42 protein-coding genes and 1 pseudogene (1 of these 43 running past the window's edge) are annotated in these 54,793 nt (G+C 41.1%); 22 read left to right on the forward strand and 21 right to left on the reverse strand.

Features of this window, described 5'->3' with window-relative positions:
• From R0123_RS07145 to R0123_RS07165, 5 genes are all read left to right on the forward strand, one after another.
• Window positions 1-335, forward strand: partial view of a zinc ribbon domain-containing protein YjdM gene (locus tag R0123_RS07145; protein ID WP_323842066.1) — the 3' portion only. The gene continues 4 nt to the left of window position 1, outside the view; 335 of the gene's 339 nt are visible here — the last part of the coding sequence; its start codon lies beyond the left edge, outside the window; it ends in the stop codon at window positions 333-335.
• 188 nt (window positions 336-523) lie between these two features.
• A complete protein-coding gene (hemL, locus tag R0123_RS07150) occupies window positions 524-1,810 on the forward strand; it encodes a glutamate-1-semialdehyde 2,1-aminomutase (protein ID WP_323843565.1) in 1,287 nt (428 codons plus the stop codon).
• Window positions 1,811-1,908: 98 nt separating this feature from the next.
• On the forward strand, window positions 1,909-2,070 hold the full coding sequence (locus tag R0123_RS07155) for a YqaE/Pmp3 family membrane protein (protein ID WP_323843566.1): 162 nt from the start codon (window positions 1,909-1,911) through the stop codon (window positions 2,068-2,070).
• A gap of 81 nt (window positions 2,071-2,151) precedes the next feature.
• Window positions 2,152-4,944 (forward strand): preprotein translocase subunit SecA, encoded by a 2,793-nt coding sequence (secA, locus tag R0123_RS07160; RefSeq protein ID WP_323843567.1) that lies wholly within the window; start codon window positions 2,152-2,154, stop codon window positions 4,942-4,944.
• Between the two features lie 73 nt (window positions 4,945-5,017).
• Window positions 5,018-5,251, forward strand: a complete 234-nt coding sequence (locus R0123_RS07165) for a hypothetical protein (RefSeq protein WP_323843568.1) — start codon at window positions 5,018-5,020, stop codon at window positions 5,249-5,251.
• Between the two features lie 134 nt (window positions 5,252-5,385).
• On the opposite strand, the gene R0123_RS07170 is transcribed toward R0123_RS07165, so the two are convergent.
• From R0123_RS07170 to trxA, 3 genes are all read right to left on the reverse strand, one after another.
• On the reverse strand, window positions 5,386-5,748 hold the full coding sequence (locus tag R0123_RS07170; RefSeq protein ID WP_323842071.1) for a hypothetical protein: 363 nt from the start codon (window positions 5,746-5,748) through the stop codon (window positions 5,386-5,388).
• A gap of 347 nt (window positions 5,749-6,095) precedes the next feature.
• Complete coding sequence (gene rho / locus R0123_RS07175) at window positions 6,096-7,364, reverse strand: transcription termination factor Rho (protein WP_323842072.1); 1,269 nt, start codon at window positions 7,362-7,364, stop codon at window positions 6,096-6,098.
• A gap of 228 nt (window positions 7,365-7,592) precedes the next feature.
• Window positions 7,593-7,913: a thioredoxin gene (gene trxA / locus R0123_RS07180; RefSeq protein ID WP_323843569.1), complete on the reverse strand. Its 321-nt coding sequence runs from the start codon at window positions 7,911-7,913 to the stop codon at window positions 7,593-7,595.
• 202 nt (window positions 7,914-8,115) lie between these two features.
• Between trxA and R0123_RS07185 the strand changes: the two genes are divergently transcribed.
• The gene (locus R0123_RS07185) at window positions 8,116-8,868 is read left to right on the forward strand and encodes an RluA family pseudouridine synthase (protein WP_323843570.1); all 753 of its coding nucleotides are present in this window, start codon (window positions 8,116-8,118) and stop codon (window positions 8,866-8,868) included.
• Window positions 8,869-9,028: 160 nt separating this feature from the next.
• On the opposite strand, the gene R0123_RS07190 is transcribed toward R0123_RS07185, so the two are convergent.
• The 3 genes from R0123_RS07190 to R0123_RS07200 form a co-directional block, all read right to left on the reverse strand.
• On the reverse strand, window positions 9,029-9,358 hold the full coding sequence (locus tag R0123_RS07190) for a beta-lactamase hydrolase domain-containing protein (protein WP_323843571.1): 330 nt from the start codon (window positions 9,356-9,358) through the stop codon (window positions 9,029-9,031).
• Between the two features lie 142 nt (window positions 9,359-9,500).
• On the reverse strand, window positions 9,501-11,210 hold the full coding sequence (locus tag R0123_RS07195; protein ID WP_323843572.1) for a SulP family inorganic anion transporter: 1,710 nt from the start codon (window positions 11,208-11,210) through the stop codon (window positions 9,501-9,503).
• 177 nt (window positions 11,211-11,387) lie between these two features.
• Window positions 11,388-11,711 (reverse strand): BolA family protein, encoded by a 324-nt coding sequence (locus R0123_RS07200; RefSeq protein WP_323843573.1) that lies wholly within the window; start codon window positions 11,709-11,711, stop codon window positions 11,388-11,390.
• 202 nt (window positions 11,712-11,913) lie between these two features.
• On the opposite strand from R0123_RS07200, the gene R0123_RS07205 reads away from it, so the two are divergent.
• Together R0123_RS07205 and R0123_RS07210 are read left to right on the forward strand one after the other, a co-directional pair.
• Window positions 11,914-12,105 carry an oxidoreductase-like domain-containing protein gene (locus tag R0123_RS07205; protein ID WP_323842078.1) on the forward strand — a complete coding sequence of 64 codons (192 nt, stop codon included), beginning with the start codon at window positions 11,914-11,916 and terminating at the stop codon, window positions 12,103-12,105.
• Window positions 12,098-13,339 carry an NAD(P)/FAD-dependent oxidoreductase gene (locus R0123_RS07210; protein ID WP_323843574.1) on the forward strand — a complete coding sequence of 414 codons (1,242 nt, stop codon included), beginning with the start codon at window positions 12,098-12,100 and terminating at the stop codon, window positions 13,337-13,339. Before R0123_RS07205 ends, R0123_RS07210 begins: the two co-directional genes overlap by 8 nt.
• 43 nt (window positions 13,340-13,382) lie before the next feature.
• Here R0123_RS07210 and aat read toward each other — a convergent pair whose 3' ends face one another.
• Window positions 13,383-14,132: a leucyl/phenylalanyl-tRNA--protein transferase gene (aat, locus tag R0123_RS07215; protein WP_323843575.1), complete on the reverse strand. Its 750-nt coding sequence runs from the start codon at window positions 14,130-14,132 to the stop codon at window positions 13,383-13,385.
• A gap of 181 nt (window positions 14,133-14,313) precedes the next feature.
• A complete protein-coding gene (gene trxB, locus R0123_RS07220) occupies window positions 14,314-15,252 on the reverse strand; it encodes a thioredoxin-disulfide reductase (RefSeq protein ID WP_323843576.1) in 939 nt (312 codons plus the stop codon).
• A gap of 325 nt (window positions 15,253-15,577) precedes the next feature.
• Here trxB and R0123_RS07225 point away from each other — a divergent pair.
• From R0123_RS07225 to R0123_RS07240, 4 genes and pseudogenes are all read left to right on the forward strand, one after another.
• Window positions 15,578-18,235 (forward strand): annotated as a pseudogene (locus R0123_RS07225) (DNA translocase FtsK); the annotation flags it as partial.
• Between the two features lie 6 nt (window positions 18,236-18,241).
• The gene (locus tag R0123_RS07230) at window positions 18,242-18,772 is read left to right on the forward strand and encodes a hypothetical protein (protein WP_323843577.1); all 531 of its coding nucleotides are present in this window, start codon (window positions 18,242-18,244) and stop codon (window positions 18,770-18,772) included.
• A gap of 152 nt (window positions 18,773-18,924) precedes the next feature.
• On the forward strand, window positions 18,925-21,558 hold the full coding sequence (gene topA, locus R0123_RS07235) for a type I DNA topoisomerase (RefSeq protein WP_323843578.1): 2,634 nt from the start codon (window positions 18,925-18,927) through the stop codon (window positions 21,556-21,558).
• Window positions 21,559-21,823: 265 nt separating this feature from the next.
• Window positions 21,824-22,930 (forward strand): cytochrome-c peroxidase, encoded by a 1,107-nt coding sequence (locus tag R0123_RS07240; RefSeq protein WP_323843579.1) that lies wholly within the window; start codon window positions 21,824-21,826, stop codon window positions 22,928-22,930.
• A gap of 188 nt (window positions 22,931-23,118) precedes the next feature.
• On the opposite strand, the gene R0123_RS07245 is transcribed toward R0123_RS07240, so the two are convergent.
• The 8 genes from R0123_RS07245 to R0123_RS07280 form a co-directional block, all read right to left on the reverse strand.
• Window positions 23,119-23,937 carry a putative RNA methyltransferase gene (locus R0123_RS07245; protein WP_323843580.1) on the reverse strand — a complete coding sequence of 273 codons (819 nt, stop codon included), beginning with the start codon at window positions 23,935-23,937 and terminating at the stop codon, window positions 23,119-23,121.
• A gap of 72 nt (window positions 23,938-24,009) precedes the next feature.
• On the reverse strand, window positions 24,010-24,795 hold the full coding sequence (gene yaaA, locus R0123_RS07250; RefSeq protein WP_323843581.1) for a peroxide stress protein YaaA: 786 nt from the start codon (window positions 24,793-24,795) through the stop codon (window positions 24,010-24,012).
• 260 nt (window positions 24,796-25,055) lie between these two features.
• The gene (locus tag R0123_RS07255; RefSeq protein WP_323843582.1) at window positions 25,056-25,472 is read right to left on the reverse strand and encodes a surface-adhesin E family protein; all 417 of its coding nucleotides are present in this window, start codon (window positions 25,470-25,472) and stop codon (window positions 25,056-25,058) included.
• A 76-nt stretch (window positions 25,473-25,548) separates the two neighbouring features.
• The gene (locus R0123_RS07260) at window positions 25,549-27,135 is read right to left on the reverse strand and encodes a catalase (protein WP_323843606.1); all 1,587 of its coding nucleotides are present in this window, start codon (window positions 27,133-27,135) and stop codon (window positions 25,549-25,551) included.
• A 123-nt stretch (window positions 27,136-27,258) separates the two neighbouring features.
• On the reverse strand, window positions 27,259-31,524 hold the full coding sequence (locus R0123_RS07265) for an Eco57I restriction-modification methylase domain-containing protein (protein ID WP_323843583.1): 4,266 nt from the start codon (window positions 31,522-31,524) through the stop codon (window positions 27,259-27,261).
• The gene (locus tag R0123_RS07270) at window positions 31,521-32,441 is read right to left on the reverse strand and encodes a restriction endonuclease (RefSeq protein ID WP_323843607.1); all 921 of its coding nucleotides are present in this window, start codon (window positions 32,439-32,441) and stop codon (window positions 31,521-31,523) included. The genes R0123_RS07265 and R0123_RS07270 overlap by 4 nt, the downstream gene beginning before the upstream one ends.
• A gap of 309 nt (window positions 32,442-32,750) precedes the next feature.
• Window positions 32,751-35,012: a catalase/peroxidase HPI gene (gene katG, locus R0123_RS07275; RefSeq protein WP_323843584.1), complete on the reverse strand. Its 2,262-nt coding sequence runs from the start codon at window positions 35,010-35,012 to the stop codon at window positions 32,751-32,753.
• A gap of 258 nt (window positions 35,013-35,270) precedes the next feature.
• Window positions 35,271-36,017 carry an epoxyqueuosine reductase QueH gene (locus R0123_RS07280; RefSeq protein WP_323843585.1) on the reverse strand — a complete coding sequence of 249 codons (747 nt, stop codon included), beginning with the start codon at window positions 36,015-36,017 and terminating at the stop codon, window positions 35,271-35,273.
• A 103-nt stretch (window positions 36,018-36,120) separates the two neighbouring features.
• Here R0123_RS07280 and iscX point away from each other — a divergent pair, with 103 nt between their 5' ends.
• Window positions 36,121-36,321 carry a Fe-S cluster assembly protein IscX gene (iscX, locus tag R0123_RS07285; RefSeq protein ID WP_323843586.1) on the forward strand — a complete coding sequence of 67 codons (201 nt, stop codon included), beginning with the start codon at window positions 36,121-36,123 and terminating at the stop codon, window positions 36,319-36,321.
• Between the two features lie 173 nt (window positions 36,322-36,494).
• On the opposite strand, the gene R0123_RS07290 is transcribed toward iscX, so the two are convergent.
• Together R0123_RS07290 and R0123_RS07295 are read right to left on the reverse strand one after the other, a co-directional pair.
• Window positions 36,495-37,505, reverse strand: a complete 1,011-nt coding sequence (locus R0123_RS07290) for an ABC transporter ATP-binding protein (protein ID WP_323843587.1) — start codon at window positions 37,503-37,505, stop codon at window positions 36,495-36,497.
• A gap of 158 nt (window positions 37,506-37,663) precedes the next feature.
• On the reverse strand, window positions 37,664-39,286 hold the full coding sequence (locus R0123_RS07295) for an iron ABC transporter permease (RefSeq protein ID WP_323843588.1): 1,623 nt from the start codon (window positions 39,284-39,286) through the stop codon (window positions 37,664-37,666).
• 195 nt (window positions 39,287-39,481) lie between these two features.
• Here R0123_RS07295 and R0123_RS07300 point away from each other — a divergent pair, with 195 nt between their 5' ends.
• Window positions 39,482-40,474, forward strand: coding sequence for an extracellular solute-binding protein (locus tag R0123_RS07300; protein WP_323843589.1), 993 nt, complete (start codon window positions 39,482-39,484; stop codon window positions 40,472-40,474).
• Window positions 40,475-40,740: 266 nt separating this feature from the next.
• The gene (locus R0123_RS07305; protein ID WP_323843590.1) at window positions 40,741-42,315 is read left to right on the forward strand and encodes an AbgT family transporter; all 1,575 of its coding nucleotides are present in this window, start codon (window positions 40,741-40,743) and stop codon (window positions 42,313-42,315) included.
• 59 nt (window positions 42,316-42,374) lie between these two features.
• Here R0123_RS07305 and dapE read toward each other — a convergent pair whose 3' ends face one another.
• A complete protein-coding gene (gene dapE, locus R0123_RS07310) occupies window positions 42,375-43,553 on the reverse strand; it encodes a succinyl-diaminopimelate desuccinylase (RefSeq protein WP_323843591.1) in 1,179 nt (392 codons plus the stop codon).
• Window positions 43,554-43,797: 244 nt separating this feature from the next.
• Here dapE and R0123_RS07315 point away from each other — a divergent pair, with 244 nt between their 5' ends.
• The gene (locus R0123_RS07315) at window positions 43,798-46,290 is read left to right on the forward strand and encodes a TonB-dependent receptor (RefSeq protein WP_323843592.1); all 2,493 of its coding nucleotides are present in this window, start codon (window positions 43,798-43,800) and stop codon (window positions 46,288-46,290) included.
• Window positions 46,291-46,437: 147 nt separating this feature from the next.
• Here the strand turns inward: R0123_RS07315 and R0123_RS07320 are convergent, their stop codons facing one another.
• Window positions 46,438-47,037 carry a 2OG-Fe(II) oxygenase gene (locus R0123_RS07320; protein ID WP_323843593.1) on the reverse strand — a complete coding sequence of 200 codons (600 nt, stop codon included), beginning with the start codon at window positions 47,035-47,037 and terminating at the stop codon, window positions 46,438-46,440.
• Window positions 47,038-47,112: 75 nt separating this feature from the next.
• On the opposite strand from R0123_RS07320, the gene R0123_RS07325 reads away from it, so the two are divergent.
• The 6 genes from R0123_RS07325 (at window position 47,113) to R0123_RS07350 (ending at window position 54,609) form a co-directional block, all read left to right on the forward strand.
• Complete coding sequence (locus R0123_RS07325) at window positions 47,113-47,991, forward strand: 23S rRNA (adenine(2030)-N(6))-methyltransferase RlmJ (protein WP_323843594.1); 879 nt, start codon at window positions 47,113-47,115, stop codon at window positions 47,989-47,991.
• A 9-nt stretch (window positions 47,992-48,000) separates the two neighbouring features.
• Window positions 48,001-48,801, forward strand: a complete 801-nt coding sequence (gene pssA / locus R0123_RS07330; RefSeq protein WP_416381703.1) for a CDP-diacylglycerol--serine O-phosphatidyltransferase — start codon at window positions 48,001-48,003, stop codon at window positions 48,799-48,801.
• Window positions 48,802-49,137: 336 nt separating this feature from the next.
• On the forward strand, window positions 49,138-49,791 hold the full coding sequence (locus R0123_RS07335; protein WP_323843595.1) for a restriction endonuclease subunit M: 654 nt from the start codon (window positions 49,138-49,140) through the stop codon (window positions 49,789-49,791).
• Between the two features lie 4 nt (window positions 49,792-49,795).
• Complete coding sequence (locus R0123_RS07340; protein ID WP_323843596.1) at window positions 49,796-51,460, forward strand: Eco57I restriction-modification methylase domain-containing protein; 1,665 nt, start codon at window positions 49,796-49,798, stop codon at window positions 51,458-51,460.
• Complete coding sequence (locus R0123_RS07345) at window positions 51,453-52,112, forward strand: hypothetical protein (RefSeq protein ID WP_323843597.1); 660 nt, start codon at window positions 51,453-51,455, stop codon at window positions 52,110-52,112. Before R0123_RS07340 ends, R0123_RS07345 begins: the two co-directional genes overlap by 8 nt.
• Before the next feature lies 1 nt (window position 52,113).
• Window positions 52,114-54,609 carry a GIY-YIG nuclease family protein gene (locus tag R0123_RS07350; protein WP_323843598.1) on the forward strand — a complete coding sequence of 832 codons (2,496 nt, stop codon included), beginning with the start codon at window positions 52,114-52,116 and terminating at the stop codon, window positions 54,607-54,609.
• Here the strand turns inward: R0123_RS07350 and R0123_RS07355 are convergent.
• Window positions 54,606-54,793: hypothetical protein (locus tag R0123_RS07355; protein WP_323843599.1), on the reverse strand; the 188-nt coding region annotated here is incomplete at its 5' end. The genes R0123_RS07350 and R0123_RS07355 overlap by 4 nt on opposite strands.

Here is a 54,793-nt window from a genome sequence, read left to right on the forward strand (position 1 = left end):
CACTACCAAACTGCCCAAAATGCGATGAAAGCTATACTTACCAAGATGGTGAACTGTTGATTTGCCCCATGTGTAGCCATGAGTGGCAACAAGGCGAAGCAGAAGACAACTCCCCTGTCATTAAAGATGCAGTTGGCAATGTACTCAATGACGGTGATAGTGTTACTGTGATTAAAGATTTGAAGGTAAAAGGCTCGTCTACACCAATTAAAGTTGGCACTAAGGTCAAATCCATTCGTCTGATTTATGATGCACCAGACGACCACGACATTGATTGTAAAATTGATGGTTTTGGGGCGATGAAACTAAAATCTTCTGTTGTCAAAAAGGCCTGATTCACTTTGATGATGCTTGGCGTTTTCATTTAAACATATCAAAGCATTCATTTTTTGGTTTTTTATTGCTACTTGCCACAAATATGAACCATGCCAGCTTGCTTTGTTTCTATTTAAACATTTAAACTGCTTTTTACTTTAGATCATTTGACAAACCGTTCAACAAACTTAACAAAAAGAGACTTAAAATGACCCAGCTTACCGCCGACCAAATTTTGTTTGAAAAAGCCAAACGCCATATTCCCGGTGGTGTCAACTCCCCTGTGCGTGCTTTTACTGGTGTGGGTGGCACTCCTGTTTTTGTCAGTCGAGCCAAAGGGGCGTATATTTATGATACCCAAGACCACCCTTACATTGACTATGTTGGCTCTTGGGGGCCGATGATTTTGGGTCATGCTCATGATAAAGTCATCAATGCGGTCAAATCGGCTGCTGATGATGGCTTATCATTTGGTACGCCTACGCCTTTTGAAATAACGATGGCGGATTTGATTTGTGAGATCTTGCCACACATTGAGCTTGTTCGGATGGTGTCAAGTGGTACAGAGGCAACCATGAGTGCCATCAGACTTGCAAGAGGCTATACAGGGCGAGATAAGATTGTCAAGTTTGAGGGTTGTTATCATGGGCATTCAGACAGTCTTTTGGTGAAGGCGGGTTCTGGTATGTTGGATATTGGCGAACCAACGAGTAAGGGCGTACCTGCTGATTTTGCCAAGCATACTTTAACTTTGCCTTATAACGATGTTGATGCTCTAAAAGCCGCTTTTGAAAATTTTGGTAGCGAGCTTGCTTGCGTGATTGTAGAGCCAATCGCTGGCAATATGAACATGATCATTCCTACTCAAGAATTTCACACCACTTTGCGTCATCTTTGCACCCAGCATGGCGTGGTTTTGATTTTTGATGAAGTCATGACGGGTTTTCGTGTCGGTCTAAAAGGGGCAAGCGAGTATTTTGGCATTACGCCTGATTTGACTACTTTTGGTAAGATTATTGGGGCGGGTTTGCCTGTTGGGGCGTTTGGGGGTAAGCGAGAAATCATGTCGCATATTGCGCCGCTTGGCGGTGTTTATCAAGCAGGCACGCTTTCTGGCAATCCTTTGGCGATGCGAGCAGGCAAAGCGATGTTTGATGAACTGGTGAAACCTAATTTTTATCAAGAATTGACACAAAAAACCACTAAGCTGGTCAGTGGTCTGCAAGACTGTGCCAACAAGCATGGTGTGGCGTTTACCACTTGCCATGTAGGCGGTATGTTTGGACTGTTTTTTGCCAAGGATTTACCAAAAAACTTTGGCGATGTGGCAAGTGCTGATGTTGCTAAGTTTAATAAATTCTTTCATGGCATGCTTTCTCGCGGTGTACATTTTGCACCTTCTGCTTTTGAAGCATCATTCATGTCAGCCGCTCATAGCGATGAAGATATTGAACAGACCTTATTGATGGCAGACGAAGTTTTTGCTACACTTTGATTGTTGACAAGGTATGGCAAATGACTGAAAAATTCAATTGTGGCACGATTTTGTGCTAAAATTAAATCCAAATACTTAAAGATAAGCATTGGAGATTTATGCGTTTATTGTTGGCATTATTTTTACCGTGGATGCAGTTTTTTACCATCGGTCGCCCATTCGCAGGGCTCTTTTGTTTGATTTTACAATTGACATTTATTGGTTGGCTACCTGCTGCAATTTGGTCGGTGTATGCCCTAAGTCAGTACAAGACAGACTAAAAGATCAAATAAATTGAGCAATCATATTTACACGATTAATATTTTTTAATATTTTTTAATATTTTTTTATAGGTAGTTTTCATGTTAAGCAAAATTATTGGCAGTGTCATTGGCACGAAAAACGAGCGTGAATTAAAGCGTATGCGTAAGGTTGTGGCAAAAATTAATGCCCATGAGCCGACCATTTCAGCATTATCTGATGATGAGCTACGCCAAAAAACCTTTGATTTTAAAAATCGCTACAAGCAAGGCGAAAGTCTTGATGACATTCTACCAGAGGCTTTTGCTGTTTGTCGTGAGGCATCAAAGCGTGTCAATGGTATGCGTCATTATGATGTTCAGTTGATCGGCGGTATTACCTTGCATGAAGGTAAGATTGCTGAGATGAAAACGGGTGAGGGTAAGACCTTGATGGCGACCCTTGCCATTTATCTAAACGCCATCAGTGGCAAGGGTGTGCATGTTGTTACGGTCAATGATTACCTAGCAGGTCGTGATGCTGAGCTGAACCGTCCATTATTTGCTTTTTTAGGGCTGTCAGTTGGCGTGATTTATAGTCAGCAGCCACCACAAGAGAAGTTTGAAGCGTATCGGGCGGATATCACCTATGGTACCAATAATGAATATGGCTTTGATTATCTGCGTGATAATATGGTGTTTAGCTTGGATGAGAAAAAACAGCGTCCACTAAATTATTGTATTATTGATGAGATTGATTCTATCTTGATTGATGAAGCAAGAACACCTCTCATCATTTCAGGACAAGCCGAAGACTCTGCTGAGCTTTATACTTTAATTGACCATATCATTCCAAGGCTGACTCGTTCCAAAGATGAGGAGGTCAATAAGAATAACACTGATGGTGATTTTTGGATTGACGAAAAAAACCGCCAAGTGGAAATCAGCGAAAAAGGCTATGAGAAAATAGAGCATTTTTTGACAGAGGTTGGTCAGCTTGGACAAAACGAAAGTCTGTATAGTCCAGCACGCTTGCCGTTGCTTGCCCATGTGCAATCAGCAATCCGAGCACATCATTTGTTTGTCAAAAATGTCCACTACATTGTCCAAGATGGTGAGGTAATCATTGTTGATGAAAACACAGGGCGTACCATGCCAGGCCGTCGTTGGTCAGAGGGTTTGCATCAAGCGGTAGAGGCAAAAGAGGGTGTGGAAATTCAGGCTGAAAACCAGACGATGGCAACCACTACTTTTCAAAATTATTTCCGCTTGTATGATAAGTTGTCAGGCATGACAGGAACGGCAGATACTGAGGCAGCTGAGTTTAAATCCACCTATGACTTAGAGGTGGTCATTATCCCAACCCACCGTCCGATTGCGCGTATTGATTTAGATGACCAGATTTTTTTAACCAAGCTTGGCAAATATCAGGGCATCATCAAGGAAATCAAAGAAATTACCGCCAAAGGTGCACCGGTCCTAGTTGGTACAGCAACCATTGAGGCAAGCGAAGAATTATCTTATCTGCTTGACCAAGAGGGGATTGTCCATAATGTTTTAAATGCCAAACAACATGAACGAGAAGCGGAAATTATTGCTCAGGCGGGTCGTCCAAAAGCGGTAACGATTGCCACAAATATGGCAGGGCGTGGCACGGATATTATTTTGGGTGGTAATTGGCAAGCCCAAGTAGAAAATTTAAATGAACTTAGCGACGAACAAAAAGCCGCCATGCAAGCTGATTGGCAAGCCAAAAACGAAGCGGTTAAACAAGCGGGGGGGCTCCATATCATTGGCTCTGAACGCCATGAATCACGCCGTATTGACAATCAGCTTCGTGGGCGAGCAGGGCGACAGGGCGATCCTGGTCAGTCAAGGTTTTTTTTGTCATTAGAAGATGATTTGATGCGTATTTTTGCAGGCGATCGTGTGACAAGCATGTTTCGTGCGATGGGGCTAAAAGAAGATGAGGCCATTGAACATAAGATGGTGTCTCGTTCTATCGAGAACGCCCAAGGCAAGGTAGAGGCAAGAGATTTTGATGCACGCAAGAGTTTGTTAAAATATGATGATGTTGCCAATGATCAGCGAAAGGTCATCTACACTCAGCGTGATGATTTGCTGGGGCAAGCAGACTTACAAGACTCCATTAAGGATATGCACTATGAGGTGTACAATGCTCTTATCAGTCAATTTGTTCCGCCAGGTTCGGTTGATGATCAGTGGAATATTGATGGTTTAGAAGATGAGATTGAAGAAGCATTTCGTTTTTATATGCCAATTAATGACTGGTTAGATGCTGACCGCCGCTTAGACGAAGAGGGTTTACGCATTAAAATTATTCAGACGGCCATTGCTCGTTATGAGGACAGACGCGTGCAAATGGGCAAGGAAAGTGCTGCCCAGCTAGAACGCCACTTTGTTTTACAAAGTCTTGATAGGCATTGGAAAGAGCATTTAACCCAAATGGATCAACTTAGAAAGGGCATTCATTTGCGTAGTTATGCTCAAAAAAATCCAGAGCAAGAATATAAGCGAGAATCATTTGAGCTTTTTGTATCCATGCTCGGTGCGGTAAAATCTGATATTGTACAAGATTTATCTAGAGTGCATGTGCCAACACCAGAAGAACTGGCCGCCTTAGAAGAGGAGCGTCGCCGTCAGATTGAAGCCATGCGAATGCAGTTTGATCGTCATGAGCTGGGCGAGGAGCAAGAGCAATCTGAATCTGGCCAAGCATCAGGACAAAATATCACATTGACTTTAGGTGCAGTAGGCGAAAATACTGAACGGGCCGAACATACGGCAGTAGGGGATATAGAGGACATTGCGATTCCAACAGGTACCAATCGTAATGCGCCATGCCCATGTGGCAGTGGCTTAAAATACAAACAATGTCATGGTAAAGTTGTCTAGCCAAGATCATTATTTTCATTCAGTACTTATTAGTTATCTGCGTTCAAATTTGTAGATATTAATGGAAGGTATGATGATAAAGCCACTTTGCTTGATGCTCATAACCGTTATCATGGTGTCGGCGTGTACCAAACGAGAGGAGCAACCTGTAGTAATACAAACTGAGGTGCAAATTGTTCCGATGTCCGCCGAACCTGCTGATGCCAAAGAAGAGGGTGTTAGCACCCCTTCGCATGAGAAAGCGGATGAAGGGGCATCTGAACTAATCATTGAGTCAGTCGATGACGATGCACCAACTGATAAATAAAATCTAATGAAAAAAGACACCCCTCATGAACAGGGTGTCTTTTTTTACGACTGCTTTTAGTTTGTTGTTAAGTTGTTAATAAAAAAAGCCCAGAATGGGCTTTTTTTATTAACAACAGTGATCTAAAAAGTAGATTACTTCTTGTCTGTGGTAGCAGTACCAGCAACAGCACCGTTAGCAGCATTTTTAGCAGCATCTGCAGCTTGTTCAGCAGCTTCTTGTGCATTTTCTGCAACAGCTTCAGCGTGTTCAGCGGCAGCACCAGTAGTTACTTGAGCGTTTTGAGCAGCAGTAGCGGCAGTAGCAGCGGCAGCATCAGCAGTAGCAGCAGCTTCTTGAGCAGCAGCATCAGTAGGTGCGGTAGCAGCAGCTTCTTGTGCTTCTACAGCAGCTTCAGCGGCAGCTTGAGCAGCTTCTGGAGCTTCTTCAGCTGGTTTTGAGCAAGCAGTTAGAGCTAGAGAAGCGATTAGAGCAGATAGAGCTAGTTTGGTTTTCATGGTAAATCTCCGTAAGAATAGTAAGTTAGTATTGTATGGAAACGAAAAAATCTAGGCAGATACATATGCTGTATTTACCACAGACAAAATCCTTATCATACTTTAATACTACGGTGCATAATTATACCTAAAATTTTGCAAATGAAAAGCAAAATTTTTTAATTTAACTGAAAAATTGTAACAAATTATTTCAATTAACTTGCTTGATGGTTTAGATTGCTCAAAATCCTGACCAAGCGTTTTGTCATATTCACAAATTTCATTTTGTGCAGATGTCGTACGATGATTTTTACAATTTTTCTAAGCCGTCTATTTTCTAAACCATCAATTAGGTGGTGGGATGGCTTTTATCCTGTTGCTTTTTTAGTCATGTTACGAAAAAATTCGTCGTTTGTTTTGGAGTCTTTTAATCGGTCAAGTAAAAATTCTGTGGCTTGCGAGTCATCCATGGGTTGAAGCAGTTTACGCAATACCCAAACACGGCGTAGTGTTTCTTCATCAAGCAAGCGTTCTTCACGGCGAGTGCTGGTTTTTTTAATATTGATTGCGGGGAAAATGCGACGCTCGGCAAGGTCTCGTTCAAGAGTAATTTCTTGGTTGCCTGTACCTTTAAATTCTTCAAAAATCACACTGTCCATTTTTGAGCCTGTGTCAATAAGAGCGGTTGAGATGATGGTCAGGCTGCCACCTTCCTCAACATTGCGTGCTGCACCAAAAAAGCGTTTTGGGCGTTCTAGTGCATTGGCATCTACACCACCTGTTAGCACCTTGCCACTTGATGGAATGACGGTATTATAAGCACGAGCCAGACGAGTAATACTATCTAGCAAGATGACAACATCTTGTTTATGTTCAACCAATCGTTTGGCTTTTTCAATGACCATCTCGGCAACCTGAATATGACGAGATGGTGGTTCGTCAAAAGTTGACGCCACCACTTCACCACGCACAGTCCGCTGCATTTCTGTTACTTCTTCTGGGCGTTCATCAATCAGCAAAACGATCAGATAGCATTCTGGATGATTTTTGGCAATGGCTTGAGCAATGCTTTGCAGTAAAACGGTTTTACCCGCCTTGGGTGGGGCAACGATGATGGAGCGTTGACCTTTGCCAATAGGGGCGATTAAGTCAATGACTCGCCCTGTTAAGTCTTCGGTTGTGCCATTGCCTTGCTCTAGCGTGAGTTGTTGGGTAGGAAAAAGTGGTGTCAGGTTTTCAAAAATTAATTTATGACGACTGCGATCTGGCGTATCAAAGTTAATCTGACTGACCTTTAATAGTGCAAAGTAACGCTCTTGTTCTTTAGGTGGGCGGATTTGACCTGCGATGGAATCACCTGTTTGTAGGTTAAAACGACGGATTTGACTTGGGCTGACATAGATATCGTCAGGGCCTGCTAAATATGAGCCTTCACTTGAACGCAAAAACCCAAATCCATCAGGAAGGATTTCAAGTACACCATCACCATAAATAGGCTCGCCATTGCGTGCGTGAGTCTTTAAGATGGCAAAAATGATGTCTTGTTTTCGATTTCGTGCCATATTTTCAAGTCCCATTTGTTCTGCAATGGCAAGCAGCTCAGAGACGGATTTTCTTTTGAGTTCGGTCAGATTCATGGGTAGGTCTTGCAAAGATTGGTCATGAGAAATGCTGTCAGCTCTGTGATAGAGATAATCAGACTGGCAAAATATATTATGAGAAAAGGTGCGTTGCGGATTGAAAAAGAATGTGCAACGGTGCGTAATGATACGAGTTTTTGCTCATAAAATCAAGCAAAAAAACAAAGAGACCTGCAAAAAACAAGCCTCTTTTACTCTTTTATTAGATTATTAGAATCGTTAGATTTATAGATGCTTGTCTAACAACTCGGCAAATTCTGATTTTGGACGGCTGCCAACAACAGTATCAACCTTTTCGCCATTTTTAAAAACAAATAAAGTAGGAATGCTACGAATGCCAAAGCGTGCAGCGATTTCTGGGTTGTCATCAACATTAACTTTGACAATGTGGGCAGTACCCTCATAATCGTTTGCCAGCTCTTCTAGGGTTGGTGAAATGGCTTTACAAGGACCGCACCACGGTGCCCAAAAGTCCACAAGTACAGGCTTATCAGATTGTAGGACATCTCGTTCAAAATTTGCATCGGTGGTATTGATGATTGACATATTTTCGCCTTTTTTGTTTGGGTTGTGAATGAAATATGATAGACGGCTTAACAGACTTTATAAAGAGTTGGTCTGGGTATTGATGGATAATCAATAAATAAAAGCCATCAAGTTAATTGTGTTATAATAGCAAAATTTTTAGAAAAAGACAGATTTTTTGTCATTGAATTTGTCAATCGTCCAAATTAATTGTGTTAAAGATATGAATAAAAATACCAATCGTCAAGACCGCTTGACTGATGATAAAATAGCTCGTATGAATGCCGATGAGTTGGCAAAGCCACAAGAGTTTTTTGCCAATTTCATCAAGTCTATCACAATTTATGAAGATGATGATATTTGGGTGGGAGATAAGCCAGCGGGACTTTTGAGTGTAGATGGCAGGACATTGAAGGTCAGTTTGCAATCACGCTTACTTAGGGTAAATCCAAACATCAAACTTATCCATCGGCTGGACATGGATACATCGGGATTGATCATCTTTGCCAAAAATGAGTACGCCCAAAGTCATGTTTCCAAGCAGTTTATAGACCGATTACCTCAAAAAGAATATCAAGCGGTGGTTTTTGGTACTGTTTGTCATGATGGCAAAACAGGGGTGATTGACATACCTGTTCGTTATGAGCCAACCACAAAACCTCGCCATATTGTCGATCCTGCTTGGTCAAAAAAAGCGCTGACTCACTATGAAATCTTGCATCACGAATTACGCACAGATACCCAAGGTAAGGCACACCCTGTAACTCGTGTGACTTTAAGGCCTATCACGGGTCGTAGCCATCAGTTGCGTGTGCATATGGTGCATATCGGCCATGTGATGATTGGTGATCCAATCTATGCTCAAAATACTGCACTAGAACTTGCACCAAGACTGAACTTACACGCTCATAAATTGCGGTTAAAGCACCCAGTGCACGGTGTGTGGATGGATTGGCAAAGTGATGTGCCGTTTTGAGGTCAAGTGATGCCAAGGTTAAAATTTGTATGCAGATAAGCTGTACTTATCTTAGTATTCTTAGTATGAAAAACATTAAAAAAGCAAAAAGTATTGTTATTCAATCTCTATTTTTCTTTATTGTTTTAAAGCAAAGAAGGTTTTTTTATTGTATCCATGATTAAATCAGACCGCTTACCACTGCACTTTGATAAATGCGTTTGGCTCGAGTGCCTGTACCACAAAAGACCATCACAGGGCTAGGAAGCTCATTTAAGAGTTTGGCAAATTGTTCAACCACATCAAAAGACAAGCTCTCGCTATCTATGGGCAAATGACGATATTGTAGACCTGCACTGGTTGCGATTTTGTTCAAAGCGTCAGTTCTTGGTTGATTGTCGCATTCATCATCAAAACGCAGATTGATGAGACTTTTAAAACCCAATTTTGATAAAACTTGGCATTGGCAAGGGTGGATTTGTTTATAAAGTGTGATGTGCTTTTTGTTCATATTACCGTTCCAATGTCTGTTTAGGCTGCTTAAAAAACAAAGCTATCTTAGCGAAATTTTTGTCATGATTCAACTTTGATTTGGAAATAAGCATATTCTAAAATTTTAAAAATTACAAGAAAATCAAATTTTTTGGCATGAATTACATATCATGCCAATCTTTGCTTTGATGTTTTAGTTTGTCTACGGCAAGTTTGGTACTTAAAAATACTTGTCCTGAAAGCTTATTAAGCAGTTTGCTGTCTTTTAAAATATCCATGACACCCCCCTTAATCTCTGCAAAATGCAGGCGTTTGCCCTGACTTTTTATTTCTTGATTAAAATCAATCAACATTTCTTGGGCGGTTAAATCCAGATGATTGACGGCGGTCATAATAATAATGATGTCGTGTGCTTTTGGGTGGTCATAATAACGGCGCCTTAAGGTGTTGTGAATGGTGGTGGCATTGCCAAAATACAAACTTTCATCAATTCTTAGCAAGAGTAAGTTGTCAAAAGTAGTTGTTTTGTGGCGTGTGATGTCGCGAAAATGTCCGCTATCACCAATCTGTCCGATGGTGGCGATATTCACTCGATGTGAACGATAAATCATCAGTGCAAAGCTAGATAATATCCCTGCAATCAATCCAACATTTAGTCCAAATCCAATCGCTACAATAAAGCTGATTATCCAGCATAGTGCATCTGCTTTGTCGTGTTTTAGGGCGCTGTTTAGGGTGTCAAAGTCCACCATTGAAATTGCTGAAATGACGATGATGGCGGATAAAACCGCATATGGCAATCCTGTCAAAAACTGCCCAAAAAACAGCAAAATTAGCAAAATGCCTACAGCACACATGACCGATGCCAAAGGTGTTTTTGCACCAAGTCCGATATTTAGGCTGGTGCGAGAAATGCCACCTGTCACTGCAAAACCACCTGACATACTGCTGGCGATGTTGGCAAATCCTAAACCAAGCAACTCTTTATTATTATCAAATGACTCTTTATGAATGCGTGCATAATTACTTGCCACTGCTGAGCTTGAAATAAAAGCGATGAGTGCAATAAGTAATGCAGATGGCAACATAGCCAAGAGAGTGCTGATAGATAATGGTGGCAAACTAAGCGTTGGAAAGCCCGTTGGTAGCGGCTCAAGTAGGTGTATGCCAAGCTCTTGCCAATGTAGCTGGTTTGCCAAAATGATGGTGATGATGGTGATGATGATAACAAGCATACGCTTGGCAAAATCGGCACTGGATTTGGGCAGCCACGACCAAAGCCCTGCGACATAGCGATTGGCGAATAAAATAGCAAAAGTTGCCACACCAAGCAGGGCAGTGCTTGGCTGAATGTAAAAGCTACCATGAGCCAGATTTTTGATGATGTCGGTTAGACTGCCACCAACGATGGGTGCACCTATTAGATTTTTGAACTGCGTGATGATGATTAGTGCGGCGGCTGCACTGACAAAGCCACTAGCGACGCCACGGCTGACAAATTGCATGATCCAACCAAGTCGCAATACGCTTGCTAGGCATAAAATCGCTCCCACCATGAATGCTAATGTGATAGATAGCATGATGTACTGCATACTGCCTGTGGCATAATCAGATAAAGCACTGGCAGTCATTACGGCTGTTACTGCCACAGGACCTAGGGCACTGACACTACTTGAACCTATGTAAGCATAAACCAAGGTTGGTACAATAGATGCGTACAGTCCCATGATGGGTGGCAACCCTGCCAATGCTGCGTAGCCTAGGCTTTGAGGAATGACAAGTATCGCCATCATGAAGCCTGCGGTCAATTCGCTAATGATGAGTTTGGGTTGTTGTTTTAAAGTAGTCAGCCAATGGGGAAAAATAGACATTATTATTCAACGCAAAAAAAAGGGGGTATAAAAAATGAGCCGTTAAATGAACCACTTAATTTAAAAGATTTTTGATACTGCTTAAAAAAGCGTGTTGTTTTTGCCATAAATTTTGATTTTTTGTGCAAAAGTACAATCTTTATACTCTGTGATACTTTATGGCCATTAACTTTTGTTTTATTTATTTTGTCCAGCACAGTTGGGGCTGTCTGGGGCTTTTGCTTGTTTTGTCCATTCATCGGGCGTGTAGGCATGAATGGCGAATGCATGAATCGTACCACCATTGATTTGCATGAGTGATTGTGTAAGAGCATAAATCATTTGATGGCGAGCAATCAGTCGTTTGTCTACAAAAGCATCGCTGACTATGACTAATTTAAAATGGCTTTCTTTGCCATCAAAATATCCTGCGTGTTTATGGCTTTCGTTGTCAAGCATGACATAGGTTGGGCTAAGTTGTTGTATGGCATCTAAGATGGCGTTAGCAGTCGGTGTATTCATTGATTTCCTTAAAGTTTATCAGTATTAATCGTTTTTATGATATTTTAAAAAACAGACTTTAACGATTTTGTGCTATGATTTGTATTAAAGAGTATGCGTGTATTTTTGTGATGATTTCATTATAATAAAAGTCAAAATAAATACAAGTATTTGCGACAAAAAGCATCAACTTTATTGATTAACAAGACATCTGTGAGAAAAAATGACCGATTTAACCAATATTCCTTTGCCACCAGAGCCACCAGAAGATTATGAATGTTGTAATAATGGTTGCGATGAACTGTGTGTATTTGAAATTTATCGCTTGCAAAAAGCAGATTATGATGCCAAATATAATCATGGGCATGATCATTTAAATAAAAGCATTCGTTCAAAAGAGGGTACTGATGAGTGATGGTGTATTAAAACCGTCGGAGAATTTTGATGCCATCATCATCGGTGCTGGTGCTTCTGGGTTGTTTTGTGCATTTCATGTTGCTCTTTATGGCAAGCGTGTCTTGGTGCTTGACCATGCCAATAAAGCAGGCAAAAAAATTCTCATGTCTGGTGGCGGTCGCTGCAATTTTGTTAATATGTCGGTTACACCTAATGCGTTCATCGGTCAAAATTGCCATTTTGTAAAATCTGCTTTGAGCCGCTATACAAGTGATGATTTTATCAAACTTGTACAAAAACATGGCATCGCTTATCATGAAAAATCACACGGAGAGCTGTTTTGTGATGATTCATCTAAAGACATTTTAAATATGCTCATCAGCGAGTGTGATATGGCAGGTGTGGATATTCGTTTAAATACAAGTATTGATCAGATTGTCAAAAATCATACGGACGAATTTAAGCTGTCTATCTTGCCAAAAAATGGCAAGTCTTATGAATTATCTTGTCGTCATTTGATTATCGCTACAGGCGGATTGTCAATTCCGACACTTGGTTCTAGTGGCTTTGGTTATCAAACCGCAGTCCAGTTTGGACATAGCATTGTGCCCACTGAAGCGTCCTTGGTGCCATTTACTTTTACTGACCGAGTAGGCGAGCTGACTAAGTCGTTGGCGGGCATCAGTCTTGATGTGGTTGCTTTTAATGATAAGGCAAGTTTTACCCTGCCCATGCTTTTTACTCATCGGGGTCTGTCTGGGCCTGCAATGCTTCAGCTGTCTAATTATTGGCAATTAGGAGAGATGATTAGTATCAATCTATTGCCTGAGCATGATGTAGGACGGCTGCTGATTGATGCAAAAAGAACATACCCAAAACAGTATATTCGTACTATTTTGGCACCTTATTTCCCCAAAAAATTATTGGCGGTTTTGCAGAGTGTTTTTTGGCAAAAATGGCAGGATATTGAGCTTGCCAATGTCAAAGATAAGGACTTGGTGAATATTGGTAAAAACATCAATGCTTGGCAAATTAAGCCGTCAGGCACGGAAGGCTATCGGGTGGCGGAGGTAACCCGAGGTGGTGTCAATACAGATGAGGTGAAAGGTAAAACGATGGAGAGCAAGCTGTGTTCACGATTGTACTTTATTGGTGAAGTGCTTGATGTGACAGGACATTTGGGCGGATTTAATTTCATGTGGGCTTGGGCGAGTGCTTATGTGTGTAGCGAGGCAGTGGGAGCAGATTGGTAAGCACTTTGGTTGCCAGACTCGCTGGGCAAAATATTTTTTCCTATCATTGATCAGTAAAAGCCACCAATTCTTTAACAGGCATTCTGCCATTTAATTGTGGTGTGATGGTATGGTTTAGTATGCTGATTTGAGCAAGAAAGTCTGCCCTTGGGATTAAAGTTGCTCCAAGACTCATTAGGTGTGAGTTTTCTAATTGGCAATCAATCAGTTGTATATTTTTGTGTTTTGCAATCACATTCATTGCCCAAAATGCCATTTTTGATGCGTCTGTACGAGTGTGAAACATACTCTCACCACAAAATACTGCACCAAGTTGTAAACCGTACAGCCCTCCAATCAGCTCGCTGATTTGTGGTTCGCCTTCCCAAATCTCAATGCTAATCGCCACGCCTATTTCATGCAGGCGTGTGTAAGCATCTATCATTTGAGTGGTTATCCAAGTATCATCAGCATAAAGGCGAGGTTTGGCACAGGCGTGAATAACACGCTTAAAAGCGGTATTTGTGCTGATTTGCCAAGTGGATTTTTTGGCAGTGCGGACAAGGCTGTTAGACGGTTGAAAATCGTGGGGGCGTAGCACACAGCGAACAGGTGGACACCACCAACAAATTGGGTCGCCATCATTAGACCAAGGAAAGACCCCCACACGATAGGCATTTAATAGCGTGGCGATGGATAAGTCAGCTCCTGCACCAATAAAGCCGTCTTCGTCTGCCACATCAATGATGTTAGAGAAATTAAACACAGAGCGGTCAGCAATGGCGTGTAGGTCGGCAAGACTAAGAATTTGCATGATGTTAATGGCGTATTGTTGCTAAGTACTACATGGATATTGTTTATAACCAATGACAGCAAAAGTTTATCAAAACAACAGATGATATCGACAAAATCAAAATATTGAATGATTGCGGTAATGACCAATGAGCCAAGTCAAAAAGGACGAAAAATTCATCGCCCTTTGATTGGTTTAAAAATTACAAACCGTCTAAATACTTTTCAGCGTCTAGTGCTGCCATACAGCCCGTTCCTGCCGATGTGATGGCTTGGCGATAGATGTGGTCGGCGACATCGCCTGCGGCAAACACGCCTTGTACGCTGGTGGCGGTGGCATTGCCATTTAATCCGCTATTGACTGTGATATAGCCATCTTTCATGTTGATTTTACCATCAAACATGGCAGTGTTTGGTGTATGTCCAATGGCAACAAACATTCCTGTTACATCAAGTGTTTTGCTTGTGCCGTCTGTGTTTTCAATGACCACCCCAGTAACGCCCATCTCATCACCCACAACTTCTTTGATGGTGCTGTTCCATTCAATAGAAATATTGCCATTGTTGACTTTCTCAAACAATTGTTCTTGCATGATTTTTTCAGCACGCAGGGCATCACGGCGATGCACCAGCGTTACATGGTTTGCAATATTTGATAGGTACAAGGCCTCTTCAACAGCAGTATTACCACCACCAATAACCGCAACTTTTTGATTTTTATAAAAAAATCCATCACAAGTTGCACAAGCTGACACACCACGACCCATGAATCTAGATTCGCTTTCAAGCCCTAGATATTGAGCGGTTGCCCCTGTGGCGATGATGAGTGCATCACAAGTGTAACTTTGTTTATCACCCATGAGTGTGAATGGGCGATTTTGTAAATCCACATCTTGAATGTGGTCATAAATAAGCTGTGTGCCAAATCGTTCGGCGTGCTCTTTCATTTCTTCAACAAGTGCTGTGCCCGTTAGGCCGTGGCGACCACCTGGCCAATTGTCAATCTCAGTGGTGGTGGTCAACTGCCCACCCACAGTCAAGCCTGTGATGATGACAGGGTTTAGGTTGGCACGAGCAGCATAAATGGCGGCTGAATAGCCAGCAGGTCCAGAACCCAAAATGATCAGTTTGTGATGTGTCATGAAAAATCCCAATGATTAAATCTAATATCTATATAAATTTTTCTAGTATATGGGAAAATTAGTAAAGATTGCAAGACAAATCTGGCAAATCGTCATGATTGACAAAAGTAAATTTAGAGAATAGTATCCAGCCTATTAAAAATTTTTTGCAAAATCATGATAAAACTTTTGGTATATCAAAGCGTTATCCTATATAATGTAGAGTTTGAATTTTTGACCGCCTACCATAAAGCATCATACCATGAATAAACTACTACAATACGATTTTGTCAATCAAATGCTCGGTCAGCTGCCTACTATTAAACGCTTGTTTTTTAGTGTGGTTGCTGTAGCATTATTTGCATTTTTGTTCGTCTCTTTGTTTTCTTATGACCCTACCGACCCTGCTTGGTCTTATGTGGGTGCTCATCAAGACATTACCAATATTGGCGGTCGTTTGGGGGCATGGACAGCAGATATTTTGCTTGTGTTTTTTGGATTTGGTGCGTGGTTTATCTTGCTGGTGATTGTGTATGAGTTGGTGCATTTGTGGTGGGAGCGTACTTCTGTTTTTTGGCTATTACGATTCTTTGCTTATGTGTTCTTATTGGCGTGCGTAAGTGCACTTTGTGCACAAATTGGTACATGGTGGGGGAATAAATCAACCATCTTTGGTGGCGTGCTTGGGCATGAGCTGATGGCATCATTGGTGGGGGTGTTAGGCGTGATGGCTACAATCGGATTTTTGGGTGTTGTTGGGCTGGTTGTGGCGGTTTTGACTTTTGACATTCCTTGGCTGGCATTTTGGCAAAAGCGTTACCGCAAGGCGGGGGTTGATGAAGTTGATACAAAAGATATGATGAGTGATGAAAGTAGTTATCATGATAAATTCATCATCAGTCAAAACAGCCCAATAGTTCCTAATTATCAGCCACACAATCACGAAGGCACGCTGGAGAGCTTTTTGGTAAATTCTGGTTTGCGTGAGGAGTTGATCGCCAAAAAACAGGCGGAATTGGACAGTAAGCTTGCAGAAGATCATACAGGTAGCATGCCAATCTATGAGACGCATACTCAGCCCAACTATGAGAATTTGCCCAATGATGTCGTAGGCGAAATGAGCGTTGTGGATGCTAATGCACCCCATCAGGCTGATGAACCGACCGCTTTTGATGATTTTATTGAGCAATCAGTGGTGTTGTCGGATATCAATGACAGCGATGTTTCTCATGAGGTGGGTTTTGATGAGGTGATTTTGCCTGATTTGCAAGAAACAAACTTGCAAGAAATGAGCTTGCCAAAAACAAAAGTGGATTTAAAGGGGTTGGATTTGGGTGATCTGGCGGTCAATAACGATGTTGGATCGTTTGAGTTGCCTAATGCCCCTCAGTTTGATGCCTTTCAGCCTGATGACTTTCAAATGGCGGAGTCAACAAAAGTAGAGCAAGCACCTGTGCATAATATCATGCCAAAATCCATGCCAAGCGGTGTTGAGAGACCAAAATCACACGCCATGAGTACATTGGAATATCGCATGAGTCTAAGTCCTGTGCCTACGCTTGATATCTTAGACCCAAAACCTAAAAAGTTCATCACTTATACCCCAAGCCAACTCCAAGAACTCTCAGAATTGCTTGAAATCAAATTACAAGAATTTAACATCAAAGCCAGTGTGATTTCGGCGATGGTGGGGCCTGTGGTTACTCGCTTTGAAGTGGACTTGGCGGCAGGCATCAAGGCGAGTCGGGTCAGCAAGATTTCTCAGGATTTGGCACGCTCCATGCGTATGACTTCTTTGCGGGTGATTCCTGTGATTGCAGGCAAATCCTATATTGGCATTGAGGTGCCAAACCGTAATCGCCAAGAGGTTGGTCTGATTGAGCTTTTGGATACTGATGACTATAAAAACCCAAATGCTGGCATCAGCATTGCTATTGGGGCAGATATTAATGGCAAACCTGTGATTGCTGACCTTGCCAAAGCACCACATATGCTGGTGGCAGGTACGACAGGTTCGGGCAAATCGGTACTGGTGAATTCGTTTTTGATGTCTATGCTGTTAAAATATACGCCAGACGAGCTCAAACTGATGCTGATTGATCCAAAACAGCTTGAACTGGCCAATTATGTCGACATTCCGCATCTGCTGACCCCTGTCATCACTGATATGGCGGAAGCGACCGCTGCACTTAATTGGTGCGTTACCGAGATGGAACGCCGTTATCTTCTCATGAGCAAGCTGCGTGTACGCAATTTGGCCGCTTTTAACCAGAAGATTGCCGAGGCAAATGAAGCTGGTGAGCCAATTTTAGATCCATTGTGGCATGCTTCTGATCATGTGAGTGATGGTGCGCCTAAGCTAAAACCATTATCAAAAATTGTCGTTGTGGCAGATGAATTTGCCGACATGATCATGCAACTTGGCAAAACTGCCGAGGAGCCGATTGTCCGACTTGCCCAAAAATCTCGTGCGGCAGGCATTCATCTAATCTTGGCAACCCAAAGACCTGTGGCAAATGTGGTTACTGGTCTTATCAAGTCCAACATTCCTTCTCGTGTTGCTTTGCGTGTGAACTCTGCAACCGACAGTCGCATCATCATCGAAGAATCTGGGGCGGAGAATATGCTTGGGCATGGTGATATGATGTTTTTGGCACCAGGGGCGATTGAGACTGAGCGTGTGCATGGGGCGTATGTTAAAGATGATGAGGTAAATCGTGTAACGGATGCTTGGCGTGAAAGGGGCGTGCCTGATTATATCGATTTAAGCGAAAGCTATACCTTTGAAGGAGAGGGCTCTGGCGATGGCGGTGCAGGCGGTGATGATGAGTATTTTGATTTGGCGGTATCGCACATTTTGGAGACTCGTAAGGTCTCTATTTCTGCCTTACAGCGTAAATTTAGTATTGGCTATAATCGTGCTGCACGCATTGTTGATGTGATGGAAGAGCGAGGGGTGGTCAGTGCAGCAGATCACAGTGGCAAGCGTCAGATTTTGATGTAGGTTGATATGGATTTACATGGTTATTTGCCCATCATTGTGGCATTGGGCATTTTGGGTTTTTTATTGGGTAATATTTTTGCCCTAAAACCCAAAGCTCATGAGGTGAGGACGGCAGATTTTCGCCTGTTGGCTCGTCAGTTTGGCATTAATCCTAAGCTTATCACTCGCCCAAACTGGCTACCTGCCAAGCCTCAAAAACAAAATCATCATACCGCTAAGACTGATTTTGTGGCAATGTACGCCATGGTGCGTGATGATTGGCGATTGCCGATGGTGCGTTTTGTTCGTGTTGATGGTGTGTGGCAGGGGGCTGATGATGAACTTGCCACATTGATTGAGAATATGCCAAAGACCATCACAGATCATGCGGTGGGATTGCAATTTAAAGCCAACAGCGTAGCATTGTATTGGGCAGATGCTCATTATCAGTCATCACAAGGTATGCATCAATTAGATATAAATACTGCCAAAATGGATTTGCAAAAGCTGTGTCAAGCACTCAACATATTGGGTGATTTTGTCAATGCACGCAAATGATGCGGTTGGCTGTTAATAATTATCATCAATCATGATTGCCATCTTGTCATGATGGGCGATTGTGTGCTATTTTATAAAATAGTATTTTGACTGGTCAATTTTGTCCATTTTAGTGGACAATCCAATAAAAACCAATATAAAAAGGTAACTTCATGGCTGTGAAAGCAACCACCAAAAAAATCAGTAAAGCTGCCAAGCCTAAATCGCCTACTGAGGGTAAATCGCTGGTTATTGTAGAATCACCTGCCAAAGCCAAGACGATTAATAAATACTTAGGCGATGGCTTTATTGTGCGTTCTAGTGTCGGTCATGTGCGTGATTTGCCTGTGTCTGGTAAGGATAGAGCCAAAGAAAAAAGCGATGAAACAGGGCTGTCTCGTGAGCAAAAGGCACAGCGTGCACTTGTGCGTCGTATGGGCGTAGACCCTGAGCATGATTGGGAGGCGGTGTATGAGGTTTTGCCAAACAAAACCAAAGTGATTCGAGAGTTGAAAGCGTTGGCAAAAGAGGCAGACACCATCTACCTGGCAACGGACTTGGACAGAGAGGGTGAGGCGATTGCATGGCACCTAAAAGAGGTGATTGGTGGCAATGATGATAAATATAGCCGAGTGGTGTTTAATGAAATTACCAAAACCGCCGTGCAAAATGCCTTTAAAAATCCAAGTAAGCTAAATATTGACCGAGTGAATGCTCAGCAAGCACGAAGATTTCTTGATCGTGTGGTGGGCTTTATGGTGTCGCCATTATTATGGGCAAAAGTGGCTCGTGGGCTGTCAGCAGGGCGAGTGCAGTCAGTGGCAACTCGTCTGGTGGTAGAGCGTGAACGAGAGATTCGTGCCTTTGTGCCTGTGGAATATTGGGAAATTCATACCAATAACCAAGTGATTGGTGATACGATACGCCTAGAGGCAACCAAATTTCAAGGAAAAAACCTAGAACTTGGCAACCAAGCCGATGCTGATGCGATCGTTCGTATTTTAAGTAATGCTGATTTTGTTGTGTCTAGCATTGATGAAAAGCCTACTCAATCTAAAGCGTCCGCACCTTTTATCACATCAACTTTGCAACAAGCTGCGAGTACTCGCTTGGGGTTTTCGGTCAAAAAAACCATGATTCTTGCCCAGCGTTTGTATGAAGCAGGTTTTATTACTTATATGCGTACCGACTCAACTTTTTTAAGTCAAGATGCTTTAACAGCGGTGCGTGATTACATTGGCAAGGCGTTTGGTCAAGAATATCTGCCAGAAAAGCCTAATCATTATGGCAATAAGCAAAATGCCCAAGAGGCTCATGAGGCGATTCGCCCATCCAGCGTTGCCATCAAATCTGGCCAGCTGACAGCAATGGAGCGAGATGCACAGCGGCTTTATGAATTGATTTGGCGACAGTTTGTGGCGTGTCAGATGGTGCCTGCCCGTTATCGTTCGGTCAGTCTTATTGTAGATGCCAACGGTGTAGAGCTCAGAGCCAAGGGGCGTAAACTGGTCTTTGATGGCTATACTAAGGTTCAATCCCCCACTAAAAGTGATGATGTGCTATTGCCAAATGTACAAGTAGGTGAAAAATTACCACTCATTAGCATTGAGCCTAGCCAGCATTTTACCAAGCCGCCTGCCAGATATTCTGAGGCAAGTCTTGTTAAAGAGCTTGAAAGTCGTGGTATTGGCAGGCCATCAACCTATGCTTCCATCATTTCTACCATTCAAGAGCGAGGCTATGTCCGACTGGAAAATAAACGCCTGTATGCTGAAAAAATGGGTGATATCGTAACCGAACGACTGATAGAAAGTTTTCCTGATTTGATGGATTATGCATTTACAGCAGGTCTTGAAGATAAGTTGGACGAAGTCGCTGAGGGTCATCAAGATTGGAAGCGAGTGTTGGATAATTTTTATGGCGATTTTAAGAATAAACTTGACACCGCCAAAGGTAAAGACGGCATGCGTCCTAATGACCCAACCAATGTGCCAGACATTCACTGTGATTTGTGTCATCGCCCCATGCAAATTCGTACAGGTTCAACTGGTGTGTTTTTAGGTTGCACAGGCTATAATCTACCACCAAAAGAACGCTGTAAAGGTACAAAAAACCTCGTATCAGCATCGGCCCTTATTTTTGATGTTGATGATGATTCGGCAGAGGTGAATGCCTTGATGGAGAAAAAGCGTTGTCCAAAATGCAACTCAGCAATGGAGGCTTGTATCGTTGATGGTGGCTTAAAATTACACATCTGTGGCAATAATCCTGACTGTGATGGCTATATGCTTGAACGAGGTGTTTTTGAGCTGGTGGCAACAGAAAATACCAAAGATGTGCCTGCCATTTCTTGTGATAAATGTGATGGGCAGATGACTTTAAAAACAGGTCGCTTTGGTGCTTATTTTGCCTGCAATGACTGTGATAATACCAGAAAGGTGCTAAAAAATGGTGAAGTTGCACCACCACGCATGGCTGCGATCAGTATGCCAAATCTACGCTCACAGAAATTTGATGATCATTATGTACTTCGTGAAGGAGCTGCAGGTTTATTTTTGGCGGCCAGCAAATTTCCCAAAGTTCGTGAGACTCGCCCACCAAAACTTAGTGAGCTTCGTCCGATTAAAGATGAGCTGGAACCAAAGTTTGCCTATTTGTTTGATGCGCCAGATGCTGATGATAAAGGCAATCCAACGATTCTTCGCTGGTCTCGTAAGAATGCCGAACAATATATTGGCTCAGAAAAAGATGGCAAGGCAACACGCTTTGCCTTGGTGTGGCGAGATGGTAAATGGATAGAGGCGTAATGCCAGTATTTTAAGCAATTTTTAATGATTGATTTTGAATAAAAAAGCCTGCCGATGAGCAGGCTTTTTTTGTATGGCTAAATCCACATAAATTTTGGTGAATTACAACCATAACACTTGGTTATAAATTATTTTGATTTAGAGTATTGATTTTATCTAATATACATTTTAAGAGTATGGATTTATATTAAAACCATAATAATATTATGTGTTTATTTTGTTACATATCTATTCTAGTTGTTACTAATCAATTTTGGAGTTTGCCATGAAGCGTTTTGGCTTATCAGTAATGATGTTTTCTACTTTGATTGCGATATTGGCTGTTGTGTTTGTTGGACTGCTTGCTTTGACACAGTTTGCTCGTCCAGAGTCTGCCACCAAGCCAGTCGCCCAAGACGAGCAACAAGCAAGTCAAGAGTCGCTGGTCAGTACTCGCCCAGATGAGCCGATTAAACCGATTGCTTTACCCAATATTGACAACCCGAAGGCGGTTGCACTTGGTCAAAAACTGTGGTTTGATACCCGCTTATCTAAGTCTGGCGGTTTGTCGTGTAATTCGTGCCACAATCTTGCGATGGGTGGTACGGATAATATGCCAACTTCTATTGGGCATAAGTGGGCAGAGGGTCCAATTAACTCTCCTACTGTGTTAAATAGCGGTCTTGCTATTGCTCAGTTTTGGGATGGTCGTGCTAATACCTTAAAAGAGCAGGCGGGCGGGCCAATTGAAAATCCACTTGAAATGGCATCTACTCATGACCATGTGGTTAAAGTATTAAATAGTATTCCTGCGTACCAAGATGAATTTAAAAAGGCATTTAGTGATTATCAAGATGCCATCACTATTGAACAGGTAACTCGTGCATTAGCAAGTTTTGAGGATACGCTGGTTACGCCAAACAGCCGTTTTGATAAGTGGCTTGCTGGCGATGATAAGGCAATTAATGAACAAGAATTGCGTGGTTATAAAACATTTAAGCAATCAGGCTGTGTGGCATGCCATAATGGTGAATTGCTAGGTGGCGGTTCATTCCAAAAGTTTGGTGTATTTGAGCAATATACCACCAAAAATTTATCTGAAGGTCGGTTTGCGGTAACTGGCAAACCAGAGGATAAAATGCTCTTTAAAGTACCAACGCTTCGTAATATTGAGCTGACCTATCCGTACTTCCATGACGGTCAAGTAAATTCACTAGAAGAAGCGGTGAAAATCATGGGTAAAATTCAGCTGAATCAAGATTTTACTGAGGTAGAGACGGCTGATATTGTGGCATTTTTAAAAACCTTAACAGGCGACCAGCCAAAACTGCAATACCCACACTTACCGCCATCAAATCCGAACACGCCATTACCCAATCCATTTGGTAAATAATCAGATGAATAAAAAAACAAGGCAGTCTGTGATTGTCTTGTTTTTTATTTTAAGAATAATCATAAAGGTAAAAATGTGCTTGCTACTTTAATGGCAATGACCCAAAATTTTATGGCTTTTCATTTTAAAAATAACTGACCGAGTGTGGTTGTCTACTCATCTGATCCGTCTTTAAGCTGGTGTAGATTTTAATTGGTTTTTTTAAATAAATAAATACAAAAAGACGCTGTTACTTTAAAATCACTTTGCATTTTTAGGGCTGTTTTGCGGTCAAGTTTGGCCTTGTAGGTGTAAGGGGTCATGTCAATCAAATCAGCCAAACTTTGACCATCAAGCATCAGTGGGGCATCAATACACCATTCGTCAATGAGTGTAAACTCTGGCGACAGTTGAGTGATGAACTTGGTGGGGTCGTGTGGCTTGACCACACCAAATAACTGTTCACGCATGGCATAAAGGTGCTGCTGAGCGGGTGTGGCGATGAGTAGATGGCCACCAGTTTTTAAAGCTCTGAGCATTTCAGCTTTTGGTAAAGGACTAAAAAAACTCGTGCAAATATCCATATCGCCATCAGCCACAGGCAGTACCACTCCTGTGCCAACTACCCAAGTAATACCGCCGTGAATATCTTGATTTTTATAAGTTTTTGAGGCGGTAATGATGGCAGTTTTGGCAATATCTAAGCCAATCACTTGTCTGCCATCATCTGCCAAGATGCTTGTGTAATAGCCTTCACCACAACCGATGTCAAGTATCGTCTTGGGCGACAGCTTGTTGATGATACTTGCAATTTCATCACGCAGTGGCTGATAATGCCCACCTGATAAAAAGCGTCTGCGAGCCTGTACCGATTCTGGTGTGTCGCCTGCATGATGGCTATTTTTGTGCTGAACGATATGTAAATTGACATAGCCGTCCTTGCTGATGTCGTAGCTGTGGCGGTTTTGACAAGTATAAGTTTTGCCTTGTAAATCTAGAACGGTTTGGCAGATGGGGCAGGTGAGCATTGTTTGATGGCTTAGTAAAAAATCGTCCTATTTTATCGTAAAAGATGGTTTTTGGCTATGCCAATCACACATTTATGCTTTTATCTCATCTCTTTTAAATACCCAGTCTTTGTCTGTGCTTGCCAGTTCGTCAAAATAATAGCCATCAACATCAAAGTTTTTTAATTGCTCAGGGTCAGTGATGGCATTTTTGGTGGCAAAGTTTACCATCATGCCACGAGCTTTTTTAGCATAAAAACTGATGATTTTGTATTGACCATTCTTTTGGTCAAGGAATTTTGGTGTGATGATGCTGGCGTTGATTTTATTGGGCTTAACCGCACCGTAATATTCGTTAGACGCCAAATTGACTAAAACATCAGAACCGCTATTTACAATGCGTTCGTTAATCAGGTTGGTGATTGTATCACCCCAATATTGATATAGATCATCAGCGTGAGGCGTTTTGAATTTTGTGCCCATTTCAAGACGATAAGGGAGCATTAAATCCAGTGGTTTGAGCAATCCATACAGTCCTGACAAAATGCCTAAATGCTTGTTTAGATACAAGATTTGTGTCTCATTGAGTGAATAGGCATCAAGCCCTGTATAGACATCGCCATCAAATAAATAAGCGGCAGGTTTGGCATTATCATCAAAAGGATACGCCCAAATTTGATTGCGTGCGACATTAAGTTCGGCAATTTTGGCAGAAATGTGCATGAGCTCTTGCAAATCTAGCACATCTTTGGTTTTTAGAGTTTTCATCAGCTCGATGGCGTGTTCAATAAGAGCAGGCTGGCTGTATTGATGATTAAGACTGACTGGAATGGGTGTTTTTTCGTCTAGATTCTTGGCAGGGGATAATAAAAAATACATGGCAATTTTCCAAATTATTCAAACTAACTTACTTTATTATAGGTAAAATTTGTCAAAATACAAAGTTAAAATTACCAATTCTTATGTTTTGTGCATTTACAGGCCGACTTATGGGTTGTGAGGTTTTTGCGTGTTCCAAAAAAACCGCCCCCAAAAAAAGGCGGTTTTTATCACTATAAACATCTATAAAAAATTGCTAATACTTTTATTTAAAATCCTTAGGATTTAAACAGCTTGGCAAGTGGCGGATAGGATCGCTCTCACAGCCCCGCAAGCTGGCACGCCATCTTAAAATTTGCTTCGCCTGCCGAATCTAGGATTACATCATCCCAATTTTGCGAACTATAAAAGCTAATGGGATAGGTTTCGCTCCATACGCTGTTGCCTTGCTTGTCATAAAGCACCGCGCTACTAAAATCCCGTTTTTGATGGGTGCAGTCAAAATGGTAAAGAGATTTGATTTGCCAATAGGTTTTGCCACTGAAAGAAGTTTGGGCGGTTTTAAAATCGAATCGTACCCACGCACTGACATACCGCCCACCGCCTGTAAAAGACTCGACACGCACGCTGTCTTTGTCTAAATAATCTTTAAAATCTTTGGTTTCGCCTGTCTGCACCCAATCGCTTGCAAAGGCAGGCGTGGCAAGCATGAACGCAATGATAAGATATTTTTTCATAAAGCCTCCTTAAATTTTGACTATTTTAATTTGTTGAACCATAAAAAACCACCCATTAAGAGTGGTTTTTTTAATTTTACATAAAATCTTTGGGATTTAGACAGCTTGGCAAATGCTTGGCAGGGTCGCTGTCATAGGCTTGTATCGCCTCATCCACACTCACACCCAAAGCCTTGGCAACGCCCTCACCATAGGCTTTATCGCAAAAGTAGCAGTTACGAATATGACGGTATTTAATAAAATCCAAGGCATCGCCCATTGCCGCTGCGGTGCTGTCAAACAAGGCTTGCTTTTGCGTGTCGTTCATCAGATTAAACAACGCGCGTGGCTGGCTAAAATAATCATTATCGTCTTCACGAAAATCAAAAATCGCAGCGTGTCCGTCAATCTTTAAGGGTGGTTCGGCAAATTGTGGTTGTTCTTGCCATTGGTTAAAGCTGTTTGGTTCATAGTGCGGACGGCTACCGTAATTGCTATCCACTCGCCCTTGACCGTCTCGGTGGTTGGTATGCACAGGACAACGGGGGGCATTCACAGGGATTTGGTGGCGGTTTACGCCCAAACGATAGCGTTCGGCATCGGCATAATTGACAAGGCGTGCTTGCAACATTCTATCAGGCGATACGCTAATGCCTGGCACCAGATTGCTTGGGGCAAAGGCGGCTTGCTCCACATCCAAAAAATAGTTGTCAGGATTTTTGTTTAGTTCAAACTCGCCCACTTGTATCAAGGGAAACTGTTTTTTTGACCACACTTTGGTCAAGTCAAAGGGGTGAAAATCCACGCTACTTGCCTCTTCTTCTGGCATGACTTGGATAAACATCGTCCATTTGGGAAAATCGCCTTGTTCAATGGCTTCGTACAAATCTTTTTGGTGGCTTTCACGGTCTTTGGCAATTACCGCCTCTGCTTCGCTATCCGTCAAATTTTGGATGCCTTGCTTTGTGCGAAAGTGGAATTTGACCCAAAAGCGTTCGTTATCAGCATTGATAAAGCTGTAAGTATGGCTACTAAATCCGTGCATATGGCGGTAGGATTTGGGAATGCCACGGTCGCTCATCACAATGGTTACTTGATGCAACGCCTCTGGCAGCAGCGTCCAAAAATCCCAGTTGTTGGTGGCACTACGCATATTGGTGCGTGGGTCTCTTTTGACCGCTTTGTTTAGGTCAGGAAATTTTAGGGGGTCACGCAAGAAAAACACGGGCGTGTTGTTGCCCACCATATCCCAGTTGCCCTCTTCGGTATAAAATTTTAGGGCAAAGCCACGAATGTCTCGCTCGGCGTCCGCAGCCCCACGCTCGCCTGCCACGGTGGAGAAGCGTGCAAACATTTCGGTTTTTTTGCCAACTTCACTAAAAATCTTGGCACGGGTGTATTTTGTGATATCGTGGGTTACGGTAAATGTACCAAACGCCCCAGAGCCTTTGGCGTGCATACGCCGTTCTGGAATGACTTCACGAGCAAAGTCGGCAAGTTTTTCGTTAAGCCACAAATCTTGCAGTAGGATAGGACCTCTTGCCCCTGCGGTCATACTGTTTTGATTTGAGACCACAGGCGCACCGTTTTGGCGTGTCAGGTGGGTAACAGGGCAAACGGCTTTGTGGGCATCTTGTAGTTCAAGCGTTTGGGGGTCAATCGTGTTGGTTTTGTTGTCTGTCATTTTGTTGTCTGTCATTTTGTTGTCTTTCATAGCTTTTTTGTCTGTCATAAAAATCCTTGGCGATGGCTAGGGTTAAAAACTCATTATAGCAAGAATGAATGAAAATGTATGTTGGTTTTTGTATCATTCCATCGCTTTTACTTTGCTTTCAATAAAAGCGATTTCATCGTCGCTTAATCCGTATTTGGCATACAGTTGCTTATCAATATCGGCTATACAGACTGTCCAATCAATATCGGAATTATTGGTAAAATCTTGTAGGGGGACTTTTGACCATTTTTCTTTGGTATTATCTTGGGTAATTTTTAAAATACCGAGCATTGTCCGAGCAAATTTACTTTTAATATATTTTAAGCAATTTTCAGCTTCCAAACGATTATCAAAACAACCAATGGCTACAAAGGTTTCGGTATACCCGATTAGGGGTTCCCCGATTAGGGGTGTACTTAGCACTTCACCAATCGCCCCAGAACCGTTGGCTTTGGGTAAAATGACTTTAAAAGACCCCAAATTTTCAGGCTCGCTTAAATACGCTCTTTTAAACCATTTAAAGCATCTATCATTTTCAAATCTTCCTAGAATTTGAATGTACTCTCCCCCATCATTAGGAATTTTATCAGTGAAAAGATTAGGCAATTTAATAAAAGCGTTTGAAGCAATTCTTCTATCTGATATTTGTGTCATTTCGCTTGGATAATCTTTATAAATTTTATCCGAATAACGATATTGTCCACGATTGGTAACAATCTCATCTAATGTATCTTTTGCTAATTGCCCAACTTTTAGAGAAATTGTATTTAATTCACTAAAAGTCGTAAATGTACCAACTTTTCCAAAATCTTGATAAATATCACGGTATAAAATGGCAATACCACCTTTAATATCGGTATTGGAAAATAAATTATCGGATTTTTGCTCATAATAAACAACTTTAATGTGTTTATCATTTAGCATTTTTTCATTCCAATTTTTATCCGTACTGCCAGCATTAAATAAAAATCTGGCTGGTGAAATTAAGCAATATTTATCAGAATGTTTTTCTGCCAATTCATAAAAATGATGATAAATAGGCGTATCTTTTGTGCTTTCGCCTTTTGCATTTTCTTGATAAGGCGGATTGCCCACAATTACATCAAACTTCATTGCTTTTCCAAAAAAATCGGTTAATTTTTTATTAAAATCCAAATCGCCCCCTTTATACAGGCTTTCGGCGTATGGCGTAGTATCCAGCATCACAATATTGTGCTTGATATGCTGATTATCAGCAAACCCTAAAATAAAGTTTTTGGCAATTTGATAAATAATCTCGCTTGGGGCAAAACCATAGACTTGATTGGCAAAAATATGTTTTAATCGCTCGGTCGGATTTGGGAATTGATTTTCTAGTCCAATATATAGCCGTTTGACAATCTCGGTCATATATAACCCAGATTTCATATACAAATCAGCAAAAGTTAAATCAGGATTTTTGAAAATATTAGGATTTTCTTGTTCAAATTTATCTATCATCATTTTTACCACCCATTTTGGGGTAAAAATCTGATTGGTTTTTTGGGGTGGAATATAATCAAAAATGTCTTCTTTTTGATGTTCAAAATAGTTTGCCAAATCAAAGCGTTTATTTAAAAACTCTTGTACGGAAGTATCAAAAACTTGCTCATCAAAAAATTGGTGTTTGTCCCTTAATAGGCGAAATTGGTCAAGCGTAATGCCAGTAACTTCTTTAAAAACGCTGTCTGAAATATGGTTATCAAAATTTGCCAAAGTGGTGTTTTTGTTGCCATACGCCATCAAAAATGACGGAATGGTGCGACTAAATCCACGCAAACGCCCACGCACATCGTCTTCAACCGTGTTTTGTTTGTTTTGTTCGGCTTTTTGCAAAATGGTTTCGGTGCTATTTTGGGTAAACTCGGCGACTTTTTCGCCAACCTTTTGGCTAATTTGATTTTGTAAATCCTGTGTGATGATTTGCGTTTTGATTTCATAATCCTTTTGGATTTGCTGTTTTTCATCATCGCTTTGGGCGTTTTTTAAGTCATTTTCATATTCGGCTTTGATTTGGTTTTGAGCGATTTGGCTATGGCTTTGTATTTTTTGGATTTCGCCTATTATCGCTTGGCTTTGTTCTTTTACAACTTTTTGTGCAAATTTTTCGGTTAAGCCATTGTCTTTTGCCAATTCAACAAAGGCGGTTTGTGTGAATATATCGGTAACTTTTTTTGCCAAATCGTCATTATGCAAATTTTCATTTTGAATAATGGTCTTGGTTGCTGTCTGAATATCGCCATAAACTTTTTCGCCAAAACGAGCATTGTTGGTATTGATAACCGTTTTATTATCCACCACCGCATTACCGTCATCATCTACTTGCACGCCTTGTGTGTCAATCGGTTTATTGACTTTTTCTTTGTTGATTTTGCCATTATCATAAGGCTCAATTTGCTCCAAAATTTCAAGCACTTCGCTATTTGCCCCAAAAATCCCTGAAATATTTTGGAATAACAAATTACTCATAAAGCCTTGTCTGACCACTTGGTTGGCTTTAAATAATTTTGGAATGGTTAATACTTGATTGACATCAAGCTCCACCATTTTGCCTTCGCTGTCTTCGGCAATGACAGGAAAGAAATTTAAGAGTTGTTTGATGTTGTCTTTTCGTTGGTTTTCTGTGCCACCGCCATTTGAAGTGCTTGACAATAAGTTATTGGCAAATTCATCATAAATAATCAAAGTGCGTTCTGGGGCAAAATCAAACACATACGCATTTTTCTTTTGCAAAACTTGACCGTCTTTTTCATAGACCCAAGGATTTTGGGCACGAAAAGCCGTTTGCCAATATTGTGCAGGCGATTTGACATTGGATAACATCAAAACCGCCGTCCACTCTGGAATGGTAACGCCTGTGGTGAGTTGTCCAACCGATAGCGTGATGGTTTTATCGTGATTTTTAATGGCTTCTTTGACTCGTTGCAGAGCATTTTGATTGACCGTTTCATTATCAAAACGCCCATCGCCCACTGCCAAAATAATATGATAATTTTCAAAAACAGGGTGATTGTTTAGTAATTTGGCTAAGGCTTTGGCACTGTCTATACGCTCTAATAACCAAAAAGAATGCTTGATTTCATCTCGCAATGCTTTGGTAGAAAAAGGGTATTTTTCGTTTTTGGATAAAGTGTCTAGCCATTTTTTCACTTCTTTTTCGTGTTCAAATTTGCCTTTATCATTGGTCGCAAAAAATTCATTCAAATCAAACGCAAAATCCAGATTTTGACCTTCAATATCCGCCCCCTTATTCACTTCATCGCTAATCATCGCACTCATCTGATAGCTAAATAAATTTAAAGTCGGCAAAGTTTTATAAGGATTGCTGTCTTCATTAGACCAATTTAATTTAGCGGATTGTTCATCCACATAGCTCCAATTATAAATCTCATCTTGGGTAAATTTACCGTCTGACAATGCTTTAAATGGCGTACCTGACAAATGCAAAACATAATTGCAAGTGATATTCTCCAAAGCCACATCAGCTTTTAGGGTATCCACACCTTCGTGTGCTTCATCAATGACCAATAAATCCCATTGTAACTCTTTGACCCATTGTAATTTATCAATCCTGCCGTCTGCACTAAAATGTATTGACCCTTTTAAATCTTGCAAAGAAATAAAAGCGATGATGTCTTTTTTGCCATTGGGCTGATTTAATTGGTTGGTATATTGCTCACGGTTTAATACCGCACGCCCTTTTAGACTCTCTGATGTAGAAACAAAAACATAATCGGTTTGCCACGCAATAAATTGTTCAAAATCATCAAACCACGAATTACCAATGGCAGGGCGGTTGGTCAAAATCAATACTTTTTTGGCATTTAATTGCCTTGCCAAATCATAAGTGGTTAAGGTTTTGCCAAATCTTGGCTTGGCATTCCACAAAAATTTGCCATTTTTATTTTCTTGAAAATACGCCAAAGTTTGATTGACCGCATCTTGTTGCTCTTGGCGTAATTGATAATCTGATTGTTCTTTTTGTTGATTGTAATGTTGAGCGACAAAATCATTAAAATCATCCAAACTTTTTAGGGGTGTGCCATTATAAAAAAACCATTCGGTATTTGGTTTGTTTTTGACATTCTTATGGCGTTTTAGATAACTGTGTAATAAATGGTCGGTAAAATATTGATTATTACAAAATTTAGCAATCTCACGCCACAATAAATCATATGCCAAATCCACCGTGCCCACCTGTTCTTTGATGCGAGTACGCACATCTTGGCGTTCGGTATAGCCAATTTTTACCCAACCGTTTTTATCGCTGACAGTTGGTAGCGTATACGCATAAATCTGCGGAAAAATCGCTTTGGTGGTTTGTATGTTCGCTTTGTTCATACATTAATCTCCATAAAGTCAATCAATTTACCTGTTTGCCAATCTTTGATTTTGACACGCTGACCATTTGTAACAATGGTTTTTGATTGCACATTGTCAAATAAATCGTTTTGATAATGAATAATCGTTTCAATTTTTTGTGATAACGGAATACATTGTGTCAAGCCGTCCATTTGAAAAACATTGTAGCTGATAATTTGGGCAATTTGCATTAATTCAGCAAAAGACGGTTCGCATTGCCATTTGTCCACATAAAAATCCCAATAAGTAAAAAGCAAATTTTGCCTTGCCAATAATAAAGAATCGCCATTCCATTCAAAGCCATAACTTGCTTGATAGGCTTTTTTGACCAGTTTTTGCCATTGTTGCTTATAGTGAATTTCTTTGTTGATTCTTTGTAGTTTTCTGTCCAAAAAACCGACTCTTTTTTTGATTGGTATTTTTTTGGCGGTGGTCATTTCATAGCGATTGGCGATATACGGTGCTTCGCCACAAGTGATTTCAAGCCAACTGCGTGAAATATAAGTTATTAAATCGTCATTGATAAAATTTTCATCCAACGCATCATTTTGTAATTTGACCACCCAACTGGGGGTAAAAACCTCAGCTTTATTTTTGGTACGCTGTTTTTGTTCTGATTTTGGCTTTAATGCTCGTGGTACAATCAAGCCTTTGTTATCGCCTGTGATAAGATTGGGGGTGATTTGACAAGTGGCTTTGTAGTGTTCGCCCAAATATTGGTAATTATGATTTGCCCAAATAATATTGCATTTGCGTTTGCTATAAAAAGAAGTGGTTCTATCTTTTAATAAAATTTCTAAAATTTCAGGGCAATGTTGGTATAAAGCATTTTCATTGACATTAACAACGCTTAAATTGGGTATGTTTTTGTTAAAAAAGAGTGGCTTGGTGATCATCACACACCACCTTGTTGTAGGCATACAAAAAACCCACCACCAAACGGCGGTAGGCTAAAAAATGGGTAAAATTTGGCTTGACTTCTAGTTAAAAGTCGGCAAAATAACGGCTGAACGGCTGAACGGCTGAACGGCTGAACGGCTGAACATTATAAGGATGGTAAATTGATTTGCAATCATTTTATTTGTGTTTTTAAAACAATTTTGACAAGGTATTTGGCAACTATTTTAGCATAAAATTTACGGCTTGCCGATAAAAAAACACCCCCAATCGGGAGTGTTTTTTAGAACAAACTAGCGGTAACGCAATTAGCAGTTGTAGCCTAGGTCATAACGGTCGGCGTTCATCACTTTTGTCCACGCTTTGACAAAGTCACGAGCAAACTTTTCACGGCTGTCGTCTTGGGCGTATAGCTCAGCGTAGGCACGCAAGATTGAGTTTGAGCCAAACACCAAGTCCACACGAGTGGCGGTAAATTTAGTTTCGCCAGATTTACGCTCATTGATGTTGTAGCTGTTGCGACCTGTTGGCTCCCAAGTGTAGTTCATATCCACAAGGTTACGGAAAAAGTCGTTACTTAGCACGCCCACTTTGTCGGTAAACACGCCGTGCTTGTTGCCTTCAAAGTTAGCACCCAATACACGCAAACCACCCACAAGCACGGTCATTTCCACCGCCGTCAAGCCCAAAAGCTGTGCACGGTCAAGCAAAAGCTCTTCTGGTTGTGGGGCATAGTGGGCTTCTTGGAAGTTTCTAAAACCGTCGTGAACTGGCTTTAAGTACTCAAAGCTCTCGGCATCGGTCATCTCTTGTACTGCATCGCCACGCCCTGCATCAAATGGCACTGCTACATCAAGCCCTGCGTCTTTAATCGCTTTTTCAACGGCTGCTGTGCCTGCCAATACAATCAAATCCGCCATTGAGACTTCTTTACCACCGTTGTCATCAGCAAAGGCTTTTTGAATGCCTTCAAGCACGCTTAGCACTTTTTGTAGACGCTCTGGCTCATTGCCTACCCAGTCTTTTTGGGGTGCTAGGCGAATGCGTGCACCGTTGGCACCACCACGATAGTCCGACCCACGGAAAGTGCGAGCACTGTCCCAAGCAGTTGCCACAAGCTCGCCAATGCTTACATCAGATGCCAAGATTTTTTCTTTTAAAGAGTTAATCTCATCAGCGGTTGGCACATATTTGGGGGCAGGGATTGGGTCTTGCCAAATCAAGTCTTCGCTTGGCACAAGTGGTCCTTGATAGCGAGATTTTGGTCCCATATCACGGTGGGTCAGTTTGAACCACGCACGCGCAAAGGCATCGTCAAACGCCGCTTGGTCGTTCAAGAATTTTTCAGAAATCGCACGGTATTCTGGGTCTTTGATAAGTGCCATATCGCCGTCATTCATCGTGATTTTGCGTTTGATAGACGGGTCGTTTTGGTCAACAGGCATATCTTCCTCGTCCATTTCAGACGGTTCCCATTGATGAGCCCCTGCTGGCGATTTGACATTGACAAATTTGTCTTCGTATTTGAACAACAATTTAAAAAACTCATTGTCCCAACGGTCAGGATTGGTTGTCCACGCCCCTTCAATACCTGATGTGATTTTGGCAACATCTTTGGCATCGGTTTTCCAGCCCAAGCCTTGATTGGCGATGTCCGCACCCTCAGGCTCTGCACCGACTTTACTGGCGTCTGCGTTGCCGTGCTGTTTGCCGATGGTGTGTCCACCTGCCACAAGGGCAACGGTTTCTTCTACGGTTACGCCCATACGCTTAAAGGTGATTTTCATATCACGCGCGGTGGCGATTGGGTCAGGGTTGCCGTCCACGCCTTCTGGGTTGATGTAAATTAGACCCATCATTACCGCTGCCAGTGGGTTTTGCAAATCACGGTCGCCAGACCAACGGTTGCCCTCTGAGCCTGTTTTGGCAAGCCATTCTTTTTCGCTACCCCAATAAGTGTCTTTTTCTGGGTGCCAAATGTCTTTACGACCAAAGGCAAAACCAAAAGTTTTAAGACCCGCCGCTTCATAGCCCATTGTGCCAGCCAGTACAATCAAATCCGCCCACGAGATTTTGTTGCCGTATTTTTGTTTGATAGGCTGTAATAGACGGCGTGCTTTGTCAAGGTTTGCGTTGTCTGGCCAAGAGTTTAGGGGGGCAAAGCGGATATTGCCTGTGTTGGCACCGCCACGACCGTCTGCCGCACGGTAGCTACCTGCTGAGTGCCACGCCAAACGACCCATCAAACCGCCATAGTAGCCGTGGTCAGCAGGCCACCAGTCTTGGCTGTTACGCAAAACTTCTTCTAAGTCTTTTTTTAGGGCGTCCACATCCAGTTTTTTAAGCTCTTGGGCGTAGTCAAAATCTTCGCCCAGTGGGTTTACTTTTTTGTCGTGTTGGTGCAAAATATCAAGGTTTAGTGCCTTGGGCCACCACGCCATTGGCGTTTCGCCGTCTTTGGTATTGCTACCGTGGAATGGGCAACCGCCACCGTGCTGTGGGGCAAAGGGCTTTTGGCTGTCGTTAAGTTCGTCTAGGACGATGTCTTGGGGGTTGTTTGGGTTACTCATATGCTTACCTTCTTTTTGGTTGGCTGATAAATACAAATATATGAATGAAAACATTTAACTAAGATTAAATGCCTGTAAGAGATTATAGATATCGCATTTTAATTAGTAAAATATATTATTTTTAATTTTTTGATTTAAATTTTAAATTTACTAAACTTGAAAAAATAGTTTTTTATTTAGAAAACTGATCTATAAAGATGTTAATATATCAACATAAAAAAAAGACCGCCAAAGTAAGCGGTCTTATGATTTTGGGGTTTATTCTTCATCATCGCCATAGTATTTAACCCCAATTTTAATGGGTTCACGCCCTTGGCTACGGCGAAAATTATTGGTATCACGGAGCGAATAAGCGCAGCCACAGTATTCTTGTTGATAAAAATGCTCACGCTTGCTAATCTCAATCATACGACTACTACCACCGCCTTTACGCCAATTAAAATCCCAATACTCAAGCCCTTCATAAGGGGCGGCCGCACGATGACCGCAATCGTTGATTTGGGACATATTTTTCCAGCGACTAATCCCCAAAGAGCTGGTCATCACCGAAAAGCCATGCTCATAAGCATACAAGGCAGTGCGTTCAAAACGCATATCAAAGCACATGGTACAACGACGACCTCTCTCAGGGTCTTGTTCCATACCCTTGGCACGAGCAAACCAGTTGTCCATATCATAGTCTGCATCAATAAAGGGAATGCCGTGTTTTTCAGCAAAGGCAATGTTTTCGTTTTTGCGAATGTCGTATTCTTTTTTGGGGTGGATATTGGGATTATAAAAATAAATAGTAAATTCAATACCGCTGGCAATCATCGCTTCCATCACTTCGCCCGAACAAGGGGCACAGCACGAATGCAAAAGCACTTTTTTGTGTCCATTTGGTGGGGTCAAAATTGGGCGGTCAATCGGCGTAAGATGTGGATTTGTTGGATCGGCTTTGGCGATTTGGGCTTTGCCTTTTTTGGGGCTGTGATGTTGGTCTGGGGTGTGAATTTGTGCGGTCATAATGGCTAATGGGCTAAAATTTGGGCGTATTATAGCATTGATTTGAGTGGTATTTAAGCACAAAATTTGTTAAAATTGAGCAAATTTAACCCAAAGAGCTTTTATGAAATTTGACTGGCACAACACCCTAGACATTGCCATTGAGTTGGCAGACAAATACCCCAATGAAGATGTGCAATACATTCGCTTTACCGATTTGCACCGCTATGTGTGTGAACTTGATGGCTTTGTGGGCGACCCCGACAAATCCAATGAAGCCATACTGGAGGCCATTCAAATGGCGTGGCTTGATGAGTTAGATTGATTCTAACTTGTTCGTTGGTGCTTTGGTAATGTGGATATCATAACTGTTGTGATATCCTGTGCTGCTTTGTGTTGTTTGTTTTTATTAGTACATACTATGTATTTTCTTTATACTCATCACTGACATTCACATTGTATGGTGTTAAAAAACCATTCACTTGCTTTTAATAGTCATCAGACAACAGTACCTTCATTGATGACAAAATGAACTTCATCACCGACTTGATGTGTCGCCATAGGACCTTGTGTCTGAATAAGAAAAGAGGTGGTTTTTTGGTTTTGAACATGACTTAGTCTGTATAACCAATCTCCTGCAATAAATGATTTGTCGGTAATGGTGGCTTGCAGTGCTCCTTGGGCTGTATGGCTACAAAATGATGTCTGTGTTGGACGAATGAGTAGTTTTTTGCCGTTAGGATTGGTGGCGATGCTTTGACAATGCTGGGCATAATCATCAAGTGTGACAATGACCCCATTACCAATAAACTTGGCAATTTGCTCGTTGGCAGGGCGATAATACAAATTGGTCGGCGTATCCCAACCTTGTAGTTTACCATCAGACATGATTCCTACCATATCTGCCATACAAAATGCCTCATTTTGGTCATGCGTAACCAAGATGGAAATGACATTTTGAGATTTTAGCAGTTCTTTGACTTGGTGAGATAAGCTTATTCTTAAATCCACATCAAGATTGGAAAATGGTTCATCCAGCAAAATGAGACTTGGCTTGGGGGCAAGACATCTTGCCAACGCCACCCTTTGTTGCTGACCGCCAGATAGTTGGTGTGGATATCGAGATTCAAAGCCTGTCATTTCTATCAACTCAAGCAGTTCGGATACTCGTTGGCGTTGGTCGGCTTTGTTGATATTTGTCAGTCCAAAAGCGATATTTTGGGCAACGGTCAAATGTGGAAAAAGTGCATAATCTTGAAATACCATGCCGATGTTGCGTTTGTGTGCAGCAATGTGGGTGGATTTGTCAAAGAGTGTGCGGTCATTGAGAACAATTTGTCCTGTTTTTGGGGTTTCAAACCCCAGCAAGCATCTTAAAATGCTGGTTTTGCCACACCCAGAATGCCCTAAAAGGCAGGCAATTTGCCCTTGTTCTAGATGAAAATTGACATCGCTAAAAATGGTTTTGTTGCCAAATTGCAAGCTTAAATTATTGACAGCAAGTGTCATGACATCGCTCCTAAAATATCCATCATGCTTGATTGGCATGGTGGTTAATTGGGTATTTGCTGGTTGTTTTTATGAGTGTCATCAACCGAGTTTCTTTTTTAAGGCTAAGATTATCCCAATGAGTTTTTAACTGAATGTGGTGTTTGTTTGTGATGAGATTAAGAGGTCTCCATACGAGCAAATAAAATCACAGGAATCAAGCCGATCAGTACAATGATGAGTGCAGGTAATGCTGCTTGGTCATAAATCCCTTCACTGGTAAGGGCGTATATTTTTACCGACAGCATCTCCCAGTCAAAAGGACGCATCATCAAGGTAATAGGCATCTCTTTGACCACATCAACAAAGCTGATCAATAAGGCGGTACTCATAGAACCTGATAGAAGCGGTAGGTATATGCGTCTGATGTTGTGAATTCCTACCGAGCCTAAGGTGTGTGCTGCTTCTATGTGGCTTGGTTTTAGCCGTTGCATACCTGACTGTATGGACGATACGCCCAAGGCCAAAAAACGAATCAAATAAGCCAACAAAAGTGCAAATAAAGTGCCCCTAAGTATTTGTGTATCTTCAAGTGCTAGGTATTCTATTAAAACATTATCTACCCATGCGATTGGCACAAACACCCCAACCGCCAGCACTGTACCTGGAATGGCATAGCCAAGCGTAGATATGCGACTTAGCACATTTGTCCAAGTATTCTTTACTTGTCTATGTGCCAACGCAATACCAAACGCAAACACACAAATTAAACACGCAGCGATACCACCAGTTGCCATAGAATGCCAAATTTGGGTAAATAGTTCTGATATATCTGTTTTTTGCCACGTGTTCACCGCCCAAATAATAAGCTGTATGACAGGTATAATAAAACTAAGTGATAAAATCGTTAAGCAATAAGCAAAAGCGAGCCATTTGCCTTTGCCTGTAAGTGTCGTTTGTTGGTGATGAGTGCCACGACCTGTTGTCTCAAAGCGTTTTTTGCCACGGCTAAGTTGCTCTAAGGCGATTAAAATGAACACAAAGCCAATCAATAAACTTGCTAATTGCTTGGCGGTTTGTAGTGAAAAAAATCCAAACCAAGATTGATAAATAGCGGTGGTAAAAGTCTCAAATCCAAAAACAGATACTGTACCAAAGTCCGCCAATACTTCCATTAATGCCAATATCGCACCCCCAGCAATCCAAGGGCGTGCCATAGGTAGGGCAATTTTAAAAAATGAGCGTAATGGCGACAGTCCTAATGAAGCCCCCACCTCCAAAGAGCGATTCCCCATACTATCAAAGGCATTTTTGGCAAGTAAATACACATAAGGATAAAAAGTTAAGCTCATTATGGTTGCTACACCAAAGCCATTTCTAATATCTGGCAATCCATTTTCAAACCCCATACTCTGCCTTAAAAAAGTACTGATAGTTCCAGAATACTCAAAAATACCCAACTGTACAAATGCCAAAACATAAGCAGGGATAGCAAGTGGCAACATCATGGTCCAGCGAAATATCCGCTGTAAAGGAAACCGATACATACAGACAAGCCAAGCAGTGCTTGTACCGAGTGTAATGACGCCAAAGGCGACCGATACAGTTAAAAATATTGTATTTTTAAGCAAAATTGGGAGCTGATAGTCTAGTAAAAATTCCCAAATCTCAGCATCAAACTCCCCCAGCGATGCCACAATAACACCAATTGGAATGATGACCAAAAAAGCACAAAGCATGAGCCAAATATTGGCAGTCATTAGGGCTGAATATCTGCTTGTCAAATTGTTTGAAAATTTCATTGCTATCTATTGAGTTATGCTGTAAAAATAAGACACATTATACATCAATAATGATAATTTTTCTTGTTTAAATTCTTAAAATGATTTAATATAGTGTCGATATGTTATGAAAAGTAAAACAAACGGTAGTTTGTTTTTCCTATGCTTATCGTTTTTTTGGTTTATGACTATTAAATTTAAACTAAGGAGTTAAAAATGTTAAAAAAATTATCTGTACTAAGTATGGCGGTGCTAATGGCCACTCCTGCATTTGCTGATGACTTAGTGGTATATTCTTCACGCTCTCAAGAGCTTTTACAACCTATCGTCAAAAAATATGAGCAGGAAACTGGCACCAAAGTTATTTTGGTTAATGACAAAGCAGGCCCATTGATGGAAAAACTAAAAGCTGAGGGTAAAAATACACCAGCCGATGTTTTCATTACTGTTGATGGTGGCAATCTTTGGCAGGCAGCTCAGATGGGACTGTTTCAACCAATTAAATCTAACACCTTAAAAGCAAATATCCCTGCACATTTAAGAGACCCAAAAAATCAGTGGTTTGGTCTGTCTGTGCGTGCTAGAACGATTTTTTATAACCCAACAAAAGTTCAGCCAAGCCAGCTATCAACTTATGCCGACCTTGCCAATCCAAAATGGAAAGGAAAACTGTGCCTAAGAACTTCTAACAATGTCTACAATCAATCTTTGGTTGGTACGATGCTTGCCAACCACGGCAAATCAACCACCGAAAAAGTAGTGAAAGGCTGGGTGGATAACTTGGCAACCAAGCCGTTTTCCAATGACACCAGTATGCTTGAAGCCATTGATGCAGGGCAATGTGATGTAGGTATTGCTAATACTTACTATTTTGGCCGATTGCTTGACAAAAACCCTGATCTTAATGTAAAAGTATTCTTTGCTGACCAAAAAGGTAAGGGTACGCATGTCAATGTCTCTGGGGCTGGCGTGGTCAAGTATAGTGATAACGCTGCTGAGGCTCAAAAATTTATTGAGTGGCTAAGTAGCTCTAATGCTCAAAATCTATTTGCTGACCTAAACCATGAATATCCTGCCAATCCTAGAATTGCACCAGATCCAAAAGTGGCAAAATGGGGAAGTTTTAAACAAGACTTCATCAATGTCTCTATCGCAGGTCAAAACCAACAGCGAGCAATCATGCTGATGAAAAAGGTAGGATACCAATAATTGCAATTGCTTGTTTGATGTGGCAAAGTCCACTCATAAAAAACCACACCATTTACGGTGTGGTTTTTTGTTCATGGTTTGTGCATAGTAGGGTGAGCTAAATTGTAATTATAAGTAAAAAAATTATTTATGCCGTTCGTTCAGGTGTATTGCTTATGCAAAAATGGCATAACTGCTTGAAAAATTACCATTTGTCATGCAATTTTAATCATGCTTAAATGGCTAAATTGTTAATTTAGTTTAAGATTTAAGAATTGGAAACAACCATGACACAAAATCAACAAAACCATAACCGTATGCAACGGTTTTTAAAGGGCGTTGAATGGCTTGGCAATCTGTTGCCCCACCCTGCGATTTTATTTGTGTGGATGTCGGTCATTATGCTTGTCTTGTCGGCGGTGCTTGCTAGTCTAGGCGTGTCGGTTGCCGACCCACGCCCTATGGGTGCTAAGGGTCGTAGCGAAGACGGTATGATTTATGTAGTTAATCTACTAAATGGCGAAGGGTTGGCACGCATTGTTGAGCATTTGGTTAGTAATTTTACAGGCTTTGTGCCGTTTGGTACGGTGGTGGTGGCACTGCTTGGGGTGGGCATTGCCGAAAGCTCTGGGCTTATTTCAGCATCTTTGCGTGGGCTTGTGCTAAATGCCCCCAAAAAACTGGTTACGCTTGTGGTTGTCTTTGCTGGCATTATGTCCAACACGGCAGCCGAACTTGGCTATGTGGTGCTTATTCCGCTGGCGGCGATGATTTTTTATTCACTGGGTCGCCACCCTTTGGCAGGACTTGCAGCTGCCTTTGCAGGGGTGTCAGGCGGTTATAGTGCCAATTTATTGCTTGGTACGGTTGACCCCTTGTTGTCAGGCATCACCCAAGAAGCAGCACGGATTATTGACCCAGATTATGTGGTTGGCACAGAAGCCAACTGGTATTTTATGGCATTTAGCACTTTTTTAATTAGTGGCTTAGGTTATGTGATTACCGAAAAAATCGTTGAACCCAGCCTTGGCGTGTATAATCCTGATGATGCAGACGACAAAAGCGTGCTAAATCACAAAATTGAGCGACTGACCAATCTTGAAAAAAAGGGACTGATTTGGGCAGGGGTATCAGCATTGATATTTTGTGGACTGCTTGCGTGGACAGTTGTGCCAGCTGACGGTATTTTACGCCACCCACAAACCCACTTAGTAGCAGGCTCGCCATTTTTAAAAGGCATTGTGGTATTTATTTTTGTGTTTTTTGCAGTGCCTGGTTTGGTGTATGGCAAGATAACCCGTTCATTTAAAAATAATAACGATGTTGTGGGTGCGATGAGTACATCAATGGCATCACTTAGTCAGTATATCGTGCTGGTGTTTTTTGCCGCCCAATTTATTGCTTTTTTTAATTGGTCAAATATTGGGCAGGTTATGGCAGTATCTGGGGCAACTTTATTGCAAGACTTGGGTTTGACAGGTCCTATGCTCCTTGTTGGCTTTATTTTGATTTGCACAGTTGTCAATTTAATGCTGGCATCAGCGTCAGCACAATGGGCAATTACCGCTCCTATTTTTGTGCCAATGCTTATGCTGACAGGCTATGCCCCAGAAGTCATTCAAGCAGCTTATCGGATTGGCGATTCGTCCACCAACATCATCACGCCAATGCTTAGTTATTTTGGGCTAATCATGGCGGTGGCAATCCGCTACAAAAAAGACACAGGCGTCGGTACTTTAATGGCAATGATGTTGCCGTATTCGGTGGCATTTTTAACGGTGTGGACGCTTGCATTTTATGTTTGGGTATTTGTATTAGGATTACCTGTTGGACCAGGTTCGGCAACTTATTACGCACCTTAATGATGATTGATATAAAAAAATCCCCAAATTTAGGGGATTTTTTTGTCGTGATGGGTGGGTTAGCCAATCAGCTGCGTCAAAATTTTTCCATAAATCAGCGTCAATTTTTCCAAATCATCAACTGCCACTTTTTCGTCAATTTGGTGAATGGTGTCGTTGAGTACGCCAAGCTCTACTACTTGGGCATTCATGATTGGGGCAATAAAGCGACCATCTGATGTACCGCCAGATGTAGAAAGCTGGGTGTCTACGCCTGTCACGCTTTTGATGGCATACGCCACGGCATCAACAAAATCGCCTTTTGGTGTCAAAAATGGCTCTCCTGATAAGCTCCATTGTATTTGATAATGTGCTTGGCTGTTGTCAAAATATTTGTCAATGATGGCGTGTGTTTTTGCTTTTAGGCTCTCAGCGGTGGATTCGGTGGAGAAACGAAAATTAAATAGCACCTCTACACTATTGGGAATGACATTATTTGCTCCTGTACCACCGTTGATATTACTGATTTGCATACTGGTGGCGGGAAAATATTCGTTGCCGTTATCCCAATGAGTTTGGGTGAGTTCGGCTAAGGCTGGTGCAAGTGCGTGAATGGGATTAACCGCCAAATGCGGATAGGCGATATGCCCTTGCTTGCCTGTAATGATGAGCTTGCCACTTAATGAGCCACGCCGACCATTTTTGATGACATCGCCCAATATTTTGGTGCTAGATGGCTCACCCACAAGACAATAATCCATGCGTTCACCACGCTCAGCAAGTGCTTTTACCACCTCTTTTGTGCCGTTGATTGCTACGCCTTCTTCATCAGCGGTGATCAACAAAGAGATACTGCCTTGGTGATGAGGATTGTTATTGATGAAATGCTTACATGCCACAACAAAGCATGCAATCGCAGTCTTCATGTCAGATGCACCACGACCCCATAAATAGCCATCGGCGACAGTTGCCAAAAAAGGTGGATAAGTCCACAGGCTTTCATCGCCAGCAGGCACCACATCAGTATGCCCTGCAAAGCATAAGTGCGGTGCGGTGGGGCTAGCCCCCTTTTTTTTGGCATAAAGATTTTTAATTTGGGCGTTGTTACCTGTATCGTTAGGATCGCCAAAATATAAAAACTCACATTCAAAGCCTAATTTGGTCAATTCATGAGCCAAAATATTTTGACACTCAAAGTCATTGGGTGTAACGGAGGGCTGTTTTAATAGGGCGGTAGATAAAGATAAGGTGGGGCTCATATGATCGGTCTTAATGATTAAAATGACTGTGATAACACAGATTGGGCAAAAAGATTTTAAAAAATGTTTGAAAAAGATATATTGTAGCAGATTCTAAGAAAAAAGTAAGGAGCGTAACAAGATGTCTATTTGTGTTCATTTTGTATTCATTGGCATTACAAAGATTGATGAATATACAAAATAATATTTTATTGTAAACCAACATTATGTTATTATATTACAAAATAACATAGGAGAAATATGAATGACAACTTATAAGGCCTTGCCATTGGCCGTATTGACGCTTTTGGCCCAAGCAGCCTATGCTGATGTGGTGTCTGATGAACCCGACTTAAAACTGGGGCATATGGCAATCACATTAAACAGGACTATATCATCTAGTGATGCTTTTGATGATAGTAAAAAAGCAAGCGACATGACAGTTACTAAGGATAAGCTCAAGCACCGCTCATCAACATTGGGCAATGCTTTGGCTGCTGAAAGTGGCATTCATTCCAATCCGTTTGGCGGTGGGGCTTCTGCTCCTGTCGTGCGTGGTCAGGAAGGTGTGCGGGTTAAGATTTTGCAAAACGGCTCTGCGGTTGCCGATATGTCCACGGTTAGCCCTGACCATGCTGTTGCCGTAGATACGCTCCTTGCCAGTCGTGTGGAAGTGGTGCGTGGTGCGTCCACACTCATGCACGCCAACGCATCGCCTGCAGGTGTGATTAATGTCATTGACAATCGTATTCCAGACAAAATGCCAGCAGGTATCACAGGTGAGACGATGTTGCGTTTTAATGCTGGGAGCGATGAAAAACTTGCCATAGCAGGGGTGTCTGCTCCTTTGAATGACAAACTCGTTTTAAGATTGGAAGCCATGGGACGAGACGCCAATCCCTATAATGTGCCTGCCATTAACTTTGGTAAAGTGTTAAATTATTTGCCAGATTCTTATAATAAATCTACCGTTGGTACATTGGGTTTGTCTTATATTGGCAATCAAGGGCATATTGGCTTGGCATATAGCGAACGCAAAGATAAATATGGACTGGTTGGGCATAATCATAAGTTTGATGAATGTAGTGGACATGTTTCTGACACGAGCTCCAACAGCACATGGGGAGGGTCTGAACGTAAATATCTATCCCCTTATCCACACCTAATGCGTGATGAGGATTTGATTATTGCAGAGGGTCTGCATGTACATTGTCCAAGAGATATTACTTCAGACCCAGGCCACAGCCATAAAAACCCCTATGGACATGTTCATGACCATACCCAAAAAGGTCCTTGGGTAGATATGACATCAAAAACTTTTTCTCTGCAAGGCGAAATTAATCACCCAATCCCAAGCATTGACAAAATCCGCCTAACAGCCAGCCACAGCGACTATAAACATCAAGAATACGACGACGGCAAACACATTCCTGACCCTGCCTTTGGCAAGGTATTTGTACAGGGTAATACTTCGTATTGGGGTAATAAAGGTTTAACATCAAAATTGTCTATTCACCAATCACCTACCGACCGCCTATCCTTTGTTTGGGGATTTGATAATCAAAACAATAAAACCTATGCCCTTATCCCAAGCAATAAAGAAAAAAAGGAAAACCGCCGTCTTTTGGTAAAAAATACCCAAAAAACGCACAGCATTTTTGGGCTTAGTGAATACAAAATCGGCAATGTAAAACTCCACACCGCCCTACGTCGTGAACATACCAGTATTCCTATAGAATATAACATGGACGAAATTAATGCTGCAATCGCACAAGGTGAGGGCAAACAAGAATTGCCCGATTTAACACCTTATCAAAGCACCGCCACTTCCTATGCCGTAGGGGCAATATGGGACGTTACACCAAAACTTCGCCTTGATACCACTTTTTCGCACAATGAACGCACACCAACGCCTATGGAGCTTTACTATCACGGTAAAAATTTGGCGACCAATTCATTTTTATATGGCAAAAAAGATTTAGACAAAGAAAAATCGGACAACGGTGAGCTGGGGTTAACCTTTAAAGGCGATAAATGGCGTGTCAAAGGCAGTATTTATGCCAACAAATTTGATAATTATATTCACCCAGAAAATCTGTACAAACTTGGCAATTTAACTCTGCGTCGTTTTACCCAGTCTAAGGCAAAATTAAAAGGAGCAGAACTAGAAATTGGCTATCAATTTAATCCAAATTTAAATATCAGTGTATTTGGCGATATGGTGCGTGGCAAATTATATGATTTTGCTCCGCTTGTTGGTAAAAACATTTTGGGCGAGCCTTATAAGTGTATATTAAAAGACGAAGATGGCGAATATGAAGATGAGTGTAAAGATGTTATTGGTCAAGACACCATCGCACGCCCTGACCGCCACCCACCACGCCTATCCCCTGACCGTATCGGTATGCGTATCAACGGCGAGTATGGCAACTTCTCGCCATCGCTAGAGTTTATCCGTGTTTTTGACCAAAACCGTACTTCCAACTCTGTTGCTGCCAAATATAACAGCGAATGTACCCACCACCAATACGGCAATGAGCGTCTATGTCCTATTTTTATCCAAGAAGATGCAACCAAAGGTTATAATCTGCTGAATTTAGGTTTGGATTATCATCGCCGTATCGGCAATACCGATACAACTTGGTCCATTCGTGGCAATAATCTGTTGAATGAAAAAATCTATATTCACAACTCATTTTTGCCTTTTGTTCCGCAACAAGGACGAAATATAAGCTTGGCAGCAGAAATGAAGTTTTAGTATGCGTCAAAATACCCCAAACATCGGCATGAGACTTGCTGGGATTTGGGGATTTTAAACCAAGTAAGCCCCACTGTTTTTTGTTTTGGTATTTGACTTATCATGCAGTACCTAAGGGTAAGTCAAATGCCATGGAGTTTTTAGTTGTCAGACCCCATCATCTCGCCTTAGCCAAGTAGCAATAGAAAAACGCTGGCGGTTGGTGATTTCTACTTGGTGTTGTAAATTACTATCAAAAATAACAAGGCGGTTGAGTTGTGGTGTCAGTTGTGTGGTGTTGCCTGCTTTATTTATGACCGTAATCTGGCCACCATCGTCATTGGACCAGTTGTCATTAAGATAAAAAACTGCCGAAATAACCCTCTCATCTCGTCCCTTAGGGTTGTCTGAGTGCCATTGATAACCAAAGCCTGGCGGATAACAAGCATAATGAGCCTCTGACGAGCGAATGCCTGCGTACAGTGTCTGATTAAAATATCGCCCAAGTTCATCAATGGCACTAAGATATGCCATGCCCACAGGGCAAGATTCATCAATCCAGCGAATGCTATCACCACGAATCTTTGTTTGTCTTTCACCGTGTGTCAGTTTTGCTTCTTTGTAATCAATAAAGCCACTTTCAGCTTGCAAGATGGTCAAATCTTGAATGGCAAAGACATCATCGATGACCATCGTGCCTGTGGCAATAAAGTCATCGAGTTTTTGGTTGATGAGGGTGTGCCAATCGATATCAAAAGCTGTCATCATACAGATAAATAAAAAATAGCCAAAAGTCGTCTGTTATGCTACCATAAGTCATTTAAAATAACACGCACTTTTATTATGAATTATAAACACGCTTATCACGCTGGCAATTTTGCTGATGTTGCCAAACATATTTTGCTGTTACAGCTACTTGCTCAATTTTCTGCCAAGGGCAAGCCTTTTTATGTGCTAGATGCTTATGGTGGCAGGGGGCTGTATTCGTTGGACAGTGATGAGGCAAATAAAACAGCAGAATCCGATAAAGGCATTCGTGCTTTGGAGCGTGCCACATTAACAACCCCACCTAAGGCCATTGCTCAATATCTGTTAGACTTGCAAATCGCCCGCAAAATTTATGATGAGCATGTCTATCCAGGGTCGCCTTGGTGGATTGCTAACCAAGCTTTGAATCACTCAGCCGATGCACCCATTAGGGCTGAATCATTTGAGGCGGTAGCAGACGAGTATGATGCACTAAATTATCAGTTGTATCAATTACCCATCGGTATTCATCATCGAGATGCTTTTGAAGGTGTGCCTGCGGTGTTGCCACCTAAAGAAAAGCGAGGCATGATCTTGCTTGATCCACCCTTTGAGCAAGAACATAAGGATTTTGGCCGTTTGGTGGATTTGCTTGTGGTAAGTCATAAAAAGTTTTCAACAGGCACATTTGTATTATGGTATCCGATTAAAAACAAAGAAGCGGTTGAGCTGTTTTATAAAAAAATGAAACGAACCACCATTCGTCGCCAGCTTATTTGCGAGCTAAATCTATATCCCAATGATGTGGCGGTTGGTATCAATGGCACAGGATTGCACATCATCAACCCACCTTGGCAGTTTGAAGAACACGCCAAAAATATTTTACAAACGCTTGCTCCCATCTTAAAACCAAAAGACGCCCCTGCCATGACCATTGATGAGATGGTGGTGGTTAAGTGGCTTGTGGGTGAATAGTTTTTAATAATGACAAAGATTATCATGACAAACCAAAATCCTAAGCACCCTGATGAGCATGATGGCATCACCTTTGAGGTGGTGGAAGCAGAGCAAGACGGCGACAACAAAAAGGTCAGTCGTGGGGTGTATCTTGTGCCAAATCTTTTTACCACTGCCTCTATGCTTTCGGCATTTTTTTCTATTGTTGCCAGCAGTGAAGGGCGGTTTTATCAAGCAAGTCTTGCCATTTTTATATCGGCATTTTTGGACGGTATGGATGGGCGTGCTGCTCGTATGTTGAATGCCCAAAGCCCTTTTGGTGAACAGCTTGATAGCCTTGCTGACTGCATCGCCTTTGGGCTTGCACCTGCGGTACTCATGTATCATTTTGCTTTGCATGATTTGGGGCGGATTGGACTTGCTTGTGCGTTTGTATTTTCAGCTTGTGCAGCATTTCGTCTTGCCAGATTTAATGTGCAAATCAACATCGTTGATAAAAAATACTTTATTGGTGTGGCAAGTCCTTTGGCGGCAATATTGGTGGCATCAAGCGTGATGGTTATTAAAGACCACATCGGTGCCATTTCTCAAATCTTGGCCATCGCTTGTGCGGTGTGGACGGTCATCTGTGGGCTATTGATGGTGAGTAATGTCAAATATTACAGCTTTAAAGAATTTGATCGCCAAAAAGTTCCTTTTGTTGCTTTGATTTTGGGCGTGCTTGTTATGGCGATTGTGCTATATGACATTCCTGTGGGGGTGTTGGCGATTGGTGTGATTTATGCCTTATCAGGATTGTGGACGACATTTTTTGCCAAAAATTCGTGATTAAGGCGTAATGATTGGTTGTTTAAATTTGATTTTATTAGTAATTTTAGTATTGACAAACATTAAAATGATCGTATCTTACTTCAGCGTTCAGCGTTCAGCGTTCAGCGTTCAGCGTTCAGCGTTCAGCGTTCAGCGTTCAGCGTTCAGCGTTCAGCGTTCAGCGTTCAGCGTTCAGCGTTCAGCGTTCAGCCGTTCAGCCGAAATTATGTCTAAATTTTGTTAAAGTTCAATATTTTAATGGCTTAAACGCTCTATTTTTTAATAAAAGCCCATCTTTGTATGGGCTTTTTTCGTACCCAAAATTTATCCATATATCAAAAAAGGCGGTGCGTGATGAATGATACCGCCTACCAAGATGATAAACCAACCAATCAAAGACAAGTCAAATCCAAAAAGCGAGTGGCGGATTTTGGTGAAGTGTTTACGGCCGAAAAAGAAGTAAACGCAATGCTGAATCTATTGCCCCAAACCATTTGGAATAAAATTACCAATACTTTTTTGGAACCCGCTTGCGGTACGGGCAATTTTTTGGCAGAGATTTTGAGCCGAAAATTAGATGCCGTCCTTGAACTCTTATCTGCCAAAAAAATCAAAAAGAAACACCAAGCCTTTAATTATAGCTTTCATGCCGTGCAAGCCGTTTCATCTATTTATGGCATAGAAATATTGACTGATAACTGCAATGAATGCCGTGAGCGATTATTGAACTTGTTTACAGAACATTATCAGACGAATTTTAAAGATGCTGACCCAAATGTTATCAGGGTTGTTGAATATTTATTATCCAAAAATATCGTTAATCATGATGCATTGTTTGATAAAGACAACCCAATTATTTTTAGTGAATGGAGATTTATAGGCGAAATGGTAACTCGCAGGGATTTTTTGTATGGCGAGCTTGTTAATGATGGCGATTACCGTTTTAAAAACCATGAATTAAAATTTTATCCCCCTATTCATTTTTTAACGCTATATGAACAAGGATAAGCGTATGCAAGTAGAAAATATTCAAGTAGATAGCAACATCGTTCCTGATTTGGATAACATCAACCAAGGTCAGTTGTCCTTTTTTGAACAAGTTTATAACCCTGATGTGCTTGATTGTCTATCCAGTCTATCCAATGACGAAGTATTTACATCGCCACGGCTTGCCAATCAAATGCTGGATTTATTGCCTGATAGTATTTGGCAAAATAAAAATGCTAAGTTTTTAGACCCTGTGTGTAAGTCAGGCGTATTTTTAAGAGAAATCGTCAAACGCCTAGACAAAGGTTTACAAAAACAAATCCCAAACAAACAAATTCGCATCAACCACATTCTAACCAAGCAAGTATTTGGCATTGCCATCACTCAGCTTACCGCCTTGTTATCACGGCGGAGCGTCTATTGTGCCAAAAACGCCAATTCACCATTATCCATTTGTGATGAATTTGACAATGAAATGGGCAATATCATTTTTGGTAATGCCAATCATATATTTGAAAACGGCAAATGCCGTGAGTGCGGTGCAAGTTACGATGTTTTTGGCAATAGACAAGGGCTAGAAAACCACGCTTATGCGTTTATTCATAGCAATAAAGACAATGAATTTAAAGAGATTTTAAAAATGCAATTTAATGTGATTATTGGCAATCCGCCTTATCAATTAGATGACGGTGGGGCAGGAGCAAGTGCAAAACCGATTTATCATTTGTTTATTGAACAAGCTAAAAAATTAAACCCAAATTATCTGATTATGATTACCCCAAGCCGTTGGTTTACTGGTGGTAAAGGGCTTGATGATTTTCGGGATAATATGATAAATGATAAACGCATTGCCCAAATTCACGATTTCCCCAATTCAAAAGATTGTTTTGATAATGTAGAAATTAAGGGTGGTGTAAATTATTTCTTATGGGATAAAAATCATAATGATGATTGTATGGTATTTACCTATGATAATGGTCATTGTATTTCCCAAGTAAAACGACCTTTAAAAGAAAATGGAATAGATATTTTTATACGCTACAATCAAGCAATTTCTATTTTAAATAAAGTTAAGAAAGTGAATGAAAATAGTTTTTCTAATTTGGTTAGTGCAAGAAAACCTTTCGGCTTGGCTACAACTTTTAAAGGAAAATCTACGCCTTATAAGGATAAAAATGATAATGTGATATTATATCAAAATAAGGGGATTGGATATATTAGTAGAGTAGAAATTCCAAAAAATCACGATTGGATTTTACGCCATAAAGTGATTGTACCCTATGCGGTTGGAACAGGAGACGGAAAAACAGATAAAGTTAATCCAATTTATGCGGGTATCAATACAGCTTGTACAGAGACATATTTAATTATTGATTGCCAAAATGATGAAAATATTTGTCAAAATGTTATTTCATACATCAATACAAGATTTTTTCATTTTATGCTCACTTTAAAGAAAAATACACAACATACAACAAAATCAACTTATGAGTTTGTACCAATGCAAGATTTTAGCCGTGCGTGGACAGATGAAGAGTTGTTTGCAAAGTATGGGTTTAATAATGACGATATTAGATATATACAAGAAATGATACGCCCAATGGATAATGAGACTGGTGTAAAACCTAAAAAATCTCGTGGTAAAAAGACCGCACAATCACAGTTGGATTTGGGGAATGATGATGAGTGATTTTATTTTTCAATCTACAAATAATCGTTTTTCTACAAAAACAGGATTTTTAAATCATTTAAAAGTCATTCGTAATACGGCGGATAACAATCAAAATAGTATGGTTTTAGACAAAAATCATATTTTGGAATTAAAAGATTTTTTGCGTGATTACTATGTTGATAGAGATATTATTTTATCTGAATACGATTTAGATAATTGTGAGTTTTTTGTCGCCTTACCGCCAACAGTAAGAAATAATCATAAATGTATTTGGATAAAAGATAAGGTTACGGACAAAACAAGACATTTTGCCACAACCAAAAATGGACTGGTAGAACCTACGCCATTTGGGAATTTTTATCATTTTTGTACAAATGAATTAGTACCAATTAAGCGTAAAATTAGAAAATATATTACAAATGAAATGGGATTATCACTTGATGATTTCGATTTATGGCATCAATCACCAAAAACAAAAGAATTGGTAGAAGAATTTATCGCCATAAAAGATATTGGTGATAAATTAAATGAAATCATTTCCCCTAATGGCAGTGGTTTTAATGTTCCTGTTTTAAATCCAAAGTATGAATATTTAAAACAGGAATTTATTAATTTTTATCAATCCAAAGTTGCAACCCAGTTAAATTTTGAATTAAAGCCGAGAAGCTAAAATGACCCACCCAACCTTTGCCCAAATCCACGCCCCAAAGATTTATGTGTATTCAGACAGCCGTTATCCAAATTGTCTTAAAGTCGGCTATACCGCCCAAGAAACGGTTATGGAGCGAATGAAACAGCATTATCCAACCGTTACGCCAAGCCAAAGTTGGAAACTAGAATTTGAGTCGTTGGCGATTAAAGATGATGGCAGTTATTTTAAAGATTTTGCTGTTTTTGATGAATTAAAGAAAATGGGCATTAACCGCATTGCAGGCGAATGGTTTGACTGCGATATTGATACCATAAAAAACGCCATTTTGAATGTCAAAAATAACAAAACTTATGAGCCAAAGCGTACCCATGATTTTGCCATGCGACCTGAGCAACAAAAGGCGGTAGAATTGACCGCTCGTTATTTTAATAGCATAAAACAAGGCGATGACAAAGGGCGTACACCGCATTTTTTGTGGAATGCCAAAATGCGATTTGGCAAGACTTTTGCCACTTATCAATTGGCCAAAAAAATGGGTTGGCAAAAGATTTTGATTTTAACCTTTAAGCCTGCGGTAAAAGTGGCGTGGCAAGATGATTTGGTGAGCCATATTGATTTTAATGGTTGGCAATTTCTTGACCGCACAACCGACCTTGATTTAAATACTTATGACAAAAACGCTCCAATGGTCTATTTTGGTTCGTTTCAAGACATTTTGGGTAGGGATAAATTTGGCAATATCAAACCCAAAAATGAGCAAGTACACGCTATGAATTGGGACTGTGTTGTGTTTGATGAATACCATTTTGGAGCATGGCGTGATAATGCCAAAAATCTATTTGCCAAAGACGAAGCGTTAGAGCAAAAACAGCTCAAAGACGAATATAATGAAATAGGCATTAATACCGATATGCTGGATTTTGATGAAAATCAGCTACCCATTACCACAGACCATTATTTGTATTTGTCTGGTACGCCATTTCGAGCGATTGCCAGTGGTGAGTTTATTGAAGAGCAGATTTTTAACTGGACATATTCAGATGAACAAAAAGCCAAGCTGACTTGGCAGGGTGAGAACAATCCTTATTTGTCCTTGCCACAGATGATGCTTTTGACCTATCAACTGCCAGAGCATATCCGCCAAATTGCCACAGGTGGTGAGTTTAATGAATTTGATTTGAACGAGTTTTTCAAAGCCGATGGCACAGGCAAAAAAGCCAAATTTAAATATCAAGATGAAGTGCAAAAATGGCTGGATTTAATTCGTGATAATCTTGATGAAATGATTGTTAGCAGTTTAAGACAGGGCAATGACAAACCACCAATGCCATTTAGCGATACCAATTTGCTAAATAGCTTATTGCATACGGTTTGGTATTTGCCCAATATCGCCAGTTGTGAAGCGATGCGTAATTTATTAAAACAGCCTGTCAATAAATTTTATCACGATTATCACATTATTGTGGCGGCAGGCGATAATGTGGGTATGGGCGATAGAGCATTAACCCCTGTCAAAGAAGCAATGACCAACAATCCTTTAAATACCAAAAGCATTACTTTGTCGTGTGGTAAATTGATGACGGGCGTGTCTGTACCGCCGTGGACGGGTATTTTTATGTTAAGAAATATGGCAAGCCCTGAAACTTATTTTCAATCGGCGTTTCGTGTGCAGACCCCATGGGTGGTGCGTGGCGAAAACGACAGCCAAATTATCAAAGAGCAATGCTATGTGTTTGATTTTGCACCCAACCGCGCCTTATGCCAAATCGCTGAATATGCAGGGCGATTAAATACCAAGGATGTCAGCCCTGAGAATAAGGTTGCTGAATTCATTGCCTTTTTGCCTGTGCTTGCTTATGATGGTTCTGCGATGCAACAAGTGGATGCCAAATTGCTTTTAGATATGGCAATGAGTGGTACTACCGCGACGCTATTGGCTCGCCGTTGGCAATCGGCCATGTTGGTAAATGTAGATGACCTTACTTTAAAAACCTTGATGGCAAATCAAGATGCGATGGATGCTTTGATGAAAATTGAAGAATTTCGTAGTCTTAATGATGATATTGAGTTGGTTATCGCTCGCTCTGATAAAGTAAAAGGCTTAAAAGAAAAAGCCAAAGAAAATGACGGCGAGCTGTCCAAAGAAGATAAAAAAGCATTGACAGAAGAAGAGAAAAAAGAAAAAAGTCTACGCAAGCAAATTCAAGATAAGCTTGTTAAGTTCGCCACTCGCATTCCAATTTTTATGTATCTAAGCGATTATCGTGAGCACACTTTGCTAGATGTGATTACCGAGCTTGAGCCTGACTTATTCACCAGAGTAACAGGGCTTAGCCAAGCAGATTTTGCACTTTTGGTATCGCTGAATGTCTTTAATGAAAGTGTGATGAATGATGCGGTGTATAAATTTAAACGCTATGAAGATGCCAGCCTAGAATATGTAGGTATTCATCGAGATAATGAGTATGTTGGTCTTTATAATACGGTAGTTAAAAATGACTACCATCTCAATTAATGGTGTAATAAGATGATGGCAAAGTAGGTTGATTTGATTGAAATTAAAAAATTAATTAAAATCAACAACATACAAACTTTCTCCCATTTCCCCCAAAAAACCACTTTACAACCATTAAAATTAGCGTATAATACGCACCACTCAAGCAGACAAGCAAATGAAAAAACTTGTTTAATTTCAATAA

This window comes from Moraxella sp. Pampa, from assembly GCF_035181385.1.
Taxonomy (GTDB): domain Bacteria; phylum Pseudomonadota; class Gammaproteobacteria; order Pseudomonadales; family Moraxellaceae; genus Moraxella.

Excerpts from the sequence above, each read along its gene's own strand:
- yaaA (WP_323843581.1), bottom strand. The coding sequence starts at position 24,795 with ATGTATTTTTTATTATCCCCTGCCAAGAATCTAGACGAAAAAACACCC.
- R0123_RS07210 (WP_323843574.1), top strand. The coding sequence starts at position 12,098 with ATGAGTGATGGTGTATTAAAACCGTCGGAGAATTTTGATGCCATCATC.
- R0123_RS07190 (WP_323843571.1), bottom strand. The coding sequence starts at position 9,358 with ATGAACAAAAAGCACATCACACTTTATAAACAAATCCACCCTTGCCAA.
- rho (WP_323842072.1), bottom strand. The coding sequence starts at position 7,364 with ATGAATCTGACCGAACTCAAAAGAAAATCCGTCTCTGAGCTGCTTGCC.
- R0123_RS07305 (WP_323843590.1), top strand. The coding sequence starts at position 40,741 with ATGACACAAAATCAACAAAACCATAACCGTATGCAACGGTTTTTAAAG.
- R0123_RS07300 (WP_323843589.1), top strand. The coding sequence starts at position 39,482 with ATGTTAAAAAAATTATCTGTACTAAGTATGGCGGTGCTAATGGCCACT.
- R0123_RS07245 (WP_323843580.1), bottom strand. The coding sequence starts at position 23,937 with ATGCTCACCTGCCCCATCTGCCAAACCGTTCTAGATTTACAAGGCAAA.
- trxB (WP_323843576.1), bottom strand. The coding sequence starts at position 15,252 with ATGACACATCACAAACTGATCATTTTGGGTTCTGGACCTGCTGGCTAT.
- R0123_RS07240 (WP_323843579.1), top strand. The coding sequence starts at position 21,824 with ATGAAGCGTTTTGGCTTATCAGTAATGATGTTTTCTACTTTGATTGCG.
- R0123_RS07345 (WP_323843597.1), top strand. The coding sequence starts at position 51,453 with ATGAGTGATTTTATTTTTCAATCTACAAATAATCGTTTTTCTACAAAA.
- R0123_RS07200 (WP_323843573.1), bottom strand. The coding sequence starts at position 11,711 with ATGAATACACCGACTGCTAACGCCATCTTAGATGCCATACAACAACTT.
- R0123_RS07325 (WP_323843594.1), top strand. The coding sequence starts at position 47,113 with ATGAATTATAAACACGCTTATCACGCTGGCAATTTTGCTGATGTTGCC.
- R0123_RS07185 (WP_323843570.1), top strand. The coding sequence starts at position 8,116 with ATGAATAAAAATACCAATCGTCAAGACCGCTTGACTGATGATAAAATA.
- R0123_RS07280 (WP_323843585.1), bottom strand. The coding sequence starts at position 36,017 with ATGACCGCACAAATTCACACCCCAGACCAACATCACAGCCCCAAAAAA.
- dapE (WP_323843591.1), bottom strand. The coding sequence starts at position 43,553 with ATGAGCCCCACCTTATCTTTATCTACCGCCCTATTAAAACAGCCCTCC.
- R0123_RS07205 (WP_323842078.1), top strand. The coding sequence starts at position 11,914 with ATGACCGATTTAACCAATATTCCTTTGCCACCAGAGCCACCAGAAGAT.
- R0123_RS07170 (WP_323842071.1), bottom strand. The coding sequence starts at position 5,748 with ATGAAAACCAAACTAGCTCTATCTGCTCTAATCGCTTCTCTAGCTCTA.
- pssA (WP_416381703.1), top strand. The coding sequence starts at position 48,001 with ATGACAAAGATTATCATGACAAACCAAAATCCTAAGCACCCTGATGAG.
- topA (WP_323843578.1), top strand. The coding sequence starts at position 18,925 with ATGGCTGTGAAAGCAACCACCAAAAAAATCAGTAAAGCTGCCAAGCCT.
- secA (WP_323843567.1), top strand. The coding sequence starts at position 2,152 with ATGTTAAGCAAAATTATTGGCAGTGTCATTGGCACGAAAAACGAGCGT.
- R0123_RS07315 (WP_323843592.1), top strand. The coding sequence starts at position 43,798 with ATGACAACTTATAAGGCCTTGCCATTGGCCGTATTGACGCTTTTGGCC.
- R0123_RS07265 (WP_323843583.1), bottom strand. The coding sequence starts at position 31,524 with ATGAACAAAGCGAACATACAAACCACCAAAGCGATTTTTCCGCAGATT.
- R0123_RS07290 (WP_323843587.1), bottom strand. The coding sequence starts at position 37,505 with ATGACACTTGCTGTCAATAATTTAAGCTTGCAATTTGGCAACAAAACC.
- R0123_RS07320 (WP_323843593.1), bottom strand. The coding sequence starts at position 47,037 with ATGATGACAGCTTTTGATATCGATTGGCACACCCTCATCAACCAAAAA.
- R0123_RS07350 (WP_323843598.1), top strand. The coding sequence starts at position 52,114 with ATGACCCACCCAACCTTTGCCCAAATCCACGCCCCAAAGATTTATGTG.
- R0123_RS07295 (WP_323843588.1), bottom strand. The coding sequence starts at position 39,286 with ATGAAATTTTCAAACAATTTGACAAGCAGATATTCAGCCCTAATGACT.
- aat (WP_323843575.1), bottom strand. The coding sequence starts at position 14,132 with ATGCAAATTCTTAGTCTTGCCGACCTACACGCCATTGCTGACCGCTCT.
- R0123_RS07255 (WP_323843582.1), bottom strand. The coding sequence starts at position 25,472 with ATGAAAAAATATCTTATCATTGCGTTCATGCTTGCCACGCCTGCCTTT.
- iscX (WP_323843586.1), top strand. The coding sequence starts at position 36,121 with ATGAAATTTGACTGGCACAACACCCTAGACATTGCCATTGAGTTGGCA.
- R0123_RS07260 (WP_323843606.1), bottom strand. The coding sequence starts at position 27,135 with ATGACAGACAACAAAACCAACACGATTGACCCCCAAACGCTTGAACTA.
- R0123_RS07155 (WP_323843566.1), top strand. The coding sequence starts at position 1,909 with ATGCGTTTATTGTTGGCATTATTTTTACCGTGGATGCAGTTTTTTACC.
- R0123_RS07335 (WP_323843595.1), top strand. The coding sequence starts at position 49,138 with ATGAATGATACCGCCTACCAAGATGATAAACCAACCAATCAAAGACAA.
- R0123_RS07165 (WP_323843568.1), top strand. The coding sequence starts at position 5,018 with ATGATAAAGCCACTTTGCTTGATGCTCATAACCGTTATCATGGTGTCG.
- trxA (WP_323843569.1), bottom strand. The coding sequence starts at position 7,913 with ATGTCAATCATCAATACCACCGATGCAAATTTTGAACGAGATGTCCTA.
- R0123_RS07340 (WP_323843596.1), top strand. The coding sequence starts at position 49,796 with ATGCAAGTAGAAAATATTCAAGTAGATAGCAACATCGTTCCTGATTTG.
- R0123_RS07270 (WP_323843607.1), bottom strand. The coding sequence starts at position 32,441 with ATGATCACCAAGCCACTCTTTTTTAACAAAAACATACCCAATTTAAGC.
- R0123_RS07230 (WP_323843577.1), top strand. The coding sequence starts at position 18,242 with ATGGATTTACATGGTTATTTGCCCATCATTGTGGCATTGGGCATTTTG.
- R0123_RS07195 (WP_323843572.1), bottom strand. The coding sequence starts at position 11,210 with ATGTCTATTTTTCCCCATTGGCTGACTACTTTAAAACAACAACCCAAA.
- katG (WP_323843584.1), bottom strand. The coding sequence starts at position 35,012 with ATGAGTAACCCAAACAACCCCCAAGACATCGTCCTAGACGAACTTAAC.
- hemL (WP_323843565.1), top strand. The coding sequence starts at position 524 with ATGACCCAGCTTACCGCCGACCAAATTTTGTTTGAAAAAGCCAAACGC.